This window comes from Saccharicrinis sp. 156, assembly GCF_050589685.1.
Lineage (GTDB): Bacteria > Bacteroidota > Bacteroidia > Bacteroidales > Marinilabiliaceae > Saccharicrinis.
Window position 1 is genome coordinate 57672 of sequence record NZ_JBNGOS010000001.1, and the last position, 57671, is coordinate 115342.

Annotated in this window: 25 protein-coding genes (1 of these 25 only partly in view); 9 read left to right on the forward strand and 16 right to left on the reverse strand. The window is 40.2% G+C overall.

Features of this window, described 5'->3' with window-relative positions; all coding sequences use genetic code 11:
- Positions 1-186 precede the first annotated feature (186 nt).
- From ACRD64_RS00225 to ACRD64_RS00265, 9 genes are all read right to left on the reverse strand, one after another.
- Positions 187-3546 carry a glycoside hydrolase family 2 TIM barrel-domain containing protein gene (locus ACRD64_RS00225; protein WP_430931130.1) on the reverse strand — a complete coding sequence of 1120 codons (3360 nt, stop codon included), beginning with the start codon at positions 3544-3546 and terminating at the stop codon, positions 187-189.
- Positions 3500-4936, reverse strand: coding sequence for a sulfatase (locus tag ACRD64_RS00230; RefSeq protein ID WP_430931131.1), 1437 nt, complete (start codon positions 4934-4936; stop codon positions 3500-3502). The genes ACRD64_RS00225 and ACRD64_RS00230 overlap by 47 nt, the downstream gene beginning before the upstream one ends.
- A gap of 121 nt (positions 4937-5057) precedes the next feature.
- On the reverse strand, positions 5058-6539 hold the full coding sequence (locus tag ACRD64_RS00235) for an arylsulfatase (RefSeq protein ID WP_430931132.1): 1482 nt from the start codon (positions 6537-6539) through the stop codon (positions 5058-5060).
- A gap of 56 nt (positions 6540-6595) precedes the next feature.
- Positions 6596-7504 (reverse strand): DUF1735 domain-containing protein, encoded by a 909-nt coding sequence (locus ACRD64_RS00240; RefSeq protein ID WP_430931133.1) that lies wholly within the window; start codon positions 7502-7504, stop codon positions 6596-6598.
- Between the two features lie 43 nt (positions 7505-7547).
- Positions 7548-9422 carry a RagB/SusD family nutrient uptake outer membrane protein gene (locus ACRD64_RS00245; protein WP_430931134.1) on the reverse strand — a complete coding sequence of 625 codons (1875 nt, stop codon included), beginning with the start codon at positions 9420-9422 and terminating at the stop codon, positions 7548-7550.
- A gap of 28 nt (positions 9423-9450) precedes the next feature.
- Positions 9451-12513 carry a SusC/RagA family TonB-linked outer membrane protein gene (locus ACRD64_RS00250; protein ID WP_430931135.1) on the reverse strand — a complete coding sequence of 1021 codons (3063 nt, stop codon included), beginning with the start codon at positions 12511-12513 and terminating at the stop codon, positions 9451-9453.
- A gap of 49 nt (positions 12514-12562) precedes the next feature.
- Positions 12563-14509 carry a RagB/SusD family nutrient uptake outer membrane protein gene (locus ACRD64_RS00255; protein WP_430931136.1) on the reverse strand — a complete coding sequence of 649 codons (1947 nt, stop codon included), beginning with the start codon at positions 14507-14509 and terminating at the stop codon, positions 12563-12565.
- 35 nt (positions 14510-14544) lie between these two features.
- The gene (locus ACRD64_RS00260; RefSeq protein ID WP_430931137.1) at positions 14545-17706 is read right to left on the reverse strand and encodes a SusC/RagA family TonB-linked outer membrane protein; all 3162 of its coding nucleotides are present in this window, start codon (positions 17704-17706) and stop codon (positions 14545-14547) included.
- A gap of 417 nt (positions 17707-18123) precedes the next feature.
- On the reverse strand, positions 18124-22206 hold the full coding sequence (locus ACRD64_RS00265; RefSeq protein WP_430931138.1) for a hybrid sensor histidine kinase/response regulator transcription factor: 4083 nt from the start codon (positions 22204-22206) through the stop codon (positions 18124-18126).
- Positions 22207-22707: 501 nt separating this feature from the next.
- Between ACRD64_RS00265 and ACRD64_RS00270 the strand changes: the two genes are divergently transcribed.
- From ACRD64_RS00270 to ACRD64_RS00300, 7 genes are all read left to right on the forward strand, one after another.
- Positions 22708-25755, forward strand: a complete 3048-nt coding sequence (locus ACRD64_RS00270; RefSeq protein WP_430931139.1) for a glycoside hydrolase family 2 TIM barrel-domain containing protein — start codon at positions 22708-22710, stop codon at positions 25753-25755.
- 49 nt (positions 25756-25804) lie between these two features.
- Positions 25805-28870 (forward strand): glycoside hydrolase family 2 TIM barrel-domain containing protein, encoded by a 3066-nt coding sequence (locus tag ACRD64_RS00275; RefSeq protein WP_430931140.1) that lies wholly within the window; start codon positions 25805-25807, stop codon positions 28868-28870.
- A gap of 4 nt (positions 28871-28874) precedes the next feature.
- A complete protein-coding gene (locus tag ACRD64_RS00280; RefSeq protein ID WP_430931141.1) occupies positions 28875-31037 on the forward strand; it encodes a glycosyl hydrolase in 2163 nt (720 codons plus the stop codon).
- A gap of 54 nt (positions 31038-31091) precedes the next feature.
- Positions 31092-33257, forward strand: coding sequence for a glycosyl hydrolase (locus ACRD64_RS00285; RefSeq protein WP_430931142.1), 2166 nt, complete (start codon positions 31092-31094; stop codon positions 33255-33257).
- Positions 33258-33349: 92 nt separating this feature from the next.
- A complete protein-coding gene (locus ACRD64_RS00290) occupies positions 33350-34894 on the forward strand; it encodes a sulfatase-like hydrolase/transferase (protein ID WP_430931143.1) in 1545 nt (514 codons plus the stop codon).
- 18 nt (positions 34895-34912) lie between these two features.
- Positions 34913-36034: an alpha-L-fucosidase gene (locus ACRD64_RS00295; RefSeq protein WP_430931144.1), complete on the forward strand. Its 1122-nt coding sequence runs from the start codon at positions 34913-34915 to the stop codon at positions 36032-36034.
- Between the two features lie 104 nt (positions 36035-36138).
- Entirely contained in the window at positions 36139-37650 is a 1512-nt protein-coding gene (locus ACRD64_RS00300) for a sialate O-acetylesterase (RefSeq protein ID WP_430931145.1), read from the forward strand.
- Between the two features lie 205 nt (positions 37651-37855).
- Here ACRD64_RS00300 and ACRD64_RS00305 read toward each other — a convergent pair whose 3' ends face one another.
- Positions 37856-41206 carry an NPCBM/NEW2 domain-containing protein gene (locus tag ACRD64_RS00305; RefSeq protein ID WP_430931146.1) on the reverse strand — a complete coding sequence of 1117 codons (3351 nt, stop codon included), beginning with the start codon at positions 41204-41206 and terminating at the stop codon, positions 37856-37858.
- Between the two features lie 520 nt (positions 41207-41726).
- Here ACRD64_RS00305 and ACRD64_RS00310 point away from each other — a divergent pair.
- Together ACRD64_RS00310 and ACRD64_RS00315 are read left to right on the forward strand one after the other, a co-directional pair.
- A complete protein-coding gene (locus ACRD64_RS00310) occupies positions 41727-44435 on the forward strand; it encodes a hypothetical protein (RefSeq protein WP_430931147.1) in 2709 nt (902 codons plus the stop codon).
- Between the two features lie 78 nt (positions 44436-44513).
- Entirely contained in the window at positions 44514-46070 is a 1557-nt protein-coding gene (locus ACRD64_RS00315) for a hypothetical protein (protein ID WP_430931148.1), read from the forward strand.
- A gap of 101 nt (positions 46071-46171) precedes the next feature.
- On the opposite strand, the gene ACRD64_RS00320 is transcribed toward ACRD64_RS00315, so the two are convergent.
- From ACRD64_RS00320 to ACRD64_RS00345, 6 genes are all read right to left on the reverse strand, one after another.
- Complete coding sequence (locus ACRD64_RS00320) at positions 46172-47749, reverse strand: hypothetical protein (RefSeq protein WP_430931149.1); 1578 nt, start codon at positions 47747-47749, stop codon at positions 46172-46174.
- Positions 47750-47804: 55 nt separating this feature from the next.
- Complete coding sequence (locus ACRD64_RS00325; protein ID WP_430931150.1) at positions 47805-49358, reverse strand: arylsulfatase; 1554 nt, start codon at positions 49356-49358, stop codon at positions 47805-47807.
- Between the two features lie 21 nt (positions 49359-49379).
- Positions 49380-51776, reverse strand: coding sequence for a right-handed parallel beta-helix repeat-containing protein (locus tag ACRD64_RS00330; protein ID WP_430931151.1), 2397 nt, complete (start codon positions 51774-51776; stop codon positions 49380-49382).
- A 328-nt stretch (positions 51777-52104) separates the two neighbouring features.
- A complete protein-coding gene (locus ACRD64_RS00335; RefSeq protein WP_430931152.1) occupies positions 52105-53697 on the reverse strand; it encodes an alpha-L-fucosidase in 1593 nt (530 codons plus the stop codon).
- Positions 53698-53810: 113 nt separating this feature from the next.
- Entirely contained in the window at positions 53811-56366 is a 2556-nt protein-coding gene (locus tag ACRD64_RS00340; RefSeq protein ID WP_430931153.1) for a right-handed parallel beta-helix repeat-containing protein, read from the reverse strand.
- A gap of 3 nt (positions 56367-56369) precedes the next feature.
- Positions 56370-57671, reverse strand: the 3' portion of a protein-coding gene (locus ACRD64_RS00345; protein ID WP_430931154.1) for a sulfatase-like hydrolase/transferase. The gene runs 204 nt beyond the window's last position; 1302 of the gene's 1506 nt are visible here — the last part of the coding sequence; its start codon lies beyond the right edge, outside the window; the stop codon is at positions 56370-56372.

Consider the following 57671-nt stretch of genomic DNA (forward strand, 5'->3'; position numbering starts at 1 on the left):
ACTACATGCTGCGACAAACAGCAGTGAAATTGCTACTAAGATATTTATTCGTGTTATTTTCATAATTGACTCAAGTTATCCGAAGGTTACACGTTAATCCCAATTATTAAATCAAAATCCCCGGTGGGTATAAACATATAAGTTTAGTAATTTCCCTACCTTCAACAATACGGTATATTTAAATTCCTACTTTATAAACTTTCTTAAAGTGACATTTCCCAAGTTATCCTGAATATGGATGATATACATACCTTGCGCGAATATCGAAACATCCATCTCATTTCCGCTGCCTGACATCAACACCTTTCCTGCCATGTTATAAACACTCCAATTTGGATTTTCAACACCCTTAATCGTTAATATATCTTTTACGGGAACCGGAAGTACACATACTTCTGACGTTTTATTCTGTTCAACAGCTGTTGCATTTTCGAAGGATATTTGGTCGAGGTATGCACCCCCGCTACCAGGGTTTTGAAGTCGGATGGTATTGGCACCACGCTCTATCTGGATTTCGATGGATACTTCACCCCAATGATTACCCCAGGAACCTGTATTGGGCAAGAGTAGATTCTCTTGTATTATCACATCATTGACGACAACATTGATGTAACGACCGCCTGCTGTACCACCAGCCTGACAGCTGTAGCGGATATTCAGCGTTTCGGTCATGGTATCTCCATCATTTTCACGGTACCATTCCACATATCCATTTGTATTTTGACCAAAATTGAGAAAACCGGTGCCATTATACCCCGAGCCAGATGTTGAAATATTTGCACCACTAAACACTGCATCTTCCGCCTGGTTGCTATTGATATCTGATGGTATTTCACCCGCAGCCGGATCATTCCACACAAAACCTTCGTCTTCGGAGAAGCGTTCCATTAAAGTATAAGCTATTTCTCCATCCACCATCACCAATGCCTTAACTGTTGTTTCCAAAGGCACAGCAAAACTCTCCGTGTACAATGTTGAACCAGTTGAAGGTGTACTACCATCAATGGTGTAATACACCTTAATATCAGGAGAAACAGTATTTCCTCTTAAATTTAAAATTTGGGTATCGATGGAAACCCAATTGGAGGTTAACTGCTTTTTTTCACCTAGTATAGCACTGGCCAATAGATTGATATCTCCACTTTCTCCGGTAGATTCGATATAAGCGCGTGTTAAACCGTAAAATGCGATTCTGTTATCAACACCAAAGTGTTTTTCCACATCAATAGGGCTCCCATTATCCAAAGCACGAATTCTACCGGGCCCGAACACTTTAAAATAGGTGCGGTTTTCACCGTGCGGATAAAAGTTTCCTATTGAATCCTGCGTTTCTACCCGTACCTGAACAATATCTTTTCCTGTTTCATTCAGTTCCACTCCATCAATGGATAAACTGTTTTGGGTTGGTCGAAAAGCAGATGCAACTGTTTTTTCAACTGCAACCGAACCATTTACATAGCCCACAGCTTTCAGATCGCCTGGCTGCCAAGGCACCAACCATTCACATTGCATATCGAACCTTGTTTCGCCAGGTGTTTGTTTTCCCAGGGGTATATCATTCAAAAACAATTCTACTTCGTCACAATTAGAATATACCCAAACCGGTATTTCTGTATCCAGCTCCATTTTCGGGTGTGTCCAGTGCGGTAAAATATGCGCCATGGGTTCATCAGTCCACTGACTCTGATACAAATAGTATAAATCTTTTTCGAAGTTGGCTAAATCGATAGCTCCCCCGTTAAATGCTTTAAAAGGCCATCCTCCGTGAACATAGCTGGCTTCGCCAATATAATCATACCCGGTCCAACGGAAACCACCGGCATAATGGGTAATATCTCTTACTTGCTCTATATGCCCCCTTGAGTTCAACCGCACATAAGCATTATCATAACCCGAATTAAATACTTTTTTAGCCACTGTACGATCTTCGTTGTACATAAAATCATTGTAAAAGATTTCATGATCCGTAAGGTTTTCTGTTGCATAAACCGAACTGCTATTGCCATCGCGATACCAGGTTTTTGTACGATAATAACCACGAACCTGCCAAGTGTGGGTATTTTCGGTACCTACAATTGGTTTTGTGTTTCCGGCCAGATCATTTAAGTAATCAACCCGCTCGCTGGCTCCATTATAACCTAATACATCCATATACGCACTGCCAGAATGACCCGAAGTAACCAGGCGTGTAGGATCCAATCCCTTGCACTTAGCCACCAAATCTTGTGCTTCTGTTCCTCCGGAAGTATTACTGGTTTCATTGCCCACGCTCCAAATGATTATACTTGGGTGATTACGATCTCGTTTAATCCAGGAAGTAACATCGGCCTCCCAACAATCAGCAAAGTGATGTGCTCCATAATCATTTTTAGCTTTCTTTTTCCATCCATCGAATATTTCATCCATTACGAGCATTCCAATCTCGTCGCACATCTCGTAAAATTTAGGGGTCTGCGGATTGTGTGTTGTACGTATGGCATTACAGCCCATGTCTTTGAGCTGTTGGATACGATATCGAAGTATTTTATCCGGAACAGCAGCCCCTAATGCTCCGGCATCCTGGTGGTTACATACCCCCTGCAGTTTTACATTCTCACCATTAAGCCACATGCCGGATTCCGGTATCCATTGCACATCACGAACCCCGAATCGAGTAACTACGTTATCCAGCAATTCACTTCCCTGCCAAACCTCACTAACAGCCGTATACAAATAAGGGTTTTCGACCGACCAACGGTGAGCATTGGCAATTGTAATCTCCTGACTTAACGTTTTGTTTTCCGCGGTGCTTAAAATTAAGCTGCTGGTCACATTTTCAACCTCCATACCCAGATCGTTTAAAATACGGGTCTTTAGCGATAGGGAAACACTGCTTTCTGTGCGGTTTACCACTTCGGTATCAATGGACAAGACATTATCATCTGTTTTAATAAAAACACCTCCCTCACGCACCACATGAACAGGATTCATCACTTCAATCCAGGTATCGGCATAAATACCACTTCCCGTGTACCATCTGGCAGAGGGTTGTAATTCATTATCCGCCCTAACGGCAAAAGTAATTTGGTCCGCAGAACTTACTATATCGCTAATATCGTAGGTAAAGGAGATCCATCCATAAGGTCGTTCTCCCAGCTTTTGACCGTTTGCCCATACCGTACTGTTCATAAACACGCCATCAAAAGCTATATTCACCTTATTTCCTTTCCATTCCGATGGCACATCGATGGTTTTACGGTAGAAACCAATACCGGCAGGCAAATACCCGCATGTTCCTCCCATGGGGTTAAATTTATCGTATTCACCTTCAATAGACCAGTCGTGCGGTAAATCTAATTTACGCCATCCACTATGGTCATAACTTTCTGAACTATAAGCTGCATTATCTTGCTGGAGAAAATACCAGTCTTCGTTGAAGTTAATTTTTTCTTGTAGGGATTGAGCGACAACAAGGTTAAAGGTGAATAGAAGTAACAAACCCGATACCGCTTTCATAGGTTTAAATTGCATGTTGGGATAACATTTCCCTATTCCAGTTCTCATCATAATCAGGATTCATTTGTGCGGGCACAAGGGCATTTGTATTTTTTAGCCAGTTATCCATCAGCTTTTTAAGTTCCTGCACTTTATCCGGGAATTTACCGGCAACATTTGTCGTCTCTCCCAGGTCATTCTTTAAGTTGAACAGCTCTGTTTGTTGATCTTCGTAATAATAAAGCATCTTCCAATCTCCAAGCCTGATGGCGGTACCGGGACGTGTTCGAAACAAGGGGTCACGGTTGACTCCTGACTTTTTGGAATAGGCTTGCAGGTATATGGGAAAATGGAAAAAGAAAGGACGCTCTTCCATTTTCCTGTTTTCGAGTAACAGGCTTTTTAAACTAACACCATCTAAAATTTTATTTTGTGGTACATTTGCGCCAATTATTTCTTTAAAAGTAGGATAAAAATCTAAATTAGATACTGGTATATCTGTTTTCCCGGGTTTCACATTTCCTGGCCATTTGATGACCAACGGAACCCGTATTCCCCCTTCATAATAAGCTCCTTTTCCGGCTCTGAGCGGTAATTGTTTGCTGATGGCATAAATCCCTCCGTTATCTGAGGTAAATACAATTATGGTATTTTCTAGTTTTAAATGGTCTATTTTTTCCAGAACGCGGCCTACACTATAATCCATACTCTCCACCATGGCCGCGTAATCAGCACGAAAGTGACTTTCTGTTGTTTTTTTAGATTTGTATTTCTTAATAATAGCTTCTTTACCCTGAATAGGGGTATGAACTGTATAAAAGGGCAAATACAAAAAGAATGGGTTTTTCTGGTTATTCTCAATAAAAGTGAGTGCTTCTTTGGTTAAACGATCGGTGAGATATTCACCTTCGGGAGCCTCTAAGTCAGGGTATTGATAGGGAGCAAAGTAACTTTTGGGATGACCTCCGTGTCCGCCACCTACATTTACATCGAAGCCTTGTGTACATGGATCTTCACCCAGGTGCCATTTACCAAAATGCCCGGTCACATAACCAGCATCCTTAAACATCTCGGCCATGGTGTATACGCTATCTCCCAAAAAGTTGGTGTTTTTGACAGGGATCAGCTTCCTGCTTTTTTTGTTTCCTCTCTCAGATGGCGAAACCGTATAAATTCCGGTTCTTGGCGAGTTCATACCCGACATCAAGGTAGCACGACTGGGAGCACAATTGGCAGCACCTGCGTAAGCGTTGGTAAACACCATACTCTCCCGGGCCAGCTTATCCAGGTTAGGCGTTTCATAGTAGGTACTCCCCATAAAACCACAATCGGTCCAACCCAGATCGTCTACCACAATCAGCACTACATTTGGCGAACCTTTAGTATTTTTATCGTCTTCCATTTTAGCATAACAACCTACCAATAACAAGGTAAGTGTTAAATATAAAAATCTCTTGATCATATTTTGTTATTAAAATACCACAAAGGCCCTAAGATCACATAGAAACACCTATTATTCCTTTGTGTACCCTAGAGCCTTTGTGTCTTTGTGGAATTGAATTGGTTCTGTAACTCAATTATTTTTAATGCCCACTCAGGGTACCCGCTTTAAATTTAAAAACATCAGATTCAGTGCGAGCTACCTTCAATATATCCTTGATTTTATTAACCACTTCAGGGTTCTTCTTCGAAACATCCGTTTGTTCAGAAACATCGTTATCTAAATCAAACAATTCAAAAGTAGTTTTATTGGGTTTGGCTACATTGTATACCACTCCCTTCCAGTTATCCATTCTTACCGCTAAACGACCTCCTTTTTCATGAAATTCCCAATACAAATATTCATGTTTTGGTTGTTCTTTACCAAGCAATTCAGGAACAAACGAAATACCATCGTTTTCAACTGTTTCTTGAACACCTGCCAACTCCGCACACGTTGGTAATACATCCCAGAAAGCGGATATATGGTTTGAAACAGAACCAGCTTTAACAGTACCCGGCCACGAAACGATAAATGGAGATCGGATACCACCTTCGTACAAATCGCGCTTATACCCTCTTAAGCCTCCATTGCTATTAAAAAAGTCAGGATCGGCTCCTCCTTCCTGGTGAGGCCCATTATCACTGGCAAACATAACGATTGTGTTTTCTTCAATACCCAGTTCTTTTAGCTTAGTAACAATCTGACCCACATAAACATCCATGCGATACATCATGGCCGCAAAAGTTGCCCTTGGTTTTTCTTGCGGACAATATTTATGGATGACAAAATCATCTCCATACGCAGCCCCTTCCGTGCCTTCATAAGCTGTTTCATTAAACTTACCATCGTATTTGGCGAGAATGGAATCGTCAGGTGCGATTAGTTCTGCGTGTGGTATTACTATTGGAACAAAGGCGAAGAAAGATTCATCCTTGTTATTCTCAATAAATTTCAAGGTTTCTTTTTGGATCTCATCCTGCGCATAGGTTACTGTTTTTGTCCAATCGTTACCCGGCATATCTATTTTTTCCTGATTATGCCATAAGTAAGGAGGATAGTAACGGTGTGCCATACGTTGGCAGTTATAGCCGTAAAACTCGTCGAACCCCTGCATGTTCGGATCACCTTCGGACCCCGGGAAACCCAAGCCCCATTTTCCGAATGCTCCGGTCACATAACCTGCCCGTTTCATTACCTCGGCAATAGTAACGGAAGATGAAGGCATAGGGTGTTGCCCTTCGGGCTTAACTTCTTTATTTCCGCGCACGGGCGTGTGCCCGGTATGTTGTCCTGTCAACAATGACGAACGACTGGGTGCACAAACCGTTGAACCTGAATAATGCTGCGTAAATCGCATACCTCTTTCGGCCAGTTTATCCAGATTGGGTGTTTCAAACCTGGTTTGTCCGTAACATCCCAAATCGCCATATCCGGCATCATCGGCAAGTATGTATATGATGTTAGGTTTAACATTCTCCTTTACTCCTTCAGTCTTTTTATTAGTCTGTGAAGAATTACAGGAAAACAAACCCAAAGCCATCAGGCCAATAATTCCTTGTAATATGTATTTATTTATTTTCATTTTATACACGTTCTATTGAAGGGAAAGCACTATGACTTTCCCTTATATTTTAAGAATTACCACTCTTCGAACCTTAAATCCAATTCAGGAGCTTGTCGAAGGATTAGTGTATCCAGCGTATGATACATTGTACCTGACTTCTCAAATTTATAATCCATATAGATGGTTTTATCATCAGCATTATAAACAGAGTTGTTATCAGAAACCGCTACAACACTAGTAGCTATTTCTACTGCATTGTCATCACCAATAGTCAGATCAATCTGACCATTGGTATTGGCTGAAATGGTATTCGTACTTATGGTATTTAAAGCAAGTGTAGTAAACTCTTTGGTCATGTTCTGACTTAAATTTTCATTGGTAAAAGTTACCGTATCAACATGAGCTCCTGTTCCATCTAATTCATACTGTACCCCTTTAGAATAATAAGTACCATGATAAGGGCTAATATATTTAACAACTACAATCGTAATATCTCTTGAATCAATAGTTGCTGTCTCCAACTCACTTCCCGGGATACTATCTACTGAAGCACTGGTAATACGCAATGGAAGTGCATAAGTATTGGTAACTGATAACGGATCAGCCGTAAACGCTCCTTTGTTTAACGAAACATTAACCGTACGCATATGATCCTTTATAATATTGAAGTTGCTTTCGTCACCTAAGGTATAATATTCCTCTGGCAATAGTTGAAATCCAGCTGCTTCCGGAATATCAACTAAAAGATTTTCATCTACTTCAAAACTAACCGAGTGTGTTCCATTGTCGTCTCTCATACCTCCTAATGCAACCCCAACTTCAAATTCCATTTCGTCGTACGCAACAATGGTACGCAATGGCTTTTGAGTTCCGAAGTATACAGTGGTATAATCAAAGTCATTCACATAATCCTCGTATTTTTCGCAAGAAGCCATCAGGCTCAGCACAAGAAAAGATGCAAATATCAATTTATATATCTTCATAACTTTCTATTTTAATTGCTTTATATATCTGTCTGAAACTATTTTACCAGCCTTTGTTATTTTCCAGATTTGGATTTTTAGCCAGCTCATCATATGGTAATGGATGGTAGTAGTAACGATCGGAATCAAAGCTACGTTCTTCCACTTCTATAAAACTGCCGGTATCTGTCGGGTCGGTACCTTCATAGGTGTATGCACCTGTTTCATCCCGGGTTACATTCATGCCGCGAACAGTTTCATCTAAAGGCAACATCCAGCGACGTAGATCAAAGTAACGGTGATTTTCAAACGCAAACTCTAAACGGCGTTCGTTTTGAATCAATGCTCTAAAATCATCAACACTTGCCATTTGAGCATCCAGGTAAGGATCTGTTGAACCTAAACCAATTGACGCGCTTCTGGTATATTTGATAAGATCATAAGCTGACAAGCTACATCCAGGAACAATTCCTGTTGGACCAACAGCTTCGTTTGAAGCTTCTGCTAGATTGTAAATGGCTTCAGCTCCACGAATAATGGGGTACATATGCTCTGAGTTCAATTTCTGATTGACATTGGTAAGCATATCAGCTTTGTCAGAAATCCATTTTCGCAGGTAATAACCTGTGCGTGAGCCGCGGTAATCATATCCTTCAGAGTCTATTCCTTTGCGATAAATTACAGTATCGGAAATAATATTAATCACCTCTACCATATTACCGGCACCATCATCTTCTTCCGTGGTATCTGCTTCCAAAACAATATATTCAGCTACTGTTTCAGCCACTTCTAATCCTCTGCCGCCTGTTTCTACATTTGTTCCGTTATAAATCACGGTATTTCGCAGACGCGGATCACGGCCTGAAAAAGGATCCTGAGGATCATAACCTGAAGCTGGATCGGTAATCGGATAACCGTTGTCCATTGGAAATGCATCCACCAGGTTTTGCGATGGATTGGTACGACCATTCCCCCAGAATGCAGGTGGCAAGTTGCGATTTTCTAAAGAGTTATTGTTGTGATACCTGCGGAACAAGTAGTCTTTAGGCGTTGTTGCTAAATTAGGTGTTGTAACCGCAGTATAGGTTAGTGCAGTATAACTTATATTAGCCTGATCAATAGCTTCCTGGCTTAATACAGCAGCACGTTCCCATTTAGTCAGATCATTGGTAGTGTTGTACGCCGGACTGGCCGCAATGGTTGCAACACGACTTTTCAACACGTAAGCAGCTGCAGCCGTGGCACGGCCTATATGCGCTTTACCTAAAATTACATCATCTCCGCTATATGCCATAGGAAGAATAGAAATAGCGCTGTCACAGTCTTCCAGAATTTGCAGCACACACTCTTCGTAGGTATTACGCGGCATATTCAAAACTTCTTCTTTCTGGTCTTCCGTAACAAATTTGGTAACTATTGGATATCCAAGTACCTCTCCTGATTCGGCAACACCACCATACACTCTTAGCAATTCCATTCCCCAGTATGCACGTAGGAAATAAGACTCACCCAATAATCTTGTACGTTCGGTGGCATCTTTAACATCATCCGAAATCCACCATTTCACAGTAGCTGTGTCTGCCGATTTTTCCTGAAATAAATGTATCCATTGAAAACTGGAATAAGCAGCATCCCAAATCCCGATCGGATTGCTTACGCTTGACATTTTCCCACCCCCAAGGGCATAAACACCCGAACCATATTGGTTAGTAACTGCATCGCCCGTAGCGGCGTCTAAGAAGTCACCACTATAGTGGTCTATCTGACCGGGAATAGCGCCATAAGCATTCGTTAAAAATCCTTCAACCGGTCCTGGCAGCGTGTAAGCAAATTCATCACCATAAGGTGTGGTCACTTTAGGATCCAGATAATCATCCCCGCATGAGGACAGTATGCTCACCAGGGTAAGCAGTCCAAGTATATATCTAATCGTTTTCATTTTATATTCTTTTTTCATTATTCATCCATTAAAAAGAAACAGACACTCCACCTGTTACCATACGTATTACAGGATAATTAGTCACTCCACCATTAGGTGCTTCCGGGTCTAAGTCTTCAATATCAGAAAGTACCAACAGGTTGTTACCGCGCACAAAAAATTTGGATTTCTTCACCACACTGCCTGGTGCAAAATCAAGCGTATAGCTCAGTTCCACATTTTTCAAGCGGAAAAAGTCACCACTTTGCGTCCAGAAATCAGAAGTCTCCGTATTGTTAGCCCCAGCGGTAGTCGTCAAACTAGGTTGAGTTCCGTTAGGGTTACGGGTAGGATGATAAGCATCATACGCTAATGTAGAGTACTTGCTTTCACCATTGTTGCGGTAGTAGGTATTACTTAAGGTCTTCATTCCACCCAAAGAGGCCGTACCCAAAGCATATAATCCCCAGTTTTTATATTTCAGTTCTACATCTATACCAATAAAGGTAGTTGGTGTATTTAAACCAAGTTCTACTTGATCCAGACCATCAATCATACCATCTCCATTCTGATCTTTATAAGCTATATCACCTTCGCCATATGGGCCAAATAATTGTTTGGGTGCACCTTCCAAAGCCACATCCTTACCAAATAAGCCAAGAGACTCATAACCCATTATTACGCTTGTTGGACGACCTTCAGTAGTTCGGTCATCTGAGTAGGCCACCTCATCTTTTACTGTAAACTTGTTTTTTGAATAAGTAAGATTAGCGCCAACACGGTAAGAAAAATCCCCAACCGTATTCATAAAATCAATATCCAACTCTACCCCATTATTGGTCACTTCTTGATAATTTGTATAATATTTAAAAGGCCCAAACATAGCAGCATATTGCTCATCTACCTGATCGATCATATCGTAACGGTACTCGTTAAAGTAGTTTACTTCAAAAGACAAGTGGCGGTTAAAAGCCAAACCTTCTATACCCACGTTAATTTCGCGAGACTTTTCCCATTCCAAATCCGGGTTACCCCATGAATTAAGTGATACCTTACCCGGTGAATCCCCGGAATTCTTCTCACCAAAAGAATGCGAACCATTACCACTCCATCGGTTTTCATATAGATAGTGTGCAGTAGCCAGGTCGTAACCCAATATACCAAAACTGGCTTTTACTTTTAAATAATCGATAGCGTCCACGTCCATAAACGATTCTTCCGACAATATCCAGGCAGCACCGATCGCTTGTGATAAGTAATTACGTTTACTCTCAATAAAACGGTTACTTCCCATATACGAAAGGGATCCCTCAATAACATATTTGTTATTGATACTGTAATTTGCTCTTAAAAATAAATTGTCATTCTCAATGTTTTGAGATGAACCGGCCACTTCAGCTAAGTAATAAAAGAAACCTGCAGAAGCGTTCAGCATACCTACTCCCAACTCTTTCTCGTACCCCACTTTAGCATTCATAGCTGTCGTTCTAAGGGTGCTCTTGCTATTCAGGTTGTAATTCGTATCGGTGACTCCGGCTCTTGCCAATTGAAAACCCACTACCGGAGCGCCATCTTCTGCAAGCGTTCCATAGTCCACCACAGGTATATAAGTGGCCGCTTTGGGAGCTATCACCTGCTTACCGTAAAAATAATTATCAAACGCTATCGATACACTAGCTTCCAGTCCTTCGGTAATATCAGCCAAATCAAAATTAAAACCGGTTGTCATTTGCTGGTTGATAAACTGGTCATTACCATTACCCTGATTTTCCATGCTTGCCAATAAATTACCCGCGTATTGATAACTGGCACCATAGGCAGGCACACCATCATCCGTAGCCTTAATGTACTCTTCACCGATAACAAATGGGTATTCATTGGGGCGATGTGAGCTCAATGCGTCGAAAGTAGATGAATGATCCAAACCACCATATTTCCAGGAGTCGATAATGGCTGACATATTAATAAAAGCCGAAATGTCACTTGTAATATCCATATCCAAATTCATACGGATATTAAATCGATCTTGTCGAGGCTCAGGTCCTAATTTCTGTAGACCTCCATATCCCATATAACCTGCCATAAAAGCATATTGGGCATTTTTATTGCCACCAGACACATTCAAAGTAGCTTTGCTATACGTATTATAATCGCGCAAAAAATAATCGTAATAATCAGCATTCGGATACAATAAATCATTTTCTCCGGTACTGTTTTTATAATTGGCAATATCCTGGCTTGAATATAGAGGTGTCAAGCCATCATTGGCACGGGCTTCGTTATACAAGGTGGCATAGTCAGCTGAATTAATAAACTCAGGCATACGTGTTGTTAGCCCTGCTCCAAAATCCACCTTAGCATCAATAACGCGTTTGTGGGCTTCTCCGCGGCGTGTGGTTAATAGTATTACCCCATTAGCAGCACGGGAACCATAAAGAATCTTGGCGGTCGCATCTTTTAAAATTTCAATGGTTTCTACCTCTTCTGCGTTAATATCATCAAAACTCCTTTCGATTCCATCTACGATATAGATGGGTCCGTTTGTTCCGTTACGCGATAATCCCCGCACATATACACTGGCAGGGTTATTGGCCATACCTCCGGACGTCATAATAACATTAAGGCCGGCTGCCATCCCCTGAAGCGAATTCCTCAATAAAGGATCCGCATAACTTTCCAGGTCGCGACCTTCAATCTTAGATACCGCTCCCACCAGGTTGCGCTGGCTCACCTGATGCTCCAAAGGCAGATTCACCATATCTTTGACACCCATTTTTAAAGGAATATCCTTCAATACGATCTTGGCCATTGTAGGATCTTTTGATAAATCCCAGCTAGCAGCTGCATAACCTGTTGCCTCTATAAGTATTACAGTACCTTGTACGGCTTTTGTAGTAAATTTACCTTCCGTATCCGACTTTACTATCACAGCTCCTTCGCTCGCGTAAATTGTAGCACCACTAATGGCATTTCCGGAGGCGTCTTCCACTCTGGAACTCACTTCTGTAAGTTTGGTTTTCTTTTTCTGGGCTGTTATTTCGCCAAATGGAAACACAAGCACCAGAGCTAACAAAACCACCGTTAAATATCTTAAAAATCTTTTTGTTTTCATATTATTTCATATTGCGTTTTTAGTAAAGCAATCATTAAAAAATGATGTTTTACCATCCCGGATTTTGTTGAATATTATATAAACGATCCAAATGCGATTGAGGAATAGGGTACCAGTAGTTTCTTAAAGTATAACCACGTAACGAATTCTGGATATCTTTTACCTCGTATTCGTATGTCCAGTTTTCCTGATTTTTTGTACCGTCAGTCGCAATAAGCGTTGTACTCATACCCTTAATTGGATAGGTTTCATTAAATAAATCGTCAAACAACATCCAACGACGAATATCGAACCAACGGTGATATTCATAACTCAATTCAATACGACGTTCATTTCTTATCCTATCGCGGAATTCTTCCTTAGATCCCGGAGTTGTAATCTCCGGCATACCCGCTTTAGCTCTCACTTTGTTAATACAATCCAATGCTGTATAACCTGTTGCTCCATTAACAGCTCCAGTAGGGCCTGCTACTTCGTTTAAGGCTTCTGCTAAATCTAACCATACACCCGTAGTTCGAATAAATTCTGCATTATAATGATAAGTACCAAAACCATCAGGGTTCTGGCCTACCTGCCCATAAGCTTCTTTCCACCAAAATTTCTTAAACATATAACCGCTTGGAATGGTCTTATTATAAGAAGAATAGGCATTATCCATTCCCCATCCGCCACCTAAATCATCACTGGCTTTCCAGGGTTCAAAATAGTAATCACCATGTCTTGGTACTTTGGCATTAAAAGCAGTTAAATCATGTGTTCCCGGATGACCTACTTTCCCCCACTGACGACCAGCGTAAATAATGAAATTATAAAAGCGAGGATCACGATTCTTATAAGGATTAGCCACATGTTCCGGGTTGTTCCAATCGAATGCAGTACCATCAGCCATTTCGAATGCATCCACAAAATTTTGAGTAGGCATACTACATAAGAAACCCCAGGAACCTGAACGACCGGATACACGAAGACTTTGGTATAGCATAGAAAGGTCAGCCTCACGGTCGCGGGCATTACCACCGGCTGTAAGCCCATTACTGCTACGACAGAAAAGTGACTCTTTACCAATGTAGTTCAGGTGATAAAATATTTCTGTATATAAGCTATCTCTTTCCTCTTCAGACAAACCAGTAGGATCAAACATCATTTTAGATGGACGATTCGTTTGTAAATAATCTAAAGCGGTAGCAGAATACTGCGCTGCACGGGTAGCCCAATCCAGGTCATAATCATCTCTTTCTACAAGCTCATCCACACTATTCTGCATCAAAGGACTGGCGGCATAGAGTGCCACCATACCTTTAAGGGCGTGCGCCGAACATTTTTCCAGACGTCCCTGATCCACATCCGGCCATTCGTGGGGTAACAAACCAATTGCCATATCCAGGTCTGCAATAATATCTTCTGAACATTTCTTATACGATTGACGTGGTAAGTCAAGATCGTCACCACCTGCATACACTTTATTTACCGCCGGCATCCCCCCTAATCGACGAATCCACTCAAAGTAATACCAGGCGCGGAAAAAATAAGCCTGTCCCATTAACCAGTCTTTCTGGTCTTGGGTGGCACCAACAGCAGGTATCGACTCAATATTGTCAATCAGGTTGTTGGCAATACGCAAACAGAAAGAAGCATTGTAAATAGGTAAACCAGAACCCGTGGCATTATCGCCATTTTGCTTGGTCAAGTTCCAACCCACTTCCTGCATACCACTCTTATTGTACCAATCTCCCAGATTAAAAGCAGCGTTGGGGCTTTGCGTACAGGCATTATCGGTAATGGTTTCAATTTGCTTTACTCCCATTCCACCGGCCGTAGCTCCGGAAAAATCATATAAAGCCCGGTAGCAGTTATCTAAATAACTCTGAGCCGTATAGTACGTTTCGTACACATCTTCTTCACTAAAATCCTGAGATGGTACCATGTCCAGATAATCTTCACATGCGGTAAGTGAAGCTATTAAAAGGACAAACATTATTTTATATATTCGTTTCATCTTTTAAATTTTAAAAGTTAACCAACAACTTTCGTTTAAAACGAAGCTCTAATACCCAGGTTATAACGTTTTACCATTGGGAATACACCTAATGCAGACGCCTCCGGATCTAAGCGATCATCCAGGTCTGTAAATGTCATTAAGTTATTACCATTCACATATAGCTGTAGTTTACTCATTTTATATTTTTTCAACGCTTTTTTATTAAAGCTATAACTCAACTCAACATTCTTCAAACGCCAGTAGGAAGCATCGCGAAAAGAATAAGTACTTTCTTTTTGGCTGTAACCGCGGTATTGGGCAGTATGGAAGGCAGGCTTAACGGCATTATCCTGATTATCCACCGTCCAACGTCCGGTCACATCAGGGCTTGCCGAGTAAACGCCACCATCACCACCTAAGTTATCGTAGAGGATATAATTCGGAACGACCTTGCTTACATTAGATACGCCATAGAAACGGATACTACATGCCCATCCTTTGTAGGATAAACCACCTGAAATCGTATACGTGTTCAAAGGGTATTTCACATCTTCGGTCACCACCTTATCATCACCGGTAATTACACCGTCGCCATTGTAATCCACATAGAGCTGATCGCCCGGAACTAACTTGGACTGTTCGGCATAGCTGGTTGCTGTTGTATAATTATAAATATCATCCAGACTGGAATAATAACCATTATTCATATAAGTAGAAGTCCAATTAATAGGTTTACCCGCTTGTCGTAGGTGGTCAGCCGTATTTACACCATCATTACGATATACAATGCGGTTTTCGTTAATGGAAGTATTTCCGCTAATCCAATAGTTCAGGTTCTCACTTATTCTATCGTTCCATTTCAATTCAACCTCGAGCCCATGGTTCTTGGTTTCTCCAATATTTCCGGTAGCCGTGCTGCCTGTAGGCAAATACCATAGTGGCGCCCAAACGTCCATTAAAATATCTTCACGTTTTTCGTTGTATAGATCCAATGTACCCGATAACTTATTTATGACACCAAATTCGAAACCTAAATTCTGTTTGATGGAAGTTTCCCAGGTGGCCAAATCGTTGGCTGCATCGCCCTCGCGATAAAGAGGGGATTGTAGATTGGTTTCTGTATTTCCAAAATATACACCACCGCGCCAATAGTTACTGCTTCTAGCTGTGCTATAATCTTGTAAGTATAAGAAACGGCTACTACCATCTAAACCTGAAGTACCATAAGAGTAACGTACTTTTAGGTTGTCTAACCAATTACCGGCAATATTCTTCACAAAAGGTTCTTCGGATATACGCCATCCCAGTGACCCGGAATAAAAGAAACCAAAGCGAAGTCCGGGAGCAAAAGCCTCTGATCCATTATAGGATCCATTTGCCTCTAACAAGTAACGATCTTTAAAACCATAAGTTACACGACCTACCCAGTCCTCCTGACGGTACTGCACCTCATAAGACCCCGGCTTGCGTTCGCGACGACTAAACAGCGCCAAACCAGTTACTTTGTGATTACCAAAAGTACGGTTATAGTTCAAGGCCATTTCATAATAAATTTTCTTATTATAACTTTTAAAGTTGTCATAACTAGCAGACACTGGTCCAAGACGCGACTCTTCACCAGGCCAACGCGACTCTAATATCAACGGCAGCGTACCATCTTCGTTAGGGTTAGCATAGTCGTAAGAGCGGCTATATAAGATCGCGTTAGAAGAGAATGACCAACCACCTGCGGTTATGGAAGACTCCCAGTCGGAACTACTGGTATACGAAAAGGAAGCTTTCGCGCTCAAACCTTTGGTAATGAAATCCAGCTTCTGTTTTAATTTAAAATCCAAAAATCCCTGGAAATATTTGTATTCACGTTCTCCACCTGTGTTAAGTGCAACAATTGGGTTACCACCTCCTCCTTGGTCGGCAGCATAGGTGCCGTTTGACCATGTGGCAGGATATTGGTTACGGCTCGCAGTGTATAGCGCATTAAAGAACTGCTCTTGTCCATAACCATCTTCACCACCACCATCGATACGGTAACCCGGCTGATGACGGTAGCCTAGTTTTCCGGCCATATTAGCAGAGAAAACGGTTGTCTTGGTTAAATTAAGGTCGAGGTTTACACGCCAGTTATAACGTTTGTAACTAAATGAGGGGTCAAAATCGGCATTCTCCTGACCTTTATAAACATCACCATCATGCAAGTAGCCTAATGACGCAAAGTATTTCATAAAGTTAGTACCTCCACGCACGTTTACATTGTATTGTTGTTGGTAACCCACTTTCTTGATAATCTGGTCCCACCAGTCCACATCTGGGAAGTAATCATTGTTAGGGCCATAATTGCCAGTGGCATAGGCGTTCTTCCAGGCATCAATCTTATACTCCGGAATAAGCTCATCCCACAACTGGTCATTGGCTACAGCCTCATTCCACATCTCCATAGATGTGATATAATCGGCATACTCAGGAGAAGCCGTAGGTTGTTTTAATCCAAAATTGGCAGAAAAACCTACTTGGGGCTTAGAAATAGTACCACGTTTTGTGGTGATCAAAATAACGCCGTTAGCTCCTTTAACACCGAATACAGCAGTAGCCGATGCATCTTTTAATACAGATACACTTTCGATCTCATTAGGATCCACATCATTCATATCTCGTTCTACTCCATCCACTAATACTAACGGAGTATTCCCCTGCCAGGAGGCCACACCACGAATAAGAATACTACCTGCATCAGCTCCCGGCTTACCGGTACCGCTTGAGATAGAAGTTACACCAGGCATCATACCTTGTAGGGCTTCTGTTACCGTGTTTACATTTCCCACCTTTAAAAGCTCTTCGCCTTTTGCCTGAGAAATAGCACCCACCATAGAGGCTTTCTGCTGTACACCATAACCTACTACCACCACATCCTCCAGTTGTGTAGTTTCACTCTTTAACGCAATATTCAGCGTCATTTGTTCCCCAACTGCGATTTCTTGCGTTATATACCCAATAAAAGATATAACCAAAACATCATCAGGATTCACCCTAATTGAAAAGTTACCATCAAAGTCTGTAATAGTACCCACCAACTGAGTGCTTTCAGAACCCTTTACCACAACAGAAGCACCTGGCACCGGCCCTTCGTCATCATAAACCTGTCCTGTTACCAGTTTTTTTTGCGCCCAACCCATTGTTGTTAACAAGCACAAAAAAATAATTATTCCAATTTTTTGCATAGACGATTTTGATTTGTCGTTAATATAAATAAAACATCTTTTAACAAAAGTATACACAAGTGGCAAACTTTATTCTCTGTCAAAATGCAATTGCTAAGAGTCATATTTCATTTATATATGATGCTATTTTTCAACCCATTAACAAAAGGGAAGAATGATATCTCATATTACAATGAATGATTTGCCATATATTTTTATTAAGACATGAATGTATAGATAGGATATAAACTTAGGTAAGTGGCATTATTCTTTTAACGAATCAATAGTTTTTCTTTATAAACTTTAAAAGTTGTTGATTTAATATTATATGATCACTATCCTTAATCAATATTAATCTCAAAAAAAACGGCTCCGTTATACACAGAACCGTTTCAAATCATTCACACGTATGAATAAATCCTAATTACCTACTAATCATTAGTTATCTTTTCTCTTACCTTCCTGATATTGAGTAGGTGTTACACCATACATCTTTTTAAAGCAGACTCCAAAATAACTTAAATCGTTAAAACCACATTTATAAGCTACTTCCGAAATCTGAAAAGTCTTATTATCAAACAATTGCGCAGCACGACGCAAACGTATGTTTCGAACAAATTCACTCGGGGAACAACTGGCCAGGTTTTTCATTTTTCGGTACAACATGGAATTACTTACTCCCAGCTCCTTGGCAAAATCTTTAATTGAATATTCTGCATCTGAAATATTATCCTCCACAATCTTTTTTGCCTTATTAAAAAATTCCTCATCTAATGGGGTAATAGTCACATTTTCAGGCTCAAGATTTAAACTCACTGCTGTTTTTTCACGTTGATTTTGAAAATTCATTAATAAGGCCTGAATACGAACCAACAACAGTTTCATGTTCACTGGTTTTTCGAGGTAAGAATTAGCACCTGACTGATAACCTGCCAACCTGTTCTCATCGCCTACTTTAGCCGTTAATAATATAACCGGAATATGGCTGGTATTGATATTGGTTTTTAACGCCTGGCATAACTCATGCCCGCTCATATTGGGCATCATTACATCCGATATAACCAGATCGATTTCTTCTTTTTCAGCAATCTGAATACCTTTCTTTCCGTCTTCGGCTTCCAGTATTTTATACTTTGACGCCAATGCCCCCTTAAGCGATTGCCTGAATTCATCATTGTCCTCCACCAAAAGAATGGTTTTACCTGTCAGGTCAACTTTCCGTTCTTCGTATATACTGTCCTGTTCATTTTCAAAATCAGTATCTACTACTGTGCTAACTTCATCACCTTTTATTTTTTCAACATCATTATTGGCAAAGTCCTTTTCATAGCTACCGTCAATAGGCAAAACAACTGTAAATAAAGCGCCTTGCCCTTCTTTACTTTCAACATCTATGGTTCCTTTTAAAATGTCGATCAAACTCTTGGTCAGGTTCAAACCGATCCCTATACCTTCGGACTTAGTACTTGCTTTACTTTTGACCCTATAAAAACGATCAAATAAGTACGGCAAGGCATCTTGCGGTATACCACAACCCGAATCTTTAACTATAATGTTTACATTGGCGGCATCTGATTTTGACAGCGTAAGCCATATATTACCTTTTTGCGGGGTATATTTAATGGCATTTGAAAGTAAGTTACGAATAATCAATTCCCATTTTTCTTTATCTATTTTACCTTCAATCCCATCTTCAATTTTTATGGCAATACTTATATTTTTTTTATCCGCAACTGGCTTAAAGTCTTTAACACAATTGTTAACTATCTCGCTAACGTTTTCATGGGCCATACTTACTTTCATACTGTTGGTTTCCACCTTTCTAAAGGTAAGCAACTGTTTGATTAACCTTTCCAAACCGGCTATACTTCGCTCCATTACCGAAACAGTATCTTCCCTATATTCTTTTTGCTCTTTTATATTATATAACGATGTAGCTAATATGGAAATAGGTGTTAATAACTCGTGCGATATATTGGTAAAGAAACTTAACTTATACTGATTTAATTTTTCCGATTTGATCCTGGCCACTTGCTCCAACTCCATATTTTGTTTAGCTCGTTCAATACGTAACCTCTGTCGGAAAATAAATAAGGCTAACAACCCAATAAATACAACATACAAACTTATAGCCCACCATGATTTATAAGGAGCCCTGTCTACTGAAATGCTTAATTTCACCGCATCTTCATTCCATACGCCCTGACTATTGGATCCTTTTAAAACAAAAGTGTATTCTCCTGCCGGGATGTTGCTGTAATTCGCACTGCGCATTTTTGAATTTGCATATTTCCAATCCTTATCCAGTCCTTTAATTTTATAAGCATATTGATTTGCCTCCGGGAAAGTATAACTCAATGATGAAAAAGAAATGGATAAATCATTTCGTAAATGATCCATATGCAATACACTATCTTTTAAGCCGGATAGGCTTAATTGTTCACCCTCTATCAATATATCGGTGATGGCCACAGGTGCCTTAACATTATCCGACTTTATACGGTGTGGCTCAAAAATATTGAAACCATTATATCCTCCAACGTAAAACCTTCCTTCCTTATCTTTATAAAAAGAACGTGGCAAAAATACATTGCCTTGCAACCCATCCCGGTAAAAATAACTTTCAGACGACAATTCTGGTTGTTGTGTCCAGATTTTCGAAACACCCTGATTCGTTGTCACCCAAATATTATCGTATTTATCCTGGTTGACCCCGTATATCACATCTCCAATAATATTGGTTTCAGGGTTCGGACTTAAGATTTCAGTACTGTTCGGGTTGATATATTTTAGACCGCTGCCTTTTGTACCAATCCAAATTTTACCGCGGTTATCTTTAAACAAGGTTACTATCTTATCTTCGAACTGACCCCATTTTTTCACATCAACCTTACCCTTATTAAAAGAGAGTTTATATAAGCCATACAACTCAGAAGCGACCAATACATTTTTACCGTCAATGGAGACTATCCCCGAAATAGAAAAACTAGCCGAACTAACACCTGCTGCCTCTCTTAAGTCAATATATCTGCTATTCCAATTATTGTTTTTCCCTTTTATTAATAAGTTTAAACAATCCTCGGTCCCTACCAATACCGATCCGTTTTGCAAAGGATGTAAAACATTCACCTTTCTTCCCCTATACTGTTGTCTTTTTAGTCTATTACGGAGAACCTGAACTGTTTTTTTCTTCACATCCAATAAAACCAACCCATTATACCTGGTACCAATCCATAATAAAGAATCTCTGTCCCACATAAAATCCTTGACTGTATTTAGGTTGATAAAATCATCCAATATTTTGTATTCAGGAATATCCTGATAATGCTTAAACTCTTTCTTGTTCATGTCGTAAACAACAAAACCTATGCTCAGCACTCCTGCCAATAACCTTCCTTTATGATCGATTTCAAAGGTGTGCACCGCTTGATTTCTTCTTTGAGGAAATAAATTAGGTATTTTCAAATGCTCAAACTTATTCCTCTCAATTATTAGCTTTTCAACTCCACCTCCTTTAGTGGCTACCCACAAGATGTTGGAGTTATCATTAAAAACAGAATTGATTATAGTGCTGGAAACAGATCCATTTTTATCTTCAGGGGTATAGTTTACAATTTTATGGCTTTTGCTTAAAGGATATTGAATTATTGATAAGCCATAGGGAGTGCCAATCCATATATTGTTATAACTATCTTCACATATGGTTAAAATAATATCACCCGGGATAGAATTAGGATTATTTCCATCGTGCTCAAATGTTTTAATCACATTAACACTGTCACCAGAAATATCTAACACAAATAATCCTCTATCCCAACTCCCGACCCACAAATAACCTCTGTTATCTATAAATAAGGCGTTGGTAGCCAAATCATAACCAGCCTTTTCTGAAGGATTGAACAATGGAAAATTGGTGAAAGATTTTTTATCCTTATTTAGTTTCAATAAGTTGTTACTCCATGATGTTACCCATATTTGCCCTTTATGATCTTCAACTATTTGTTTTGTATTGTTATTGCTAATATTCATAGTCTTTGAGGGTCGTACAACAGATACTGAGTTACTTTCCTCATCGATAATATAAAATCCTGTTTGCGAGCACATATAAATTGTACCATCAGATGCTTTGATAACGTTATTGAGTTTCACTCCCTTAAAATACTTTTCTGCAAACTGCAATATGGGCTCAAAAAACCTGTTAAAAGCATAAAAACCATCGTCTGTCGTAACCAGATAATTTCCCTGCTTGTCAACATGAATGGATGTAATAACTATTCCATACAATTTACCCAGATGATAGTGGTTTTTAAACGATTCGAATTCGTACCCGTCAAACCTAACAATTCCTTCTGCAGTGCCAAACCAGATAAATCCATTTTTATCCTGTACAGTGGTGTATACCTCATCAGACAGCAAACCGTGTGTATTATTAATATGCTCGAAATATAGGTTATTATAATCCTGCCCATACATAGCATTAAATAATAATAACTGTAGAAATAGTAGTATTTTTACTTTCATCTGTTAAAATTTTCTTTAGTTCACGGAAGTTGCATTCCTAAAGGTGTTCATCCTTTTCCGTTGGTCAATTCAACGGCCACCTACCCATTTGCAATGCTACGGAACGCCTCAGCAAACAATCACCCTAAACGACAAACCGGGAAAAACAATGTGCGAAAAATTTTTCTCTTGCTCGTTTCTATAGCGTCTTAAATCAAATCTTTTTTTTATCTGGAAAACCTATCAATCCCCGATGTGATAAATGTACAAATATCCATTATTTATCCCAAAACTTAGGCAAGTAGTTTATTGAACATCCTTCAATTGTTATTAATTATTATTCAAACACAGTAAACCATCTTTAAATAAACGATTAGTTATAATCAAAGAGATATCTTTAATAAGCTAATTGGTTTGTAATTATAATATTTGAAGACGAATTTATTACTATTCAACAACTTACTTATGATACGTTTTTTGAGAATACTGACAACTGTAGTATTAATGTGTATGTCAATACATATGAATGGCCAAGATTGGAAAAACATTCAAGTTTTGCAGAAAAACCGACTAAAGGCTTCATCCATTATTGTCCCTGCATCATCTATTGAAGAAGCGACTAAAACCAGTTTAACAAACTCACCTTTTTATAAATCCTTAAACGGAAAATGGGCTTTCAAATATTCAGAAGGCCCGTCCAGCAGACCAATTGATTTCTATAAAACAGAATTTGATGTTACCGGATGGGATAAAATCAACGTACCCGGCAATTGGGAATTACAGGGATATGGAATGCCCATGTACCTCAATCACCCTTTTGACTTTTCCCCTAATAAAAAACCTACGCCCCCGGTAATTGATTTTATTCCCGAGGATAAAAATCCGGTTGGCTCCTACCGAAGAGATTTTGAAATTCCTGAAAACTGGGATGGAAAAGATCTGATTCTGCATTTTGGAGCTGTAAAGTCCGCCATGTACGTGTGGGTAAATGGTAAAAAAGTAGGTTATAGCCAGGGATCTAAGACACCGGCCGAATTTGATATTACCTCATTTGTTCAAAAAGGCGGAAACACCTTAGCCGTTGAGGTATACAGGTGGAGTGACGGCTCGTTTTTGGAATGTCAGGATTTTTGGCGTATCAGTGGTATTGAACGTGATGTTTATGTTTATGCCACGCCTAAAACGAGAGTTAAAGATTTTAAAGTTTCTGCAGGTTTAGACCAGAACTACGTCAATGGTATATTTTCCTTAGATTTAGATGTTCAATCTCAAGAAAAAAACACCCCGGTTAAAGCTGAATTTCAATTAATGGATGGAGATAAAACCATTGCCAATTCATCCATCACTTTAAAGACTAAAGGTTATCAAGCAAAGGCCGTTTTCAACAATAATATCAACAATGTAAAAAAATGGTCGGCAGAAAGTCCTTATTTATATCACCTAATTATTTCATTAAAAGACGAGAACGATAAGTTGATTGAAACTTTCGGAAAAAACATTGGCTTTAGAACGGTAGAAATTAAAAACAGCCAACTTTTAGTGAACGGGCAACCTGTTTTGGTTAAAGGCGTTAACCGCCATGAACACGACCCGGTAACCGGCCATTATATCAGCAAGGAACTAATGGAACAGGATATTCGTTTGATGAAAGAATTTAACATCAACACGGTCAGAACCTGCCATTACCCTACCGATCCTTATTGGTACGACTTGTGCGACAAATATGGTTTATACGTGATTAACGAAGCCAACATAGAATCGCATGGTTTAGGTGCTGCGCTGCAAGCTCCTTACGATTATCATATTGCAGATGATCCAGCCTGGGAAAAACCACACCTGGACAGAATAGAGCGTATGTACAAACGCGACAAGAACCACCCTTCCATCATTATTTGGTCGTTAGGAAACGAAGCAGGTGATGGTGTTAACTTCGTAAAAGCATACCAATGGTTAAAGGAACATGACAGCCGTCCCGTGCAATTTGAGCAAGCCGATAATAAAGCGCATACCGATATTGTATGCCCGATGTATGCAACAATGGACGAAATAGAAAATTACGCACGCCAAATTGACATTTACCGTCCACTGATACAATGCGAATATGCGCATGCCATGGGCAACAGCGTGGGTAACCTGCAGGATTACTGGGACTTGATTGAAGAGTATCCTTCATTGCAGGGGGGGTGTATCTGGGACTGGGTGGATCAGGGTATACTGGCGAAGGATAAAAATGGCAACGATTATTTTGCTTATGGTGGCGACCTTGAAAAACCGGGAACTCGTAATGACAACAATTTCTGCTTAAACGGTTTAGTTTCTCCTGTTCGTAAACCTAATCCACATATTAACGAGGTTAAAAAAGTATACCAAAACATCTCTGTTCTTAAAGGCCACAAAAGAGGTGAGTTTTTTGTGAAAAACAAATTTTTCTTTTCGAACCTGAACAATTACAACTTGAATATTTCTGTTTTAATTGATGGTAAAATTGCGGAATCGACAACGATTACCGACCTAGATATTGCCCCACAATCGGCAAAAGCAGTTGCTGTTGAATTGCCAAAAACGGAAAACAAAGATGTACATATCAACTTTTCTTTTGTATTAAAAAAGGATGATGGTTTATTGAAAAAAGGACATGAGGTGGCCAAAGAGCAAATACAAATAGCCAAAGCCTCTTCTTCTGAAGACATGGCGGCCAGCGGCAAACTAAAAGTTAAAGAAACAGAAGAGGGATGGAATATCTCCACTGAATCCTCATCCCTGATTTTTGATAAAGCAAAAGGAACATTTATAAACCTTACCGTAAACGGAAAAGAATATATTAAAGAAGGTCCTCAACCCGATTTTTGGCGCGTACCGGTTGACAACGACTATGGTTTTGGCATGGTGAAAAAGCTGGGCATATGGAAAGAACAAAGCGCTAAAGCTAACGTGAGTCATATCGATGTAAAAGAAGAAAAAGGGCTAATTACATTTATTGTTACCAAACGTATGGACGATGTTTTTGGCGATTTTATCTCCACCTACAAAATAAATGGAGAAGGCATTATCCAGGTTGATCATTATATTCTTTTTGATCCTAACAGAAAAACGGTTAGTATTCCTCGCGTTGGATCTCAATTAAGGCTCAACAAAGAATTTGCGCAAACAGAATGGTATGGTCGTGGCCCTCACGAAAATTATGCCGACCGTTATACCAGTGCTTTTATGGGGACATACCAATCAACTATTGATGAAATGTATTATCCATACATCCGCCCGCAATCAAATGGTTATAGAATGGGAGTAAAATGGATGACCTTAAGCGATGGCAATCATGGCTTAAAAATCCGGGCCAAAAACCAGTTCTGTATACAGGCTCAATATTACGAGCATGATGACTATGGTAATGAAGTTAAAAAGCAACCCCGTCATCAGTTTGACATGAAAAAACGAGATTACATCATATTAAACCTGGATTACGGTATGGCCGGTATTGGTGGAGACACCAGTTGGGGAGCAACGCCTCATTTAATCTATCAATTGCTAAGGAGGGAATATAGCTGGGGTTATGTGATTACTCCGTTTTAGGATGAAGTTTGAAATGTATAAACGGGAAATCATTTTAATTAACAACTCTATGAAAATAAATATTTGTTTTTTCTTGGTCCTTCTTGCACCACTTGTTGGTTATAGCCAACCCAATCAAAAGAAAATGAATTTCAACGATGATTGGTATTTTATTCAAGATGATATTTCAGCATACAAAACAGCTGAATACGACCATAGTAATTGGCGAAAATTAGATTTACCACACGATTGGTCCATCGAAGGAGAATACGATGAATCTAATCCTATGGGAGGTACATGTGGCTATCTGCCAGCCGGAACCGGATACTATCGTAAAACAATAGATATTCCTTCGCACTGGAAAGGAAAAGTAATTAAAATATTGTTTGACGGGGTTTTTATGAACAGCTCGGTATGGGCTAATGGTCAAAAACTAGGCACTCGTCCTTACGGATGGAGTTCCTTTTCTTATGACATTAGTGATATCGTTAACACTTCGAAACAAATAAATTTTGCAGTTCGGGTGGATAATAGTCTGCAACCCTCGGCAAGGTGGTATACCGGAAGCGGCATTTATACCGATACCTGGATTGAAGTGATGGAACCTGTTCATATTGAACGTGAAGGCGGAATATTTATCAAAACACAAAATAACCAGGTTCATATCTCCACCGAAATAGTCAATCAATCAGAAAAAGCCGCTAAAGTCATCTTAAAAACACGCATTCTGAATGCGCAGGGACTCGAAGTTTTAAGTGTTTCTGATAAAGTGAAGATCGCCACAGAAAAAAAATCGCAACTAAGTCAGGATATTCAAATCAAGGATGCAAACCGGTGGTCTCCCAAAAATCCATATTTATATACAGCGGTCAGTGAAGTTTGGAAGGGCAGCCAGCTGATTGATATCATAGAAACCCGCTTTGGAGTTCGTGATATTGAATGGGTTCCTGAAACCGGGATGTGGCTGAACGGTGAGAATATTAAACTGCAAGGGGTTTGCAACCACCAGGATGCCGGTGCATTAGGAACAGCAGTTCCGGATAAAATACTTCGTTTTAGAATTGAGCAATTGAAAGGCATGGGTTGTAATGCGATTCGAACCGCACATAATCCTCAAACACCAAAGTTTTATGACATGTGTGATGAAATTGGAATGCTCGTGATGGATGAAATATTCGATGGATGGAAAAAGAAAGCTAAAAATGATTATGGGGCTCACCATTTTTTCGAATGGTGGAAAAAAGATTTAACGGATTGGATGAAACGCGACCGCAATCACCCCTCTGTGGTCATTTATAGTGTAGGCAACGAAACGGGAGGACCTGTTGGTAAAGATATTGTGGAACTGTGCCACCAGATTGACCCAACTCGTCCGGTAACATCAGGTCATTCCGGATCACAATTTATGGATGTACACGGTGTAAATGGTGCCAGCGAGAGAATCGGTTTTATTGATAACCTTCACAAGGATCGTGTATTTATCGGAACGGAAAACACACACACCTGGCAAGTTCGTGGTTATTACCGAAGTAAAACCTGGTATCGTGACGGTGCACACAAAGCTGGTGTGAGTTTAACCGAGGACTTAACACAAGAAGAAGTCTTTACGCATGATTGGATTTTAAACGCTGACCGTAACAAAGCGAAGCAAATTTTTAACTCTAGTTACGATAATGCTTATGTACGTTTAAATTCCAGGGGTAATATTGAGCAAATCAGGGATATACCACACTATGCCGGTTCATTCCGCTGGACAGGTTACGATTATATAGGGGAAGCCAGTTACGTGCATGGCGGATGGCCCTTTAGAGCTTTTATGGGTGGAGCTATTGACCTGGCAAACTTTGAAAAAGATCTGTATTACTTGTATCAAAGCCAATGGACTACAGAACCTATGGCTCATATCCTGCCTCACTGGACCCATCCTACAATAAAAGCGGGAACCGAAATACCGGTTTGGGTCTACTCCAATTGCGATGAAGTAGAACTATTCCTAAATGGGGAATCGCTGGGACGAAGAAAGCCGGGAAAAACAAGACATGACATGCAATGCGAATGGTTGGTACCCTGGCAACCGGGACAATTAAAAGCTATTGCATATAAAAATGGCCAAGTTAAAGTTGAAAAAACAGTTAACACGGCTTACCGCCCATATCAAAACAGTCTTTCAATAGATGGGAAAGCACTAAAACCAGTGGGTAAAGACATTGTTCAGGTACGCGTAACCGCCCAGGATTCTTTACATCATTTTTACCCTTATGGTGAAAACCGTACCTTTTTTAATGTAATTGGACCAGGTAAAATTCGTGCTTTGGATAATGGGAGCCCTATCGATGTTGAAAAACACTTTGGTGTAGACAACCGCATTGCATTTTATGGGCTTACACGTGCTTATATTGAATCTACAGGTGAACCTGGCGATATCAACCTATTAGCCTCTGCCATTATGGGAGAAAAAAAGCAGATTACCTCCAATATGGTATCCATCGATACGCAAATTTTAAATTTACGAGGCAAGGCCATTTCTCCGGAAATAAAGATTTATTATACCACTGACGGAAGTACGCCTACAGAAAACAGCCCTGTTTATACCCAAAGCTTCCCTGTCGAGTTAGGCACAACAGTGCAAGCCTTAGTTGTGGCAGACGGTCAACCTCATCAACTATTGTCGGAACGATTTGCCAACGACGAAGGATTTGTTTGGAACGACCTAAAGGAAAATATTGAAAAAACCCCGGGGGGGGATCAGGCCGAAGAAGCCGTATTTGATGGAGCTTCTATATCTAAAAACGGAGCTGGTTTTAATGGTTCCGGATTTTTAGATTTTGGTAACAACAAAGATGGATTTGTGGAATGGTACCGCGAAAATGATGGTGATGCAGGAATTGAGATTTTAAATATCAGATATAGCTGCAATACTTCAAACAGCAAAGGTAGAAAGGTCAAGTTGATCGTCAATGGAAAAACGATACAACCTGAATTGCTATTACCGAATACCGAATCCTGGGGCCAACATTGGGGCACTGTCTCTGTGAAAATAGATATAAAAAGGGGAGCCAATACCATTCGTCTGGTCAATCCCGGAATTGGAGGAGCATATATCGATGAAATATCTTTTGGAAAATCTGTAAAATAAGAAAATGAGACTTACGACTATTTTTATTACACTGTTTCTTCTTATTGCCTCTAATCTACTGGCGCAGACCGTATCATGCGAAAGCGTATTTTACGATTCTTTTAGCGAAGATGGTGCTTTGCCTGCAGCATGGACCGAATATAACACCAATGGACAGGTGACTGTAGTAGACGGCAGTCTGGAATTTGATTATACTGCTTCCCTACCGTCAGCTTATCGTACATTTGATGCAGAGACACAAAACTTATCTATTTCATTTGATGTATCCAGTACAAGAAACTGGGCGAAGTGTAAGTTAAACATACGCTCATCATTTGGCCAATACATAACAGGTTTGATAATTGGGAACGATGGAATAAAAAACATTCAGTATGCCACGGCCCTTGATGCTTCAAACAATCCAACATCTTATGCCGGATCGTTGCTAGATGGAGTTTACAGTAAAAACACGATTTACTCTGTTAGCATTGTTATAAATTTTGAAACAAAAACATTGTCCTTTTACCAGGGGGATGTAATCAAAGCTGCAAATGTTGCTTTCCTGGAAGATGCGACAGATGTCGCCAAAATTGACATCTCGCAATTATCGATGTACAGTAACGAAGGTCGTTTTTACTTCGATAATATTGAACTGGCTTATCAAGGTATTGATCGTTCCGGTTTGGCTACGGTTATTTCTGAGGCACAGGATGCGATAAGTGAAGTCATTTTAAGCCCCCAGTATGGCTATACAAAAGAAACCTATCTGGCATTAAAGGAAAGCATTGAGGATGCGACCCCGTTATTGACAATTTGCGAGGTAACCGAAGTGGAGCTCGCTCAGGCCGAAAATGATGTATTGGCAGCACAAGCTGCCTTTAATGCATCTTTCATGGATGAACCTGTATTAACACTTTATGCTGATAGTGATTTTTCTGGTATTGAGCGTGAATACAAATGCGGATACTACAACGGTAACCTCGGTGATTTCGAAGACATTCCTGTGTCTTTTAAACTGGACAGAGGCTATATGGCCACATTTGCCCAAGATGCAGACGGGAAAGGTTTTAGTAAGGTATATATCGCTCAGGATGATGACCTGGAAATAATTTTCCCGGAGGAGTTACAGCACAGTATTTCTTTTATGCGCATTAGTCCGTGGTTCGAAAAGCAGAAAAAAGGAAGTTGTGGTAAAGGGGTGGATGTTCAGGATGCCCTGGGTTCGGAATGGTACTACGCCTGGGGAATGACCAATGGATACAGTACCGCCGAGCGTGAATTTGTTCCCATGTCCTGGAGCGGTGGTGATGGCTTTAGCGGCCTATCGGCTACCCGAGCGGCAGGTCAGAATATGGCTTTTAACCACCATTTGGGATTTAATGAACCTGACCTGGAAGACCAGTCCAACATGTCAGTAGAACGTGCGCTTGAGGTATATCCAAACTTATTTGCATCAGGACTAAGACTGGGTTCCCCTGCTGTGTCTCATGGCGGATTGACCTGGATCAATGAATTTATGGATTCCTGTGTGGCAAAAGGTTACCGGGTCGATTTTATTGCTATACACGATTATGTGCGCCGTTCACCCAAAGGGTACTATGATAGATATAAAGCTCTGCACGATAAATATAATGTGCCTATTTGGGTGACAGAATACAATTACGGTAACCCTGGAATGGGCTCGCCGGTGATTACAGATGAAGTAGCGTTAGCGAAATTACAAAGCATCAATAACATGATGGACACCTGTTCTTTTATTGAGCGTTATTCCATGTTCTACTTTCAACCAAGTGCGGGGCAATTATCTATTTTTGAAACAAGGACGCCCATTGTTTTCAACATAATTGGAGAATATTACAAAGCTCATGAATCTCCATATCCTTCCTATACTCAGGAAGTATATGAACAAGGTCCCAATATTGGAACCGGTATAGAGACGCAATTAGCTTCAGATGCGAATATTTCCGTGTTTCCTAACCCTGTAACCAATGGGATAATCAACCTGATGTTCCCGAAGGCCGCACCGAAGGAATTTACGTTGCATCTTTATGATGTTAGTGGCAACGAAGTAATGCTAGTGCATAATAAAACCCAACTTGATGTCGCTAATTTTAAAAGCGGCTTCTATATGCTTCGTATTGAAAATGCAGAAATAAATGCGGTGCAAAAAATTATGATTCGGAACTAATTGAAATAGCTAATCCTTAATAGCTATTACGAACATGAAATTAAAGATTAATCTATGAAATCAAAATCTATTTTAATTCTCACAATACTGATTAGCATTCTGTCTATGGCAGATGCCCAAACATGTGGCACTAACATCTTTATCGATGAGTTTAGTACCGATGGAAGCCTTCCGTCAGAATGGACTGAGTTTAATACATCAGGTCAGGTAACCGTTGATGGTGCCCAATTAAAGTTTGACTACACCGCCGATCAGCCAGGTGCCTATCGTACTTTTACACCGGTGAGTGAGGAGGTGACCGTATCTTTCGATGTTGAAAGCACCCGTAATTGGGTAAAATGTCGGTTTGATATTTTATCATCGGATGATAAGTATGTAACCAGTATTATGATTGGAAATGATGGTGTAGGTAATATCCAGTATGCTACCTCACTGGATGCTTCCCATAGCCCAACTTCCTTTTCCGGATCTTTGGTGGATGGTAGTTATGCTAAGAACTATACTTATACTATGGCAGCCACCATTGACTTTGAAAATAAAACCATTGATTTTTATGAAGATGGTGCAAAAAAAGCAGGGGCTATATCATTTATAGAAACGGCCGGCGACATTGCCAAAGTACGCATCACGCAAATATCTATGTATAGCAGTGAAGGACGCTTCTTTTTTGATAATATAGCTTTGGCTTATCCGGGGGCTGATCGTTCTGTTCTTTCGGCAGGTATCAATAGCGCTGAAGACCTGACTATTTCAGCGGTAATAAGTCCGCTTTATGGCTACTCGTCTGAATCTTATGAGGCATTGAAGCTAGCTAAAGAGCAGAGTGAAACAATCCTGAACAATTGCGATGCCATACAGGTGGAAATTGATGCAGCCTCGGCGAACTTGCAAACAGCCATTGCGGACTTTGAGAATTCTTTCATAGATGAAAATGTGCTCACGCTTTATTCATCTTCAAGTTCCCAGGGTGATGAAATTTCCTACAGATGTGGCTACTACAATGGAAACCTGGGTGATTTCGAGGACAAAGCAGTATCTTTTAAACTAGAAAAAGGTTATATGTTAACCGTGGCACAAAATGTAAATGGTAGTGGTGTAAGCAAGGTGTATGTTGCTGCGGATCATTCATTGGAATTAAATTTCCCTGCAGAACTTCAGCAAAGTATTTCATTTATGAGAGTTGGACCATGGCGGGATACGAAGAAACGTGGTTCCAGCGGAAAAAGTGATAACAATGATGTGGTACTTGCTTTAAAGTCTGACTGGTTTTACGACTGGGGCAGTGCAGATGTAAGTATGACAGAATGCGAATATGTAATTATGGACTGGAGTGGTGGTGCCGGCATTGATAAAATGACTACCATGGGAAATAATATGGCCATCACCCATCATTTAGCATTTAACGAACCCGATGGTGAGAATCAAGCCAATATGACAGTAGATAAGGCTATTGAGAAATACGAAATTCTGCAAGCTTCAGGCTTACGATTGGGAGCCCCAGCGGTAACTGATGGCGCAAAAGGCAGGGCATGGCTTGATGAATTTATGCCGAAAGCAATCGCAGCCGGTTACCGTATCGACTTTATCCCGGTACACTATTATAAAATTATGTCGGCAGAAAACTTTTACAACTGGCTGAAAGATTTCTACGATCAGTATCAAGTGCCCATTTGGGTAACCGAATGGAATTATGGGGATATCTGGGCTGCCAATGAAAAAGACAAAACCGAAGCCCAGGTACTCACCAATGTTCAGGCATACTGCGAGATGATGGATAATGCTGACTTTGTGGAACGATACTGCATCTTTACCTGGCAACCTTCACAAACTTCAGCCCAAACCGTAATGTCGGTGCGTTATCCGGTAACGCTTAATTCGGTTGGGGAATATTATGCCAACCACGAGTCTCCGGTGGCTTATATACAAGAAAATTATGAAAACGGGCCTGATCTGGACACAAGCAATGGTATAAATGAGCTAATGTCTGAGTTTTCCATTTACCCCAATCCCGTAATAAACGGAATTATTCATTTAGAGATAAGTGATGAATATTATTCGGAAGAATACAATATAAGTATCTGTGATTTATCGGGGAATGTTCTTTTGAACAAGGTCGTAAAAGAAAAAACAATTGATGTAACCGGATTATCAAAAGGTTTTTATCTGATTAAATTGTATTCGGACAATCAAATAACAACCAGAAAGATATTGATAGAATAATGAAAGGAATTAGTGTATTATGTCTTGGATTTATTTCTTTTGTAATTTCTGTTGTGGTACAAAGCATCAAACCCCAAAATTTAAGATATAAAATGCAAAAAACATATTTCATACTTGTTGCCTTACTTACTTTCATGGGCAGTTATGCTCAGGATAAGCATCCCAACATTATTTTTCTGCTGGCTGATGACCAGCGCGATAATACTTTTGGGGCCATGGGGCATCCACATATCCAAACGCCCCATGTAGATAAACTGATCAATAATGGAGTTCGTTTCTCAAATACTTATATTGCCGAACCTATTTGTGCACCTAGCAGGGTGGCTTTATTCACAGGGTTAAACGAACGCATGAGCGGAGTCGGTTTTACATCTTCCTATAAACTCACCGAAGATCAGTGGGCCCACTCCTATCCTGAAATGCTACGAAAAAATGGTTATTATACCGGATTTATTGGTAAGTTTGGTATGGAATATTATACTTTTAAAGGTAAGGCCAAAGCAAAGTTTGATTACTGGAGAGCACATGACGGTTGGGCTAAGTTCTGGCCCAAGACAGCCAGGAATTGTGCTGAATATTTCGATTCCGGCGAAGATATCATCACCCCTGTGATGGGCGAAAGCATTGTGGAATTTCTGGATGATGTACCCAGTGAAAAACCCTTCTGTTTGTCTGTTAGTTTCTCGGTTCCTCATGGTAGCCAGATAAAATCCATGTACCCGGGAAATAAAGAGGCGGAGGATTGCATGATTCCGGCCAACGAATACGAAAAGCTCAAAGGTCACCCATTTTACGATACGCTTTACCGAAACATGAACATTCAAATACCGGAAGAAACGGCTACGGATCCTTATGTTCATATCCCTTACCAGGTGCTGGATCAGAACAAAGGAAGAGCAACCAAAGTATACAAATACGATTATGATACCATCTCATGTTACGAGCACCATATCCGATACTACCAGCAGATATCAGCCATGGACAAGGTAATAGGAGATATGGTGAAAGCTTTGAACGAAAAAGGACTTAGTAAAAACACAGTGATAATTTTTGCCAGTGACCATGGTTTATTAATGGGTGAATATGGCATGGGTGGCAAAGCGTTATTATATGATTTAACCACTAAAATACCTTGCTTTATATATGACCCGAGATTACCTGCGAAATCAAAAGGTAAGACAGAAAACAAATTGGTATCAAGCCTTGATATTCCCTCCACCATATTGGATTATGCGGGAATTACCCCTCCCGCTTGCATGCAGGGAGAAAGTCTGGTTCCTTTGATAAAAGGAAGGAACCGCAAATGGAGAAAAGAGTTGTTTCTGGAAAGTTTATACACAGGACGAGGTAATCCTGTTTGCGAAGGTATTAGGTTGGGTGATTGGAAATATATACGTATGTTCCAAATTAAAAAAGGAAAATATACTGAAGAAGATTTGAACTTTACCTCAAGGAAGCCGGATTATGAACAACTCTTTAATTTAAAAGATGACCCCAATGAGATGAATAACCTGGTAGAAAAATATGATGGGTCCGAAATTCTGGCTAAGTTGAGAAACAAAACCAGCGATCATTTTAACAAACAAAATATGGCCCGGGAAAAATATAAGACAAACACCCTAATTATTGAAAGATAATATATAACAAAACACAATATGAACAGAAGAAAGTTTATTGAATTATCAGCGCTTGCAGGAACAGCTGCCATGTTTTTTCCTAGTTGTGTAGGACAAAAAGAAGAATCCTTGCCTCCTTTTTTAAAAGGTAAAAAGGATTTATATGCTACCGATCCGCGTAAGGCAGCCATTGAATGGTTTCGGGAAGCCCGCTACGGTATGTTTATCCACTATGGTTTGTATTCGTTATTGGGACGAGGCGAATGGGTCCAGTTGTCTGATAAAATACATGTGGCTGAATATGCAAAATTGGCCGACCGTTTTACAGCCGATAAGTTCGATGCCGATTTCATTACTGACCTGGCATTGGAGGCTGAAATGAAATACATCAATATCACTACCCGCCACCACGATTGCTTTTGCTTGTGGGATACAAAATATACCGACTTTAAAAGCACCAACTCACCTGCTAAAAGAGATTTAATAGCTGAGCTTTATGAGCAGTGTAACAAAAAAGGGCTTGCCTTTTACCTTTATTATTCACATGGGCGCGACTGGCGTCATCCCCATGCGCCTAACAATGATAATTGGGGAGGCAATGCACGACCTAAATACGAAACACAGGAACCTTTATATAAATATGGCGATGAGCACGATTTGAGCATTTATGTGGACTTCCTTTATAATCAGGTAGATGAATTGCTCACTATGTTCCCCAATGTGGGCGGTATTTGGCTTGATGGCCATGGAGTTCCGGCTTCCGGAGACTTTGCCCAATTTAAACTGCAAGAGCTATATGACATGATCCACGCTAAACAACCGCACATGTTGGTTTCATACAAGCAAGGTGTATTGGGCACCGAAGACTTTTTGGCTCCGGAACGCAAATACAAAGCTGACGGAACTCCTCCAAAACCATTGGAGATATGCGATCACCTGCAGCGCAATAAATGGGGATATGCCCAAAGCCAGGATGGCAAGCACAAAACCAAAGATGAAGTGATAGCCATGCTTCAGCGTGCTGACAAATATCCGGCAAATCTGCTGCTGAACACTGGCCCGCTGCCTTCCGGAGAGATGCATCCCGAAGATGTAAAAGTTCTTCGTGAAGTGGGGAAAATGATCCGAACTCAAGGCTGGGAAAATGTATTGAAAGGATAACTTACTTATAAAAAACAATTAGATCATTTTGGAGGTTTGAATGGTTGGCTTAATTACCGTAAAAGTCTCCCATCAAACCTCTTTCTCATTTAAATAAATTATATATGCTTACAACTTTTCGTATCTTATCATGCACACTATTTATCTCCCTTCTTGCCCATGGCAATTTAGTTTCACAAAAACTCAAACTGGGCTCTCTTTTTAAAGAGCATATGGTATTACAACGAGAGATGCCGGTTAAAGTATGGGGCGAAGCTATTCCTCATAGCCATGTTATAGTTATACTCAACGGCGACAGTGCAAGTGTAAAAGTAAATATGGATGGTACATGGGAAACCACTTTACCCAAGCAAAAAGCCGGAGGCCCGTATACATTTAAAATAAAATCCGGTTCAGAAACGATTCAGTTCAATGATGTTTTAATTGGTGAGGTTTGGGTTTGTTCTGGTCAGTCGAATATGTTTATGGGATACCATCAAATTCCCGAAATAAAAGCATTGGATTCAATATTGAACAACATAAGAACCTTTAAAGTAGAAAATACAGTGGCCTTTAAAGAACAAAAATATGTGGGTGGAAAATGGGAAATCAAAAATCCGCCAAGTGCAGTTGCTTTTACCTTTGCTTATTTCCTGCAAAAATCTATCCATATGCCGGTTGGTATTATACTGACTTCGTGGGGAAGTTCATCCATTGAAGGCTGGATGCCAAGGGATATGACAGAAAAACTCCCTCATTTTAAAAACATCATGAAAAAGTTTGATGCGGATGGCAATAAAAAAGTCCGCATTGACAGCATATTATCTATCTCCGGTGCAAGAAACAGAAAAGACGACATCTTTCTCCGCACCCAGCCTAACATTATATACAATGCCATGATGAAACCGCTGGCCCCTTATGCTTGCCGCGGCCTGGTATGGTACCAGGGTGAGGCCAATAGCAATGGCATGAACAATATGATACAGTACGGAACAACGCTGCCGATGTGGGTAGAAAGAATCAGGCATGAGTGGCAAAAAGATGACCTCCAGTTTATGGCAGTTATGTTGCCAGGATTCGGTTCTAAATTGCATAAAAAATCTAAATCGGATGAGATTTTGGAAAGTCCCACTGCACCATCCTGGGCTTGGATAAGGGAATCGCAATGCCAGGTTTTAACATTGCCCCATACTGCAGTAGCCACTACCATTGATTTGGGAGATAAAAACAACATCCACCCCAGTGACAAGTTGCCCATTGGACAGAGGCTGGCGCTTTTAGCTCAAAAGAACACCTTCAACAAATCAATTATGGCAGAAGGACCGATACTAAAAAAGACCTTGGTAAAGAAAAATAGAATAGTCATCCATTACACCAATGCCAAAGGTTTAAAAACTACCGATGGAGAAGATCCCAGCGCTTTTTGGCTATCTGACGATACAAACACATGGTATAGAGCGAGTGCCAAAATTAAAGGCAAAACCGTTGTTTTAACCTGCGATAAAATCAGCAAACCCTTGTATGTACGGTATGCTTTTGCAGCAATGCCAAAAGTAAATCTAATAAATGATACCAACCTGCCTGCACGTCCTTTCAGGACGGATGTTTTTGAACCAGTTACTGTAAACTACAAATAAATTAAATTAAACAAGGGTGTTGAAAAACAACACCCTTGTATATAATTCACAACTAATCTGTCTTACCTTAATCTCCAATTTGTCAATACAAAATGTCCAATCTGCCCGAAGGGTAACAGAAACTTTGTTTCCCGAAACTTTGTCTGGTGGTGACAAAGCGGAAGCTTGTCACGCGCCAACTATAAACATTGAAGATAAACAACCATTATCTTTTCACCACTTTGGTTGAGTAAATAACACCATCTGCATAAACCAATAATGCATAAGTTCCTGCAGGTACAGAAATATGATCGACATATATCTGATCTGATTCATTAAATACCGCACTATACTGAATATTACCTGCCATATCCAGCAATATAACTTTACCTGATTCTATTTTAGGTAATTCAATTTTCATATTAGAATCAAAAGGGTTAGGAGCTACTTGAATATTATGGCTTACATTTAAGCCTGAACCGATACTATTGTCCTCATCACCATTAATCAAGCGGGCATTCCCAAAAATGATGAACTCTTCGCCGTCGGAACTTAAGGTTGAATATGTTTCGATTCTTAATTTATCCGCATCGCTAACATCAATATTTAACACAGGAGTCGGAGAGTTTGAATTGATATCAGCACTTTGATATGCCAACTCATCATCAACGTAAACTGCCATATTAAATTCACCTCCGGTATAGCTGTCATCTAAGCCAAACTCAGTTAAAAAAGTCAGGTAATTACCATTCAAATTATAAGTAACAGAAGTTCCTGCCTCAACACCAATACCTTTTTCATAGGTAATTCCATTTACGGTCATATTTCCCTCACTGCCAAAACCTTCGTCCTTATTAATATCCTCACCATCAACCACCTCGCTTAAATCACTTAAAAAGTCGCGTTCTTCAACAATCCACTGATATATAGCAACAGAGAATGGCTGAACAGTATCCGTGAGCGATTGACCTAATTCAATGTCGAACGGTCCTTCAACACTTACATTATAAGGAGACGCAGAAGTGTTTTCGGTATAAATATCATACGCTGTGGCCACCCATTTTTTACCTATCACTTCAGAAAAACCAAAACCATAATTTGAAATATTAATGCTGGCCCTTAATTCGTCTTCATCCAGCGTATTAGGTACAACCAGTGTTAATACATTTCCTTCCTCATTTATACTGGCCGTTGGATAACTATTTTGAATACTGGTATTGCTGTATGTATAAGAACCACCCTGATATTCAGCTTCTACAAACTTATCCTGATGTAAATGTGTAAATATGTGATAAGGAAGTCCTTTTGCCGAGACAAAGTTTCCACCTGTATTTACCATTGGGGTATTATCATTTTTAAAGTACGAGTGTGCCATCATATTTCCCATATCATCAGAATATGAATTGATAATATCATGCCACATTACACACAGCTGAGTAACCACACCAATCGTTTTTCCTCCGAAAAATTCGGTTAAATGTTGTTGTACATTCTTACCGGACAGTGATGAATTGCTGTGATCCGATAAATGATTCAGGTGACTTTGAATTTTGCTTTTATAACTCACCGACTTTTTCATCACCATTTTGTATTCATCACCTGCTTCTACTGTTCCACTTGGATAATAATGCTTGGTTACACCATCGAATGGAGCATTGATCTCGGCCATCTCTCGGTAAAACTCTTCCTCTTCCCAACAGCTGATTACTTCAATACTTGGATCAACAGCTTTCATCGCTTCGTAGTATTCCGGGAACCCGTCCAGTTCATCGGTGGAGTAATTCAGCATTACATTATATCCTCCTGAAGGCACACTTCCATTAGTGCCATCTCCAAAAGAAATTTTACCTGTTTCGGCATCTACAGTATAATGCAAGTCATTTGACCCGGAACTTGAAAGGTCAGCAACCCTGTTCCATGTTACCCCATTAATAGTAAGGGTAAAACTTTTGCTTAAGTCAACCGGGCAAAACTTGGTATAAAATTCCTGATTGGCCGAACCGTCTACCACACAAACAGATTGTACCCACGATGTTTGTTTAGCAGCCCTTTGGTTGGTAAAGGAACGAGGATCCCCATGTACATATACTCCCACTTTTCCATTTAAAATTTCGTCTCCACCCCTGTTGGCATCACCACTTGCCGGATAGTTACAAACGCTTAGCTCCCAAGTACCATTAAGTTCGTTTCCTATCTCCCAATATTTAACATTGTACGGTTCAGGATGGCCATTGTCTGCACGAACCTGAGCCCAATCGGTACCTCCATTTGGGTTCTCTCCCACCTCAGCGTTCATATACTCTACATAATCAGCTGCGTCCTGTACTGTTTCCCAATTAAAAGCTACCACGATCACACCTTTATTTAAATGCGTATTTTCTAACATATGCCCAAATTCATCAGGGCCAAACTCGTTACTTAAGGGGCCTGCCGATCCGTGACTATTTAGGTTATCAATACGTTGATCTACTGGTCCTATAGCTCTCTTCCATCGGTACAAATTGGCCATGGTTCCTCCCGGAAAACGATAACCTGGCGCTCCCGTATAATTGGCCAAATCAATCACATTATAATGACACCTTTCATTACTACTGTCCCAAAGACCTTGTCCGCTTCCATTATAAGTATTGTTCCCGCCAAACCATATAGGATTTCTTTCACAAAGTACATTTGTTGGATCTATGGTAATAGAAATATCCTGCATGCCCCAATTACGCGAATCGTCAAAACTGCTCCATGCTGTTTCCAAAAACACTACAGCACTGTCTACCTCATCTTGAGATGCTTCACAATTTGCATAAACCGATGATGCCTCATCAATTTTGGACTGAAAAACGTCTACAACACCCTGTGAATATTCACCATTTCCTGTTCCGATGTTGATTTCGTCAAGGTGTTCCCGGGCATTAGCAATGGCCGCTTCCAGGTTAACACGAATAACGTTATCCTGAGTTATCTGAACATTATCGAAATATACCTTGCCACTACCTCCATACATGGAAATTTGCTGAATATCAATCTTTCCAAAACCAGTAGCATTCTCCAAAAATGCTACACCAGAAACTTTTAACTCCCCATCTATATAAAAGTCGAAGGTTTTATTCTCTGTATCAACAATCAGCAAAACCAGATATTCTGTATTGGAACTAAAAGAAGCATCCAGCGCTCCGACATACGAAGTGGGGTTATTTGATGCATCCAGGTCGGTGGCATACAGAATATCCTTCTTACCATCATTGCCAAAAAGAATACTGGTTATCAAATCACCGTTACCTGCTTCAAGATTCATTTTTGCCTTAAACCAGTTTCTCTGACTTTTTATCTTAAAGGAATAGTAACACTTACCGTTAACTGCGTTAAATGTTCGATATGCAGATGGTTTGGCCGAGGTATAATCGAAAACCATTTCTGCCCCGCTCACCGTCACCTGACCGGATGTATTATACTCGGTCCATTGAGTGGGCAATGTCCCATCGTTATCGAAAGTGTCATTAATAATATCTCCACAATTCTGCGCCTGAGTAAATGATAAACCCGTTATAAAGGCTATTATTAAAATTAAGAATATTTTTTTCATCTATTTGATAATGGATTATTAGTTTATAACATGCTTCATTAAATTGTCTTTATCGTTCATAAATTTACTCATATTAGATATAGAGAAGTATTATTGACGATTCAAAAACTATAAGTGCCTATTCAAAGTCACTTTCTGAATGAAATTTTTGATTATACCCGCAATATGCATTAGAAATCCGGTTACGCATTTCAATTAACTCAAAACAAGGCGTTTCGTTAACTGGTCTCAACTCCTTGTTTTATGGTAAATAAAAGCGCCTTACATATCTCCATTAAATAATCCGGGGTAAGTCACTATAAGATTTCAGTCGACTTATATGACATATAGTTCATATTCCCACTCATTCTTCTCATTACCTGATCATTAAGTACAGCACTTCACAAAGCATTATGCTTTATAATAAAAAACAATTGAATTATATACTTACATCGCAAATTAAACTATATCATATATTTGAAACATAGCTATTAATTCAAGAACACTAACCACAGCTACTAATATTCAAATTAAATAAAATATGAATAAGAAAAATCTACTTCTTCTGATTTCCTGTATACTTTCGGGTTGGATCTCCATTTCAGCACAATCAATAACAGTTGATTATGCTGCCCAACACCAAACCATAACCATGATTGGTGCAGATATGGAGCGCAGTGCTTCATTTTTACAGAGTGCAGCTAACCCTCAGGAAATTGCCAACTGGTGTTATCAGGACATCGAAAATATGGTTTGCCGTGTTTCCTACGACAAAAAACAGGAACTTATAGAAGGGACTACTAACTTTGCATTTTACGATAATGCCATTGCAAGTATGAAGATGGTAAAAATCGCGAATCCCGATGTGAAATTTTGGGCGACGATGAAAAGTGATTACAATGGCTATAACGGTCAAAATAACCTGCCCGACTGGATTTGTGATTACAAACCAACCACCCGGTTCGATACGGACAAGTACGGTGTTTTCCTAGCCGATTATTTGGAACTGATGCACGACAATGGTGTTACTATTAGCTACATATCCGTTTCTAAAGAATGGAGCGTTATTACCGTTGATCGAGCGCACCAAATCATACAAAAAGTAAATTCGGAGTGTAGCTCACGTGGCGTACCACAACCCATGTATGCTAGTCCTGCCTCTTGGGCGGTTTCCCAGGGAGTTTCGTATGTTGAAAGTGTTGGCAGCAAAAGTGGCTATGCGGATATGTACACCGCATTTTCGAGCCACAACCTAAATAAACAGTCGCACCTTTGGGACGAATTTGTGGATGCCTGCACAATTGTGGGCAAACCTGCCTATTGCGACGAAAGTGGCAATGCCGGAGGTGGCAGAACCAATGGCGAAGAACCTGAAACTATTGGAACTATCTTGGGAGTATATTCGGAAAAAGCAACTATGTATGCCGCCGGATTACAAGGCGAACTTATATTTGAAGTGTGGTCGAGAGGGGTAAGTTCAGAAACACGTAATATTTATTTCACTTCAGGTACAGAAGGCAAAAGAATGCGTTCGTACTATGTAATGAAAAATTTTGCCAACCATATTTACCAACGCAAATATTTATCTTCCTCAACCACTAGCATTTCCGATGTGGAAACAATGGCCTTTGGTAACGACAATGAAATTGCATTATGGGTTATCAACAGTTCTACAAGCGATTATGCGGGACTGGATTTAAATATAAACAACGCAAGCGTAAATGGAAAAGTGTATCAATATGCATGGGATATCGACACTAAAATATACGGTGAAGCAAGCATTCTTACCCCCGATATTTTTAAAAACTACTCTTGTGATATCAAAGCACAAAGCATTAACTTATTTGTTATTCAGCTAACAGAACCAACTACATTGGATGAAATTTCTGCGGACACTGACAATTTAGATTTTGGAACCGTTAATATTGGTGGTTCAGAACCCACCTCAAAAACACTTTATGTAACGGTTGATGAACCTTCTACAGATGTCTCTCTTGCTATTTCCGGATTTAGTGCAAATCAATTCTCCATAAATGGAAATACAAGCTATAGCAGTGAATCCGCTACTTATGCAATCCCTGTAGAAGTTATTTTTACACCTAATTCTGATGGCGAATATTCAGCAAACTTAACCATTACCTCCGGGTCAAAATCAAAAACAATCGCTTTATCCGGCGAAGGCTACGAATCCGAAATTGTAGATATACCGTTCTCGGACTACTTTAGTACCCTAGTGCCAGGCAGCACCTTAACAACTTCCGACATTAACTCTTTTTCTGATTATAAAGGATGGCAGGTACATAATGGTTTGAGCAGTGGCGCAACAAGAATGAATGTGACAACTGTTGTTGGAGATGACGATATTGGTTACTTTTTAACGCCGGAGATCAATTTCGATGGTCCTTTTGAATTGTCTTTTTATGCCAGAATGAAACTGAACAATGTGAGTACAACATTAACGCAAAACGAAAATAACCAGTTCAGAAACTTTTATGCTGTCATTGGTAACGATACCATTTACGACCATCATAAAAACGGCAGTACCCTTTTTCAAAACTATAATAAGTGGAAATGCAGGTATTCGTACGAGGGTAAAGCACGCATTAAGTTCTTTGCCATTACACAAGAAGCGGGAGATTGGATTGGAAAAACAGATGGTCTGACTTTCGGTGCCAATAACGAGAGTGTTTCGGTGCTTGAAACTTCCTCTCCTACTGTAAATATGGCATTTGGTGAAAGCATTGATTTGGGTGAAGTGACAAAGGGATCAACAGGTAGCAGTTCTTTTAATCTAAAAGGTTGGAACTTAAGCAGTGGATTAACTTTTACTCAGAGTAGCAGTAATAAAGCCACTATTTCCTCTTTAAGCTATTCTCCCGATTTCTTTAATGAGATAAACGAAACGATATCTGTAAGTATTGATGCATCAGAACTGGAGTTGGGCACCTATGCCGAAAAGGTTTTCTTAAACAGTAGCAATAGCGAAATTAAACAGCGTACTATCTGGTTAAACTACGAAGTGACCTCTGCAACCAGCATTAAACAAATAGAATACAAACACAACGTATATGTTCAATTTAACCATGTTACAGTCGATGCTGCATATATAACAGATGTGGAGGTATTTTCTATTGGTGGGCAAAAAATAAAAGATGCTAAGCATATTGATCATGCTTCATTTAACCTAAACAATGGTATCTATCTAATTAAAGTGGATCATGAAGTACACAAAATAGTTGTGTCTAATTAAAACATACAGATTAACCTAACTTTTAATTCAAAAGTTCACTCCTATTAAAATCGTTTAATTCTTAAATAAATTCAAATTATGAAAAAACTTTTATCTATTATGGCTGCATGTTTATTCACGGCAGCATTCAATGCACAAGTAAATTATTATGTTTCCGCAACAGGTAGCGATACAAACGATGGCCTAAGCGAAGCTGCCCCAATGGCAAGTGTAGGTGCAGCGTATGCTGCAGCTACGGCAAGTTATACCGCTGACCAAACTGAAACTGTATACAATGTTAATGTAGGTGCCGGTACTTTTGAAACCAGCAATCTTGCAATAGCGTCTCTAGGTGGATTATCTATTACCATAAAAGGTGAAGGCGCTAATTTAACCACCTTACAAGGAGGTGCCACCATGCCAACTGAGGTTCAATTATTTACAAACCCTACAGGCAATACGGCTAATCAACAATTAAAAATTTACCTGGAAGATCTAAAGATTAACAATTATGGTTTTTCAGGTACAACAGCCGGTTCAATTATTTTCCTGAATGCAGGAGCTGCAAAAAACATTTATTTTAGCGCTGCCCGATGTGCATTCAGCAACCTACAATCAAAAGATGGTGCCGTAATTAAGTCTAACCACCTTACATTTATGACCTTCTCTGAATGTTCATTTGTCGACATCAAAGCTATTAATAACGATGGAGTTTGGCCAATATTTAATATTGTGCGGGGTAATCTTACAATGGAAAACTGTTTTTTTGCGCGTTGTACTAGAGATTACACCATTGTAGATGGCACCACTACCGAAAGTAACGAAGAAGGTTTTTTAATTAAATCCAAACCACTTTATAACTGGGTGGCCAATGATATAAACCTTATCAACAATACTTTCGTGGATTGTGGTTTGGTTAAAGGCGACGATGTTACCGTTAGCCATACGCAAAGCTTAATTCATTTACATAACCCACACGAAGGAACAAAGGGTAGTGGAGGTACTATTAATGCAGTAATAGCTAATAACCTCATCATAGGTACAACCTTAGAGGGTATAGATGCTTCTTCATACGTGGATATTTATGTTAACAATACCGACCCATCTCCTGGTGATGGATCTAACGATATTGTATTAACCAATTGCACCAATAATGTAATGCAAACTCAAAGTGGATTTGGCACAACAGGTAATAATATAGATCCTGCTTTCACTTATACATCAACTGAAATTGATTTCACAATGGATGGTAATGTTCCTCAGGAAATGACAACTGCAAATGGTATTAGTTATGCTGTAGCTAATGGAACGGCTATTAAACAACAAGGTGCGACCGGCGATTTTGTTCCAGTAACAGACATTACGGGCGCAGATCGCCTATCGCCTACTACCATTGGAGCATACGAGGCGGGTACAGCTACAGCCATTCCCACAACAAACATCTCACCCCTAGCTATTTACAGCACTTCAGGACAAATAATTGTTGAAGGTGAAACATCAAGTATTAAGGTATATAATACGATTGGTATTCTGCAAAGTCAACAAACTGCCAAACAAGGTTTAACATCTATTCCGGTTGAGAATCAAGGAATTTATATTGTGGTTGCTTCTACGCTTAAAGGAGAAACGGTAAGCAAAAAAGTAAGGGTAAAATAAGCTATTACAAATTGCAAAAAGAACGCAAATTAACTAATTAAAAAGGGGAGACTAATTGATTTAGTCTCCCCTTCTTATAATATTCAATTCCAAACTATTTATCAGTCAAAAGCCACCAATACCTTATCAATAACAGGCTGCGCCACATTATCCGGGTTATTATTGATTCTGATTTCAAACTGAAAACCATAAGCATCAGGTAACTCAGAAAGGTCCAGTTGTGCAGGAGTTTTCTTAACCTGCTTGGCAAAACCTTCTATGTAATCATACCTTTCCGTCACTACCTGCCAGTTGCTCCATTGGTTAATGTTGCTATCATTTGTTGTATCCACTCCCACGCGAACTTCAACAGTTTCTACCCAAGGTCCCGGACTGATATAATCGAAGTTTGTCTGTGTCATTAAATAAAATTGTCCTTCGGCAAACATCACATCCGGATCGGGATGTCCTTGACCGATATTTCCACAAAATGTAAATTGTTTATTGATGTCGTTAGAAGTAAACCAGGCAACACTCATGTTCTGTCGGCCATGCTTCCCGGCAGGATCGTAATCGCAAAACAAATAGTATTGTCCACCAATTGAAATGGAAGCCCAATCGCCAAAAGCATTTTGTTCCGGCTCGTGGATTTCGTATTTCGCAAAAGCGCGCGTTTCTCCAGCTTTCACTCTATGTTGTGGCACATCTTCGCTTGCAGTTTTTCCAGGATAGTTTTTAGGATCTTCTTTGTGCCAGTGCGGGTGGACATATTCGGCAAATTTGCCTGTAGGTTTGGTTCTTTCATCCACCGGAGGGGCAACAATTTTAAAATCGTTGAATCCATCGGGGCTAACAGCATGTGTTGCCAAAGGCGAATCCCAGGCATGGGTCGATGCGTCGATGGGTGACCAATCTTCGGCTATAATATGGAAGTTACCATCCAGGTCGCGGATAACGGCACAGTCCGAACCATGCGATGGATCTTTAAAGGCCATTCCCATATTTTTACCAGGTTCGCCATCGGTCAAATCTTCATCGATGTAAAGGTGCGGATCCTGGTCGTTCGGGAAGTCGTAATACAGATAAACCTTACCATCCACATATTCGGCTGTGGTCATCCAACGCGAAAACGTTTCGGAAACAGAACCATGGTGTACCCAGTTAATCATATCTTTACTTTGCCAGGCGTGGTAACCACCTTTATCGGGTTTTAATCCACCGGGAGCATCAAACTGATTTTTAAACGGCGTAGTTTTTAAGGCAATATCAAAACCTTCTAGGCTTGTATCTTCAGCTTTAAAACTTCCCTCATTCTGACTTTTACTCATTACATAACGACCGAACATCCAATAATTGCCTTCCCCCATTTGTAAAGCAACCGGAGCATCGCCCAAATTTGAAGGGCCAATATTTTCAACCGGGTTCCAGTTTAACCAATCGGGCGACTGCGAAAGGGTGATAGATTTTAGACCTCGTTTTTTAGCATATTTTTTAATTGTACTTTGGAAAGTAGCTTCTGTAGTCGTAGGAATTACTTTGCCATCTGTTATTTCCAAATTTGATGTTTTGTCCATATTCATCTGCCAGTCTTCCTGAGAGTCGACAGTCCAGGCTTCCTCAGAATGCTGAGCTTGATTTGTACACGACATTCCAATTATCAGTATTGGAAGCGTAAGTAAGATTAGTATTCGAGTTTTCATGTTTTTATTGATTTCTACATTAAAATATCGTATTAATTCTTCTTTTTTTTATCCCTTAATTCTCAAGGCCGGTTGGTCCTCCGGTATATGATTCTTCCCAAAGTAAATCAGGTTCATTCCAATCAGGAATACCAATACTATCCTTTTGCGCAAAATGATCAACATGAAATGGTTTTTCTTCTGCCAATGGTACCCCGTCATTTATCATCAATGGCCGAGCTTCATCCCAGAATTTCTCGTAGGCATTCTTCATCGAATCAACAAGCTCAGGGTATTCAGCGGCTACATCGATGTTTTGTTGTGGATCGTTTTCCATATCGAAAAGTTCGCCATGAACAAGCCTAAATCGCTGGTTTCGTACCGAATATTGTCCCCACTTAAAGTCATCAGGATTCGCCTCGTGTTTCCAACGTGTTACATGCTGAAAAAGAAAACGGTCATCCCACTTTGGCTCTTTCTCCAAAATTAAAGGTTTTAAACTCCGGCCCTCAAATACTTGAGTGTCGGGAAGCTTTGCTCCGGCAAAATCGGCCAGTGTTGGTAAAATATCCAGGTAGCTGGCTACTGTATTCCGAGTTCTACCTTCTTTTATCACACCATCCCAGCGCACATAGAATGGAACGCGCACGCCACCTTCGTTTACCGTGCCTTTAAGTCCTTTCATATCGGCATTATATGACATCATCGTTTTTCCATCTTTACCGATTCCCAATTCCACTTGTGGACGTCCGTCAAAGCCTCTTAGCCCACAACCAATTCGGGTCATCCCATTGTCAGAAGTAAAAATGATGATCGTGTTCTCTAACAAACCCCACTCCTCCAACTGCTCGAACATTTGCCCCATACAGTGGTCTATATGCTCTATCATCCCATAAAAACCTGCAGCTTTACTATCGAAGCCCAAGGACTCAAAATACTTCTGATATCTCGGAGGAGCCACGAAAGGACCGTGCGGAGCATTGGTCGATAAATAGGCAAAAAACGGCTTATCTGAATCCTTAAGGGATTGAATCCAGCCCAACGTTGCTTTAAACAGAATATCCGTGCAATAGCCCTTGGTTTTAACAAATGTGCCATTGTGTTTGAACACCGGATTAAAGTAGGTATTGCCAGGAACATCGGCACAAGATCCGGCATAAGTTTGGCCAATACCACCTGCGCCATGAATAAATGTCTCTTCGAATCCCCGGTTTTCAGGTTGATAAGGCTTCTCATCTCCCAAGTGCCATTTGCCAAAGTACCCCGATGTGTAACCCGCCGTTTTTAAAACTTCGGGGATGGTGATAGCCGCCAGGTTGAGTCGTTCGCGTTCAAGAATGGTATGCGTAACCCCATTTTTTATTGAATGCACCCCAGCCATAATACCAGCACGACTTGGTGCGCAAGTAGAGCCCATCATAAAGCGGTCGAAACGTACCGACTGGGTATACATTTGATCCAATTCCGGTGTCTTAATCCAGGGATGGCCATGCGCACCCACAACCGGATACCCCTGGTCGTCGGTCATTATAAAAATGATATTTGGTTTTACGCTTTCTTCTTTGTGTGTACAGCCGGTAATACAACATAAAAACCAGCCAATAATAAGGACTATTCTAAATGTGTTCATATTCATTATCAATAATATATACTATGGCTGAACCGTTATGCTTTTGTTTGCCTGATCCCTAACTATAGTAATCTTTACTGCACTTTCTATTTTATTTGGTGCCACACGCAGGAACATTTTCCGATTCCTTGTTGGCTGATCGTTAATTGCCAAAATCAAATCGCCTTCTTTTATTCCCGCTTTGTCCAATATGGAACCCTTTTGAACTTCTTGAACAGCCAGACCTCCATCACTCTCCGCTACTCCATAAGCAGAAAATTCTTCCCCTTGCAAGGCTTTCAGTTTCGCACCAAACCAATCGATGGGTAGAAAGTCTCTTTTTGTCCTTTGACCGAATGAGAGCGCACCTCCATCGTATTTTATTTCTGGTATTACCGGAGTTTCTGCTATAGCTCGCAAGCTGGCTTTTTTAACACCAAATTGATCCATCGGAAAATTCTTAAAACCTATCTCAAAAGCAGGAGATCCTTCTTTTACGCTGAAATCACCATTTTCAGGATCTACAAATAAAGGATCTCCGGTTATTGAATTCGCATCCCAGTTAAAATCGCTATAAGCATATTTTGCCGCTGTAACGTTCCCATAAAATAGGTTATTATCTACACGTTTGCCACTTCCTGACTTCTTAACACCTATTGCCCTGTGCTCGCCAGTAAGAATGTTGCAATAAAACTCGTCTCCACTATTTTTATACCACACATGAGGATGAAATCCGTTATTAAGAATAACATTATTCCAGGCCTTCCTGTTAAAACCTTCCCTAAACTTTAACCCACCATTTAACAGCAGGTTATTGTATATTTCATAGTTGCTGGATCCATCGTCTAAATCAATGTCCCACCCGTGTTCGCATTTCCATCTACTATCCCGAATGGTTGTCGTTTCCATCGCATCCAAAAAAGGCAACTCCGGATTTTTATCGATAAATTCCTGGGAAACAGACCTGTCACTTCTCCAAAACCTATCCCTACCCCATGAGTTAAAAGAGCCGTGATCGTGCGTTTCCAAAACGGTATTAAACACATCACATCGCTCAATTAGGTGGCCACCCCAGGCACCATCACCAATATTGATACCTGCACGTGCACAATCGTAAACGGAAACATCTCTTACAGTGATGAATTGTGCCATTTCTATCTGCACTCCAGCAGGTTGTCTTTCGGTACGGCCTATTCCATGTATCAAACAATCCTCCACGCTTGAGTTGGCCGGGTAATTATTTGTTTTGGGACCTACCGTTAGGTCAATTTTAGCGAGGTCATTCTTTTCATGGTATTCAAAAAGCGGATCTCTTACGGCATTGGGGTCTCCTACAAAACATACTCCACTTGCCCCCGTGTCGTGAATGTGACATCCTTTTACCAACCCGTATCGGTTGTAATTGTTGAAGAAAATAGCATTCCCGCCTAACTGATCAAACTCAGAATCCAAAATACTCACATATTCTGTACCGGTTAATTTAATGGCTCCTCCCCTGTAAATCGCCCAATCGGAACGAAGCATGGGTTCTTTGGTATCCATAAAGGTTCGGGCTGCATGTTTGAAAACAAAACCTTTGAGTTTGATGTGGGATACCGGGCTCTTTTCACTTCCATTAAATTCCACTAAGTGTCGAAGGCGAACAACTTCTACTTTAGCATCTTTAACATCCACTTCTTTTTCAGGATAATAATAAAGCCGGTTGGTTTTGGCATTGTGGTACCACTCTCCCGGAGCATCGAGTTCCTCAAAAATATTTTCTACCATGCGGAATTCGTCGTGCATACCCATCTGTCGATTGTTTTGCCACCCTCCTTCGTATGTCACCTCTCCGTGTTCATCTTTTCCGGTAATACGGTAATGATAGCCTCCCCATCTGCTTCGGTGCATTGCATGAATGTACCCACCAGTCGGATCGCCCCAGCCCGCCACTTTTTCCATAGAAAAAGCGTCAGCGGCAAAACCCTGATAAGCTGCTGTTTTCTTGCTCGCATCGTAATTGGGATAACGTGCCATACGTTGGTTTTTCCCATTTATAAACACCTGATCAATATTGAGCCCTGCAGGTGTTTCTGCCTGATAAATGCCATCTTTGTACTCCTCCCACTTGAGGTCGAGTAACAATCCTCCGCTAATGATTGCTTTTCCTTCGTTTATAGATTGATAAGTGATTTCCCTTCCTTCAACCCCGGAGTCATCCGCTCCAAAAACCAAGGTATTTGGCAAGTAATAAATGCCATCTTCAATATAGATATTGATTGTTTTCTTTCCCGCATCCTGTCTGGCAAGTTCTTGCGCTTTTTGCAAAGTAGCTACCGGATTGCTTTCCGAGCCATTGTTTTGATCATTACCGTTCTTGCTCACGTAGATGTTCGATTCAGAACAGGAAAACAGCAGGAAGCCCTGAAGGATTATTAGTAGTAATGTTACGTTTTTCATTCGTTTTAAATTGTTTATTGATTAAGGTAACTCATGGAACTCGCTATTAATCATACTCCGGTGTGAAAAATAATTTACATGCTCGTTTCATCTTATTAAAATTGTTTGTTTTTCTAAAGTATAAGATGGAACTCGCATGTTTTTTATTATTCGCCTATGTGTGACGATTTGCACATGCTCGTTTCATTTGTTTAAAATTAGAACCAAGACACAAGAGCGAGACACAAGACAAGAATTTTTCATTTTCTTGTATGTCTAAGATCTATGATCATGGTTGTTTCATTTATCAGTTATTATTTGTGTTAATCTTATTAGGGATTCTAAGTACTCAATGATGATTTCCATCCAAATCCACCTTTTTTGTTCCCTTAAAAGCTTTATCGGCATCGCTTTGAATGGCAGTAGGATGATGCTGCTCTTCGTTGGTGGCAATCTCAAAAGTCCATGCATATTTACTTTTACCAAGTTCAGATGGTGGGATTATTTTTAATCCATCGGCAGTCATTTCCCATTCAACTTCTGAATCAGAACCTAGTAAACTTACCGATTTCACCTGTTCGTTATCCCATCCTGCAGTTGCTTCAATAACAAAAGGAGCAAGAGGTTTGTCACATTTAATGGCATATAATTTTTTCCCCTTGGTGGTAAACGACAAGTGTTCGTTTTCCTGCTGATTTACGCTCCAATAACGCGAACCATAGATGGCTTCTCCGTTTATTTTCAGCCAATCGCCCATCGCTTTTAAGCGCTCAACTTGCTCGGGCACCAATGTTCCATCCGCTTTAGGACCAATGTTGATCAGGAAGTTTCCATTTCGGCTTACCACTTCAATCATTTCATGGATTACGCCTTCTACGCTCTTGTATGTGTCTCCCTCGAGGTAGCCAAAAGAAGTACCAAAGGTAGTACAACTCTGCCATTTAGGTCCTATAACTTTCAGCTTTAAGTTATCTTTTTCTAAACAGCCTACACCGTCGGGCCAATTACGGTTTGCCCCTTTGTTATTTACATAAACTGCCTGCTTATTGGCAGCGCCGTTGTTCATAAAATGGGTGATCATGCCACGTACCTGATCGTCGAAATATTTGATAACCGGTTTTGCCTGCCCTTTGCGCACATTATTACCGTCGCGGGTATATATGGGGAAATCATCCATCCACAGCATATCGGGCTGGTATTTATCCTGAATCTCTTTCCAACGCGCAACATACTCATCCACAGCTTGATTACTAAAACCAAAAGGACCATAGAGTAATTCCGCCTCCGGAACGCGTTTTATTTCTTCGAGAATGTCGGGGCGAGCCGTTGCGTTGACTACGTATTTTTTTGTGGTAAAAAAACTGGTATGTCTTTCCCTATGATAAGATGGGGCATATTTTAACCCTTTGGCACGTACTGCTTTCCCCAGGTCACCCACCAAATCGCGTTTGGGACCCATATCAACAGCATTCCAGGGTGTAAGATCAGAGTCCCAGTTGGCCCAGCCATCGTGGTGCTCTGCTGTCAAAACCACATACCTAGCCCCAACCTCGGCAAATAAATCAGCCCATTCGTCCGGGTTCCAATTTTCGGCCTTAAACTCCGGTATAATGTCTTTGTAACCAAACTCCGGAGGTGTAGCCCCCCAGCGCTCTTTCAAGTAGTTGTAATAATACGCCGAATCTTCATAGATTAGTTTAGGTACGTGCTCGGCGTAGCCACGACCTCCCTTGCGGTGACCAATGACACTATAAGGCCCCCAGTGAATAAAGATGCCTATTTTTCCATCGTCGAACCAGGCAGGTACCGGCATTTTTTGTAGTGACTCCCAGCTGCCATCGTAAAGGGGTTTTGCTTCCCTCGTTTTTTCTTCTCCGGAATTACATGCCCCAAAGGACAAAACAACAAGAGTCATAATTCCTAAAAATATTTTCATATTCATTTTTTGATTATTTAACTTAAGGTTCTTTACTTACTGCTACCTTATTAGCTATAGCTAATTGATTTTTATATTTCAGCTTTCGACTTTTTACCAGACGTTATACATAACCTGGATTAATAAACAAACTCAATGGTTATTTCCTCTTGTCCTCTCAGCACTTCAACAGTATATGTTTTCCCTGCACTAAATAAGCTTGAAGCTTTTGCAAAATCACGGGCGTTATATATCTTGGCTTTTCCTACTTTTAATACAACATCGTCGAGCTTAAATCCTAATTTATATAGTTTGGAATGCTCAGGTAGTTTCAGAATAATTGCACCTCCAATTGACCGGGCCCCATAGGCCGTTAGCTTCGATTCTGTATCTAAAGACGTAAGTGATGCATTTAAAACGCTTACTGCTTTCTCTTCTGTACGAACATTGTTAAAATATTTTGCAGGCATAATAATTTCAGGTTCCGGTGCCATTTCCTTAAGGTGTTCACTTATGACACCATATCCTTTAAAAGGAAAATTTCGAAACCCTAAACCAATAGCCGGCGAATTAATTTCCACATTAAAATTTCCATTTTCAGCATCGATAAATTTAGCATCGGCAACAATACTCTGTTGGTCATCTTGAGTCCAGTCGCTTATGGCTGTTGCTTTCACCGACATTTTCATTTCCGGATTATGGAATAAATTATAATCGCGTAGGCCACTCCATAGTGTTGCAATCGTTGACCTATAAGTCCCGCCCAAAATAATGTTTGCAAAAAATCTATCGTAGCTTGGTTTTGGATAAGGTACATTACAGGTATAATGTTTAAAAATTATATTATTATACACGTTACGGTGATAACCTTCCCTGGTTTTAAGACCTCCCCTCAAACACAGGTTATTGTAGATATCGTAGTTCGTCGATCCATCATCCAGATCAATATCCCAGCCATTATCGCACATCATAAAGTTATTACGTATGGTGCTTGTTTGATAAGCGTCCCACAACATAATATTCGGAAACCGTTTTATAACAGAAGTGATTACCGGAACGCCGTCCGCGTCAACGTCCCTTGGGCCATTGGGGCTTGCTGAATACCAAAACCTGTCGCGGCCCCAGGAGTTAAAAGCACCATGGTCGCTTGTTTCCAATACGGTTTCAAAACACTTATTCCATTCGATAAGATGCCCTCCCCAGGTACCATCGCAAATGTTTATGGCAGCACGAGGAACGTGATAAATTGTATTGTGCCGAACGGTAATACGGGAACTCATGGAAATATTAACACCTGCCGTTTGTTTTTCAACCCTCCCACATTTTGTCATTAAACAATCTTCCACACGGCAATCGGCAGGATAATCATTTGTTTTTGGCCCCACAATGGTATCTAACTCATTTAAACCGGGTCTTTTTTGATCGTAAGCAAATAAGGGGTTTCTAACAGCTGCAATTGATCCTACAAAACAAACATCGCTAGCTCCATTTCCTTCGAATACAGATGAGCTTATAGCCACATTCCGATTATAGCCATCCACAAAGACGGCGTTGCCTCCTAAACCCTGAAACCGACAGTTGTTAATGGAAATATCTTCGGCCCCTTTAATATGAATGGCCCCTCCTCTAAAAATAGTCCAGTCGGAACGCAAAAGCGATTCTTTCGTTTCCATAAAAGTACGGGCTGTTCCTGTAAACGCTATTCCCTGAAACTTTATGTACTGAACGGGTTGAACAATAGCTGAGCACTCGATTTTCTGCGTAAGACCATTGCCGCCTTCAACGGTAAACTGAGTTACCCGGCTTTCGTGTTCGCCATAAATTGAAATTATATTCTGAACATCAAAAACGGCCTCTATCGCTGGGTTCTGATCTAAACTTACCTTTTCAGGAGGGTAAAAATAAAGTTCTCCCCTTTTCTGATCGAAAAACCATTCACCCGGAGCATCCAGCTCTTCAAATATATTCTCAATCATTCGGAACTCTTTATGAACAGCACTAAAATCATCAACCCTGTTATTCTGCCAGCCCCCTATAAAATCAAGGTCGCCATTCTCCTTCTTACCTGTTACTCTGTAATGAATTCCACCCCACCGTGCTTTATGGATGCCATGCATATATGCCCCTGACGGGTCGTTCCAATCTTTTGATTTTTCAGCGCTCCATGCATCGGCTGCTATGCCATTGAAAGGTATGGTTTTATGATCCTCTGTATTCTCCGACAAAGAGTTAATTTTTGCTTGAATAAAGTTTGGATAGCGGGCCATTTGTTGTAACACGCCATTAACAAAAATCTGATCTATCGCTTTTTCTTTATTAAGTTTTACTTTATAAATATCCCCTTTCCATTTTTTCCATGTCAAGTCTAGTTTTTCGGCCGTTGTAAACACAACATTTTCATCTTTGGCAGCGCAATAACTTACTTCTGCTCCTTTTTTACCCGAATCTTCCGGCTTAAGAACAAAAGGTCTGGAAAAACGATAAATCCCCTGATGAATAATAACCTTTATCGGTTCCTTTCCTAAAAGTCCGCTTTCGCGGATTGTATTACGTGCCTTCTCAAGGGTTCGAAACGGTGCTTCCTTACTTCCACTATTTTTGTCGTTTCCATTTATGGCTACATGGTAATCTTTGCTACTCACTGTTCCTGTCGAAAAAAAGGAAATAAGCAATGTGAACACGATAAAATTTTTCATTCTTTATCTTTTTACATACATGCTAGCTTGCTTCTTATTTCTGGCAACCCTAGTATCACACAGCTTGCGCATTTTGCTAAGCACTTTAGAATAGTCAGGATTATCTACCAGATTATTTGTTTCCATGGGATCAGCTTCTATATTCCACAATTCCTCAACCATTGGTTCTGTTTCAAAATAACGAATATACTTATATTCTTTTGTACGGATTACTTTTGAGCGAACCGTTCCTTTTGCTTTCAAGCCTTTTGTTCCCTCCTCGTCTAATTCCCCATTCACAGAAGACGGTTTGTACATATCAAAATTATTTTCCGCAAAAACAAAGTCTCTGAATGGTTTTTCTCCACCATAAATCATTGATTTAAAACTTTTACCCTGGATAATAGCCGGAACTTTTACGTCGCACAAATCCAATATCGTTGGAGCAAAGTCAACAACACTCACCAGCTCGTCGATGGTTTTACCGCGAGACTCATTTTCTAAGGCGGGATTAAATACGATTAAAGGTGCCCGCATTGATTCTTCGTATAACAAATCTTTTCCTGACAAGCCTTTTGAGCCGCAGAAATATCCATTGTCGGCCGTGTAAATGATAATTGTATTTTCGTCCAGTCCCTGTCTTTTCAGTTCTTCCCGAATACGTCCAACCACATCGTCAACACCCGAAATTAAGCCATAATAGGCTTTTATAAATTTTTGATAGTTTTCATCATTTTTATATCCGTTCCTTCCACGGTATTCTTTTTTAACTACGTCAGGAAGTAAATTGTGAAATTTCTGACTATCATTTTCCATGCGGGAAATTTCAATATCGTCGTACCACTTTTTAAAACGGGCATCTACATCATTAAACGGGCTATGTGGTGCTTTAAAACTTACGGACAAACAGAATGGTCTATCTTGCTTTTTGGCTGTCTGAATAAAATCAATTGCCCTATCACCATTCACTTTGGTTAAGTGGCCTTCATCGCCATACATATTGTAATTTCCCTGTCCCGAGAAACCGTTCCAGACATCGAAATATGCAGCAGGCATATATTCATCAATCTTCCATTTTTGTGAATCTGTTATCCGTTTTCCATCCACATAGTCCACATTCTTTTCTTTGTTTTTGGAAACTGGAAATCCAAATTTACCGACAAAACCTGTAAAATAGCCAGCCTCGCGCAACAATGCAGGATAGCTGTTTTTATATTCATCTTCAGAAATAGTATAATCGGAAGGCTTTGAAAAAGAACATAAATGCGCCCCTACATAACGCCCTAATTGAATTGAAGCCCGGCTGGGCTGGCAAATAGGGACAGC

Excerpts from the sequence above, each read along its gene's own strand:
- ACRD64_RS00225 (WP_430931130.1), bottom strand. The coding sequence starts at position 3,546 with ATGATGAGAACTGGAATAGGGAAATGTTATCCCAACATGCAATTTAAA.
- ACRD64_RS00230 (WP_430931131.1), bottom strand. The coding sequence starts at position 4,936 with ATGATCAAGAGATTTTTATATTTAACACTTACCTTGTTATTGGTAGGT.
- ACRD64_RS00235 (WP_430931132.1), bottom strand. The coding sequence starts at position 6,539 with ATGAAAATAAATAAATACATATTACAAGGAATTATTGGCCTGATGGCT.
- ACRD64_RS00240 (WP_430931133.1), bottom strand. The coding sequence starts at position 7,504 with ATGAAGATATATAAATTGATATTTGCATCTTTTCTTGTGCTGAGCCTG.
- ACRD64_RS00245 (WP_430931134.1), bottom strand. The coding sequence starts at position 9,422 with ATGAAAACGATTAGATATATACTTGGACTGCTTACCCTGGTGAGCATA.
- ACRD64_RS00250 (WP_430931135.1), bottom strand. The coding sequence starts at position 12,513 with ATGAAAACAAAAAGATTTTTAAGATATTTAACGGTGGTTTTGTTAGCT.
- ACRD64_RS00255 (WP_430931136.1), bottom strand. The coding sequence starts at position 14,509 with ATGAAACGAATATATAAAATAATGTTTGTCCTTTTAATAGCTTCACTT.
- ACRD64_RS00260 (WP_430931137.1), bottom strand. The coding sequence starts at position 17,706 with ATGCAAAAAATTGGAATAATTATTTTTTTGTGCTTGTTAACAACAATG.
- ACRD64_RS00265 (WP_430931138.1), bottom strand. The coding sequence starts at position 22,206 with ATGAAAGTAAAAATACTACTATTTCTACAGTTATTATTATTTAATGCT.
- ACRD64_RS00270 (WP_430931139.1), top strand. The coding sequence starts at position 22,708 with ATGAATGGCCAAGATTGGAAAAACATTCAAGTTTTGCAGAAAAACCGA.
- ACRD64_RS00275 (WP_430931140.1), top strand. The coding sequence starts at position 25,805 with ATGAAAATAAATATTTGTTTTTTCTTGGTCCTTCTTGCACCACTTGTT.
- ACRD64_RS00280 (WP_430931141.1), top strand. The coding sequence starts at position 28,875 with ATGAGACTTACGACTATTTTTATTACACTGTTTCTTCTTATTGCCTCT.
- ACRD64_RS00285 (WP_430931142.1), top strand. The coding sequence starts at position 31,092 with ATGAAATCAAAATCTATTTTAATTCTCACAATACTGATTAGCATTCTG.
- ACRD64_RS00290 (WP_430931143.1), top strand. The coding sequence starts at position 33,350 with ATGCAAAAAACATATTTCATACTTGTTGCCTTACTTACTTTCATGGGC.
- ACRD64_RS00295 (WP_430931144.1), top strand. The coding sequence starts at position 34,913 with ATGAACAGAAGAAAGTTTATTGAATTATCAGCGCTTGCAGGAACAGCT.
- ACRD64_RS00300 (WP_430931145.1), top strand. The coding sequence starts at position 36,139 with ATGCTTACAACTTTTCGTATCTTATCATGCACACTATTTATCTCCCTT.
- ACRD64_RS00305 (WP_430931146.1), bottom strand. The coding sequence starts at position 41,206 with ATGAAAAAAATATTCTTAATTTTAATAATAGCCTTTATAACGGGTTTA.
- ACRD64_RS00310 (WP_430931147.1), top strand. The coding sequence starts at position 41,727 with ATGAATAAGAAAAATCTACTTCTTCTGATTTCCTGTATACTTTCGGGT.
- ACRD64_RS00315 (WP_430931148.1), top strand. The coding sequence starts at position 44,514 with ATGAAAAAACTTTTATCTATTATGGCTGCATGTTTATTCACGGCAGCA.
- ACRD64_RS00320 (WP_430931149.1), bottom strand. The coding sequence starts at position 47,749 with ATGAAAACTCGAATACTAATCTTACTTACGCTTCCAATACTGATAATT.
- ACRD64_RS00325 (WP_430931150.1), bottom strand. The coding sequence starts at position 49,358 with ATGAACACATTTAGAATAGTCCTTATTATTGGCTGGTTTTTATGTTGT.
- ACRD64_RS00330 (WP_430931151.1), bottom strand. The coding sequence starts at position 51,776 with ATGAAAAACGTAACATTACTACTAATAATCCTTCAGGGCTTCCTGCTG.
- ACRD64_RS00335 (WP_430931152.1), bottom strand. The coding sequence starts at position 53,697 with ATGAATATGAAAATATTTTTAGGAATTATGACTCTTGTTGTTTTGTCC.
- ACRD64_RS00340 (WP_430931153.1), bottom strand. The coding sequence starts at position 56,366 with ATGAAAAATTTTATCGTGTTCACATTGCTTATTTCCTTTTTTTCGACA.